Source organism: Bosea sp. BIWAKO-01, from assembly GCF_001748145.1.
GTDB lineage: Bacteria > Pseudomonadota > Alphaproteobacteria > Rhizobiales > Beijerinckiaceae > Allobosea.
Map to the genome: position 1 here is coordinate 1 of NZ_BCQA01000002.1, position 57,671 is coordinate 57,671.

General features: G+C 62.1%; 49 protein-coding genes and 2 pseudogenes (1 of these 51 running past the window's edge). 22 read left to right on the forward strand and 29 right to left on the reverse strand.

From position 1 onward, the window contains the following. The 14 genes from BIWAKO_RS31725 to BIWAKO_RS31785 all read right to left on the reverse strand — a co-directional run. The coding region (locus BIWAKO_RS31725; protein ID WP_069882994.1) for a hypothetical protein at positions 1-358 on the reverse strand (358 nt) is incomplete at its 3' end. After that, a complete protein-coding gene (gene ptsP / locus BIWAKO_RS31730) occupies positions 355-1,959 on the reverse strand; it encodes a phosphoenolpyruvate--protein phosphotransferase (protein ID WP_069882995.1) in 1,605 nt (534 codons plus the stop codon). The genes BIWAKO_RS31725 and ptsP, both read right to left, overlap by 4 nt. Before the next feature lie 6 nt (positions 1,960-1,965). Next, positions 1,966-2,244 carry an HPr family phosphocarrier protein gene (locus BIWAKO_RS31735; protein ID WP_069882996.1) on the reverse strand — a complete coding sequence of 93 codons (279 nt, stop codon included), beginning with the start codon at positions 2,242-2,244 and terminating at the stop codon, positions 1,966-1,968. 38 nt (positions 2,245-2,282) lie between these two features. Continuing rightward, on the reverse strand, positions 2,283-2,681 hold the full coding sequence (gene dhaM, locus BIWAKO_RS31740; protein ID WP_069882997.1) for a dihydroxyacetone kinase phosphoryl donor subunit DhaM: 399 nt from the start codon (positions 2,679-2,681) through the stop codon (positions 2,283-2,285). Positions 2,682-2,684: 3 nt separating this feature from the next. Continuing rightward, complete coding sequence (gene dhaL, locus BIWAKO_RS31745) at positions 2,685-3,287, reverse strand: dihydroxyacetone kinase subunit DhaL (RefSeq protein ID WP_069882998.1); 603 nt, start codon at positions 3,285-3,287, stop codon at positions 2,685-2,687. A 3-nt stretch (positions 3,288-3,290) separates the two neighbouring features. Next, a complete protein-coding gene (locus tag BIWAKO_RS31750) occupies positions 3,291-4,304 on the reverse strand; it encodes an ABC transporter ATP-binding protein (RefSeq protein WP_069882999.1) in 1,014 nt (337 codons plus the stop codon). Further along, a complete protein-coding gene (locus BIWAKO_RS31755; RefSeq protein WP_069883000.1) occupies positions 4,297-5,418 on the reverse strand; it encodes an ABC transporter ATP-binding protein in 1,122 nt (373 codons plus the stop codon). The genes BIWAKO_RS31750 and BIWAKO_RS31755 overlap by 8 nt, the downstream gene beginning before the upstream one ends. Before the next feature lie 3 nt (positions 5,419-5,421). Further along, positions 5,422-5,646, reverse strand: a complete 225-nt coding sequence (locus BIWAKO_RS31760; protein WP_069883360.1) for a hypothetical protein — start codon at positions 5,644-5,646, stop codon at positions 5,422-5,424. A gap of 8 nt (positions 5,647-5,654) precedes the next feature. Beyond that, complete coding sequence (locus tag BIWAKO_RS31765) at positions 5,655-6,623, reverse strand: carbohydrate ABC transporter permease (protein ID WP_069883001.1); 969 nt, start codon at positions 6,621-6,623, stop codon at positions 5,655-5,657. Then, the gene (locus BIWAKO_RS31770) at positions 6,620-7,540 is read right to left on the reverse strand and encodes a carbohydrate ABC transporter permease (protein ID WP_141740483.1); all 921 of its coding nucleotides are present in this window, start codon (positions 7,538-7,540) and stop codon (positions 6,620-6,622) included. Before BIWAKO_RS31770 ends, BIWAKO_RS31765 begins: the two co-directional genes overlap by 4 nt. Before the next feature lie 233 nt (positions 7,541-7,773). After that, the gene (locus tag BIWAKO_RS31775; RefSeq protein ID WP_371332376.1) at positions 7,774-9,081 is read right to left on the reverse strand and encodes an ABC transporter substrate-binding protein; all 1,308 of its coding nucleotides are present in this window, start codon (positions 9,079-9,081) and stop codon (positions 7,774-7,776) included. Positions 9,082-9,583: 502 nt separating this feature from the next. Further along, positions 9,584-9,712, reverse strand: coding sequence for a hypothetical protein (locus tag BIWAKO_RS37230; RefSeq protein ID WP_274533598.1), 129 nt, complete (start codon positions 9,710-9,712; stop codon positions 9,584-9,586). A 104-nt stretch (positions 9,713-9,816) separates the two neighbouring features. After that, a complete protein-coding gene (locus BIWAKO_RS31780) occupies positions 9,817-10,386 on the reverse strand; it encodes a lytic transglycosylase domain-containing protein (protein ID WP_069883004.1) in 570 nt (189 codons plus the stop codon). Positions 10,387-11,152: 766 nt separating this feature from the next. Continuing rightward, positions 11,153-12,133, reverse strand: coding sequence for a L,D-transpeptidase (locus BIWAKO_RS31785; protein ID WP_069883005.1), 981 nt, complete (start codon positions 12,131-12,133; stop codon positions 11,153-11,155). A 504-nt stretch (positions 12,134-12,637) separates the two neighbouring features. Between BIWAKO_RS31785 and BIWAKO_RS31790 the strand changes: the two genes are divergently transcribed. Beyond that, complete coding sequence (locus BIWAKO_RS31790) at positions 12,638-13,093, forward strand: hypothetical protein (RefSeq protein WP_371332306.1); 456 nt, start codon at positions 12,638-12,640, stop codon at positions 13,091-13,093. Positions 13,094-13,262: 169 nt separating this feature from the next. On the opposite strand, the pseudogene BIWAKO_RS31795 reads toward BIWAKO_RS31790, so the two are convergent. Next, positions 13,263-13,849 (reverse strand): annotated as a pseudogene (locus tag BIWAKO_RS31795) (DNA-3-methyladenine glycosylase). Positions 13,850-14,495: 646 nt separating this feature from the next. Between BIWAKO_RS31795 and BIWAKO_RS37470 the strand changes: the two are divergent. The 3 genes and pseudogenes from BIWAKO_RS37470 to xth all read left to right on the forward strand — a co-directional run. Next, positions 14,496-14,801, forward strand: a pseudogene (locus BIWAKO_RS37470) (phospholipase D-like domain-containing protein); the annotation flags it as partial. Between the two features lie 329 nt (positions 14,802-15,130). After that, the gene (locus BIWAKO_RS37475) at positions 15,131-15,535 is read left to right on the forward strand and encodes a phospholipase D-like domain-containing protein (RefSeq protein WP_141740433.1); all 405 of its coding nucleotides are present in this window, start codon (positions 15,131-15,133) and stop codon (positions 15,533-15,535) included. Positions 15,536-16,369: 834 nt separating this feature from the next. Continuing rightward, positions 16,370-17,167, forward strand: a complete 798-nt coding sequence (xth, locus tag BIWAKO_RS31805; protein ID WP_069883361.1) for an exodeoxyribonuclease III — start codon at positions 16,370-16,372, stop codon at positions 17,165-17,167. 197 nt (positions 17,168-17,364) lie between these two features. Here the strand turns inward: xth and BIWAKO_RS31810 are convergent, their stop codons facing one another. From BIWAKO_RS31810 to BIWAKO_RS31840, 7 genes are all read right to left on the reverse strand, one after another. After that, positions 17,365-19,455 (reverse strand): catalase, encoded by a 2,091-nt coding sequence (locus tag BIWAKO_RS31810; RefSeq protein WP_069883007.1) that lies wholly within the window; start codon positions 19,453-19,455, stop codon positions 17,365-17,367. A 441-nt stretch (positions 19,456-19,896) separates the two neighbouring features. Beyond that, the gene (locus BIWAKO_RS31815) at positions 19,897-20,865 is read right to left on the reverse strand and encodes a M14 family metallopeptidase (RefSeq protein WP_069883008.1); all 969 of its coding nucleotides are present in this window, start codon (positions 20,863-20,865) and stop codon (positions 19,897-19,899) included. A gap of 76 nt (positions 20,866-20,941) precedes the next feature. Then, the gene (locus tag BIWAKO_RS31820; RefSeq protein ID WP_069883009.1) at positions 20,942-22,147 is read right to left on the reverse strand and encodes an NAD(P)/FAD-dependent oxidoreductase; all 1,206 of its coding nucleotides are present in this window, start codon (positions 22,145-22,147) and stop codon (positions 20,942-20,944) included. A 3-nt stretch (positions 22,148-22,150) separates the two neighbouring features. Further along, positions 22,151-23,269, reverse strand: a complete 1,119-nt coding sequence (locus tag BIWAKO_RS31825; RefSeq protein WP_069883010.1) for an ABC transporter ATP-binding protein — start codon at positions 23,267-23,269, stop codon at positions 22,151-22,153. Then, positions 23,266-25,233 (reverse strand): dipeptide/oligopeptide/nickel ABC transporter permease/ATP-binding protein, encoded by a 1,968-nt coding sequence (locus tag BIWAKO_RS31830; RefSeq protein ID WP_069883011.1) that lies wholly within the window; start codon positions 25,231-25,233, stop codon positions 23,266-23,268. Before BIWAKO_RS31830 ends, BIWAKO_RS31825 begins: the two co-directional genes overlap by 4 nt. Beyond that, positions 25,230-26,156, reverse strand: a complete 927-nt coding sequence (locus BIWAKO_RS31835) for an ABC transporter permease (protein ID WP_069883012.1) — start codon at positions 26,154-26,156, stop codon at positions 25,230-25,232. Before BIWAKO_RS31835 ends, BIWAKO_RS31830 begins: the two co-directional genes overlap by 4 nt. A gap of 24 nt (positions 26,157-26,180) precedes the next feature. Then, positions 26,181-27,713, reverse strand: a complete 1,533-nt coding sequence (locus BIWAKO_RS31840) for an ABC transporter substrate-binding protein (RefSeq protein ID WP_176733485.1) — start codon at positions 27,711-27,713, stop codon at positions 26,181-26,183. Positions 27,714-27,944: 231 nt separating this feature from the next. Between BIWAKO_RS31840 and BIWAKO_RS31845 the strand changes: the two genes are divergently transcribed. The 11 genes from BIWAKO_RS31845 (at position 27,945) to BIWAKO_RS31895 (ending at position 39,885) form a co-directional block, all read left to right on the forward strand. Then, entirely contained in the window at positions 27,945-28,850 is a 906-nt protein-coding gene (locus BIWAKO_RS31845; protein WP_069883014.1) for a LysR family transcriptional regulator, read from the forward strand. Between the two features lie 151 nt (positions 28,851-29,001). Next, entirely contained in the window at positions 29,002-29,901 is a 900-nt protein-coding gene (locus BIWAKO_RS31850; RefSeq protein WP_069883015.1) for a LysR substrate-binding domain-containing protein, read from the forward strand. Between the two features lie 212 nt (positions 29,902-30,113). Further along, entirely contained in the window at positions 30,114-31,082 is a 969-nt protein-coding gene (locus BIWAKO_RS31855; RefSeq protein WP_141740435.1) for an ABC transporter permease, read from the forward strand. 4 nt (positions 31,083-31,086) lie between these two features. Beyond that, on the forward strand, positions 31,087-32,034 hold the full coding sequence (locus BIWAKO_RS31860) for an ABC transporter permease (protein ID WP_084652414.1): 948 nt from the start codon (positions 31,087-31,089) through the stop codon (positions 32,032-32,034). A 1-nt stretch (position 32,035) separates the two neighbouring features. Continuing rightward, positions 32,036-33,118 (forward strand): ABC transporter ATP-binding protein, encoded by a 1,083-nt coding sequence (locus BIWAKO_RS31865; RefSeq protein ID WP_084652416.1) that lies wholly within the window; start codon positions 32,036-32,038, stop codon positions 33,116-33,118. Continuing rightward, positions 33,111-34,133 (forward strand): ABC transporter ATP-binding protein, encoded by a 1,023-nt coding sequence (locus tag BIWAKO_RS31870; protein WP_069883017.1) that lies wholly within the window; start codon positions 33,111-33,113, stop codon positions 34,131-34,133. The genes BIWAKO_RS31865 and BIWAKO_RS31870 overlap by 8 nt, the downstream gene beginning before the upstream one ends. Before the next feature lie 27 nt (positions 34,134-34,160). Then, positions 34,161-35,273 (forward strand): NAD(P)/FAD-dependent oxidoreductase, encoded by a 1,113-nt coding sequence (locus BIWAKO_RS31875; RefSeq protein ID WP_069883018.1) that lies wholly within the window; start codon positions 34,161-34,163, stop codon positions 35,271-35,273. A 57-nt stretch (positions 35,274-35,330) separates the two neighbouring features. Further along, positions 35,331-37,073: an ABC transporter substrate-binding protein gene (locus tag BIWAKO_RS31880; RefSeq protein ID WP_069883019.1), complete on the forward strand. Its 1,743-nt coding sequence runs from the start codon at positions 35,331-35,333 to the stop codon at positions 37,071-37,073. 73 nt (positions 37,074-37,146) lie between these two features. Further along, entirely contained in the window at positions 37,147-38,235 is a 1,089-nt protein-coding gene (locus BIWAKO_RS31885) for an NAD/NADP-dependent octopine/nopaline dehydrogenase family protein (protein ID WP_069883020.1), read from the forward strand. Positions 38,236-38,282: 47 nt separating this feature from the next. Continuing rightward, on the forward strand, positions 38,283-39,386 hold the full coding sequence (locus tag BIWAKO_RS31890) for an NAD(P)/FAD-dependent oxidoreductase (protein ID WP_069883021.1): 1,104 nt from the start codon (positions 38,283-38,285) through the stop codon (positions 39,384-39,386). 142 nt (positions 39,387-39,528) lie between these two features. Beyond that, complete coding sequence (locus BIWAKO_RS31895) at positions 39,529-39,885, forward strand: response regulator (protein ID WP_069883022.1); 357 nt, start codon at positions 39,529-39,531, stop codon at positions 39,883-39,885. Here BIWAKO_RS31895 and BIWAKO_RS31900 read toward each other — a convergent pair whose 3' ends face one another. Beyond that, positions 39,886-40,824 carry a sensor histidine kinase gene (locus tag BIWAKO_RS31900; RefSeq protein ID WP_069883023.1) on the reverse strand — a complete coding sequence of 313 codons (939 nt, stop codon included), beginning with the start codon at positions 40,822-40,824 and terminating at the stop codon, positions 39,886-39,888. Between the two features lie 409 nt (positions 40,825-41,233). On the opposite strand from BIWAKO_RS31900, the gene BIWAKO_RS31905 reads away from it, so the two are divergent. Then, positions 41,234-41,695, forward strand: coding sequence for a DUF6894 family protein (locus tag BIWAKO_RS31905; RefSeq protein ID WP_069883024.1), 462 nt, complete (start codon positions 41,234-41,236; stop codon positions 41,693-41,695). Between the two features lie 136 nt (positions 41,696-41,831). Here BIWAKO_RS31905 and BIWAKO_RS34600 read toward each other — a convergent pair whose 3' ends face one another. Next, a complete protein-coding gene (locus tag BIWAKO_RS34600) occupies positions 41,832-42,746 on the reverse strand; it encodes an extracellular catalytic domain type 1 short-chain-length polyhydroxyalkanoate depolymerase (RefSeq protein WP_201788726.1) in 915 nt (304 codons plus the stop codon). After that, positions 42,703-42,903, reverse strand: a complete 201-nt coding sequence (locus BIWAKO_RS36435) for a hypothetical protein (protein ID WP_069883025.1) — start codon at positions 42,901-42,903, stop codon at positions 42,703-42,705. Before BIWAKO_RS36435 ends, BIWAKO_RS34600 begins: the two co-directional genes overlap by 44 nt. A gap of 228 nt (positions 42,904-43,131) precedes the next feature. Here BIWAKO_RS36435 and BIWAKO_RS31915 point away from each other — a divergent pair, with 228 nt between their 5' ends. Then, a complete protein-coding gene (locus BIWAKO_RS31915) occupies positions 43,132-44,064 on the forward strand; it encodes a YihY/virulence factor BrkB family protein (RefSeq protein WP_069883026.1) in 933 nt (310 codons plus the stop codon). Between the two features lie 601 nt (positions 44,065-44,665). Here BIWAKO_RS31915 and BIWAKO_RS31925 read toward each other — a convergent pair. Next, positions 44,666-45,049, reverse strand: coding sequence for a hypothetical protein (locus BIWAKO_RS31925; RefSeq protein ID WP_244523707.1), 384 nt, complete (start codon positions 45,047-45,049; stop codon positions 44,666-44,668). A gap of 1,097 nt (positions 45,050-46,146) precedes the next feature. Here BIWAKO_RS31925 and BIWAKO_RS31935 point away from each other — a divergent pair. Continuing rightward, complete coding sequence (locus BIWAKO_RS31935) at positions 46,147-46,389, forward strand: hypothetical protein (protein ID WP_069883030.1); 243 nt, start codon at positions 46,147-46,149, stop codon at positions 46,387-46,389. A 63-nt stretch (positions 46,390-46,452) separates the two neighbouring features. Here the strand turns inward: BIWAKO_RS31935 and BIWAKO_RS31940 are convergent, their stop codons facing one another. Beyond that, positions 46,453-46,932, reverse strand: a complete 480-nt coding sequence (locus tag BIWAKO_RS31940; protein WP_069883031.1) for a Ros/MucR family transcriptional regulator — start codon at positions 46,930-46,932, stop codon at positions 46,453-46,455. A gap of 360 nt (positions 46,933-47,292) precedes the next feature. Between BIWAKO_RS31940 and BIWAKO_RS31945 the strand changes: the two genes are divergently transcribed. Then, a complete protein-coding gene (locus BIWAKO_RS31945) occupies positions 47,293-47,655 on the forward strand; it encodes a response regulator (RefSeq protein ID WP_244523708.1) in 363 nt (120 codons plus the stop codon). A gap of 83 nt (positions 47,656-47,738) precedes the next feature. Here BIWAKO_RS31945 and BIWAKO_RS31950 read toward each other — a convergent pair whose 3' ends face one another. Together BIWAKO_RS31950 and BIWAKO_RS31955 are read right to left on the reverse strand one after the other, a co-directional pair. Further along, positions 47,739-49,415, reverse strand: coding sequence for a response regulator (locus BIWAKO_RS31950; protein ID WP_069883364.1), 1,677 nt, complete (start codon positions 49,413-49,415; stop codon positions 47,739-47,741). Positions 49,416-49,429: 14 nt separating this feature from the next. Beyond that, positions 49,430-55,681 carry a HAMP domain-containing protein gene (locus BIWAKO_RS31955; RefSeq protein ID WP_069883033.1) on the reverse strand — a complete coding sequence of 2,084 codons (6,252 nt, stop codon included), beginning with the start codon at positions 55,679-55,681 and terminating at the stop codon, positions 49,430-49,432. 791 nt (positions 55,682-56,472) lie between these two features. Between BIWAKO_RS31955 and BIWAKO_RS31960 the strand changes: the two genes are divergently transcribed. The 3 genes from BIWAKO_RS31960 to BIWAKO_RS31970 form a co-directional block, all read left to right on the forward strand. After that, a complete protein-coding gene (locus BIWAKO_RS31960) occupies positions 56,473-56,760 on the forward strand; it encodes a PepSY domain-containing protein (RefSeq protein WP_371332317.1) in 288 nt (95 codons plus the stop codon). 11 nt (positions 56,761-56,771) lie between these two features. Next, positions 56,772-57,308 carry a general stress protein gene (locus BIWAKO_RS31965; protein ID WP_069883035.1) on the forward strand — a complete coding sequence of 179 codons (537 nt, stop codon included), beginning with the start codon at positions 56,772-56,774 and terminating at the stop codon, positions 57,306-57,308. Between the two features lie 183 nt (positions 57,309-57,491). Further along, positions 57,492-57,671: the 5' portion of a DUF6894 family protein gene (locus BIWAKO_RS31970; RefSeq protein WP_069883036.1), read on the forward strand. It continues 108 nt past the right edge of the window; 180 of the gene's 288 nt are visible here — the first part of the coding sequence; its start codon is at positions 57,492-57,494; the stop codon falls past the right edge of the window.

The following is a 57,671-nucleotide window of genomic DNA, read 5'->3' on the forward strand; positions in this document are numbered from 1 at the left end:
GGGCATTCAAGTCGGCGCTGCCGAAATCCGGCAATTCGACCACCAGCCGGCGCATCGGCCGGGCGGTGTCGACCACCTCCAGGCGCCCGGGATGCGCGGCCCGATAGGCGTTGAGAAAGGCCTGACGTTCCGGCGGCGCGAAATGGCAGACATGGAAAATCGTCTCCAGATGCTGGACCGGCACTGGCGTGGCATAGGCGGGGTTGACGATCTGCGAAATGAAGCTGCGGTTCTTGCCGAGGGCTTCCGCCAGCCGCTGCCGGGTGCCGGAGGGGCGGTTCTCGATGACCGCGCGCAGGATCGCCTTGTACTCGGCCAATGGCGAAGGGTCGGTCGGGAGGGTTTCGGGGCTGGTCATGCGTCCGCCCCTGGCTGCGAGAGATCGACCTCGCGAATCGCTTCCTTCGCCATCGCTAACAGCCCGGGAGAGACTGATACGGCCCGGACGCCGGCCCGCAGCAATGCGGCGATGGCGCGCGGATCGCCTCCCGCATCGCCGCAGAGACTGACCTCTCGACCAAGCTCCGCGCCATGGCGCGCGACATGGGTGATCATGGCGAGCACGCCGGGATGCAGGACGTCGGCATAGGCCGCGACCGCCGATCCATCGCGGGCGGCGGCGGTCGCGTATTGCGTCAGATCGTTGGAGCCGATCGAGAAAAAGGCGGCGTCGAAGCTCGCGACCGCCATGGCGGCGGCGGGAATCTCGACCATGATGCCGAGCGCAGGCGCTGCATGCGGCACTCCTTCCGCCGCGAGTTCCGCCAGAACGCTGTCCAGCAGCCCTCTCGTTAGTTCCAGTTCCCGCGCTGCGGTGACCATGGGCAGCATGACCTTGAGCGGGCCCAGGCTCGCCGCCCGGGCCAACGCCCGCAATTGGACGCGGAAGATCTCGGGATGGCGCAGCGACAGCCTGATGCCACGCAGGCCGAGAAAGGGATTGGTCTCGCCATCGATCGTGTAGCCGGCGATGGGCTTGTCTCCGCCGGCATCGAGCGTGCGGATCGTCACCGGCCGGCCGGCGGCCCAGTGCAGCAACGCGGCATAGGCCTCGAACTGCCGCGCCTCATCCTGCAAGGCCTGCTCGACGAGGAACTCCGTGCGGGTCAGGCCGATGCCGTCGCAGGCCTCGGCCGGGAAGCCGGCGACATCGGCCATCCCCGCGACATTGACCATCACGGCGATCCGGGTCCCGTCGCGGGTCAGCGCAGGCTCGCGCTTGCGGGTTTCCGCCTTGCTCCGCACGTGGCCGAGTTCATCTGCTCGCCGTCGCGCCTCCTCGATGCTCGCGCGCAACGGGCCGGTCAGGACGAGGCCTGCCATGCCATCGACGACGACCGTGCCGGAGACCGCCTCCCAATCGGAGCCGATGCCGACCACCATGGGCACGCCACGCCCGCGCGCCAGCATGGCGACATGGCTGGTCGGGCTGCCGGCCCCGAGAACAATGCCGCCGCCTTGCGACCAATCGATGCCAAGGAAGGCGGAAGGCGGCAGATCCTGCGCCAGGATGACGGCGCCGGGCGGCGCATTCGTCAGTTCGGGCAAGCCGAAAAGCTGGCGCAGAACCCGGTCCCGGATATCGGCCAGGTCTGCGGCGCGGGCGCGGAAATAGGGATCGTCGGACGCCTCATATCCCGCGATCTCCTCTGCCAGCGCCTGTCGCCAGGCCGCGTCGGCCGGCACGCCGCGCTCAATTGCGGCATAGGCGCCCTCGGTCAAGGCGTCGTCTTCGAGCAGCGCCACCTGAAAGCCGACGATATCGGCAGCCTCGCCGTGAAGACTGGCCGCCAAAGCCGTGACGGCCTGGAGGGAAGCGGCAACGGCGTCCGCCAGAGCCTGTCGCTCGCTGGCGACTGAGCCCGTCTCGCGCCGCACCTCGCCGACTACGCGAAAGGCCACCGCCGGGCCGAAGGCGAGCCCGGTCGATGCGGCGAGGCCGGAAAGGCGGCGTTCCATCACGCCTCACTCCTCATCGAACTTGCGTGCGACGATATCGACGAGCGCGGCGAGCGCCGCGGAAGCATCTTCGCCGCTGGCCTTGAAATGCAGCACGTCGCCCTTTGCCGCCTTGACGCGCATGATCTTCACCGGGCTCTTGGCATCGGTCCACGGGCCGGCCGCGCTGGTGGCGACCTCGATACGGGAGCCGAAGCGCTTGGCGGTCTGGGTAAGCTTCACCGAAGGGCGGGCATGAAGCCCGATCTTGTTGGTGAGCAGGGCGCTGGCCGTCACCTCCTGCATCCTTGCATTCCTCTCGCTACCTTTGGCCGACATGTCATTCATGCCGACATGAGTTCCTCGGCGGTCGCCTGGACGACCGCCAGCGACGAGCCGCCGGACGCTTCGGTCGCGGCCATCACGGCGCCTTCCACAATCGGTGCATTACAGATGACGATGCGCTCGCGCCGCTCCTCCGGCATCATTTCCACCGCCATCTCGCTATTGGTCTCGGCCCCGCCGAGATCGACCAGGATGGCGACGCCCGCTTCCGACCACGCCTTGTCGATCGCCGCCATGATGGCGGCGACATCGGTGCCCAGGCCGCCTTCGGCATTACCTCCGGCCGCGGCGAGCGGGACATTGTCGCCGACCATCTGGCGGACCATGTCGGCGGCGCCTTCGGCTACCTTGGCCGAGTGCGACACGATGACGATGCCGACATTCTTGCTGGCTGGCATGTTTCAGGCTCCGATGGCGTTGCAGATTGCGGTGGCGAGCAGTGCCGATGAGCGTGCCCCGGGGTCCATATGGCCGATCGAACGCTCGCCCAGAAACGAGGCGCGCCCGCGAATGGCCTTGAGCGGCACCGTCGCCTCGGCCGCGAACCTGACGACCTCGGGAAGGCGCTTCGTGAGGTCGGCGCCGCCATGAGCGAGTGCGGCCTGGAGCGGCGCCAGCACGTCGAGCATGGTCTTCTGGCCGAGATCGGACTTGCCGCGCGCCTTCACGGCCTCGATCGCCGCGGCCAGTGCCCGCGCCAGATCCGCAATCGTCGGCTCCGGCGGCAGCTCCTTGCCGAGCGTCATGAACAGCGTGCCGTAGAGCGGCCCCGAGGCGCCGCCGACTTTCATCACCAGTGTCGTGCCGATTGCCTTCAGGGCGTCGGGCAAGGGCTTTGCCGTGATCAGATCCATCTCCGCCAGCACGGCCTCGAAACCGCGCTTCATGTTCAGTCCGTGGTCGCCGTCGCCAATGGCCTGGTCGAGCGCCGTCAATTCATCGGCATGGGTCACGATTGCCCCCGTCATGGCCTCGATCAGCGTCTTCTTCAACGCGTCATCCATGGTTCACCTCACCCGCTGGCCGTCGGCGTCGAAGAACAGCGGCTTGAGCAGGCTCACGCTCACCTCGTCGCTGACATCCAGGCCTTCATCCGGATCGACCAGGCTGACGATCTGCTGCTGGTTCACTGCGATATGCAGGTGGTTCTGATCGCCGAGCCGCTCGATCCAGTTGACCTTGCCCGTCACCGCACCGTTCCTGGCCTTGGCGATGGCGAGATGTTCGGTGCGCACGCCGATCGTGGTCGTGCTTGCCGGCGCCTCCAGATCGGGGAAGAGCGCGCGCGGCAGCAGGTTGATGCCGGGGCTGCCGAGGCGGGTGGCGACATAGATGTCGGTCGGGTCCTCATAGATGCTGCGCGGCGTGCCGATCTGCACGAGGCGCCCCTGGTTGATCACGCCGATGCGCGAGGCCAGTGTCATCGCTTCGGTCTGGTCATGGGTGACGTAGAGGATGGTCGCGCCGAGATCCTGCTGGATATGCTTCAGCTCGATGCGCAATTCCGAGCGCAGCTTGGCATCGAGCGAGGAGAGCGGCTCGTCCATCAGGTAGACAGCCGGGCGGCGCACCAGCGCACGGCCGATCGCGACGCGCTGCATCTGGCCGCCGGAGAGCTGCGTCGCACGGTTCTGCAGCTTGTCCTCGATCTTGAGGAGCTTTGCGACATGGCCGACGGCGCGCCGGATCTCGTCCTCGGGCGTGCGTCGTGTCGGCGAACGCAAGGGGAAGGCGAGATTGTCGAAGACGCTCAGATGCGGGTAGAGCGAATATTGCTGGAACACGAAGGTGACGTCGCGCGCCGCCGGCGGCAGCGCCGTGACATCGGCGCCGCCGATGAAGATGCGGCCGTCATCCGGGGTTTCCAGCCCGGCAACGAGGCGCAAGACGGTCGTTTTGCCCGCCCCCGTCGGCCCCAACAGCACGACGAATTCGCCGTCGGCGATGGTCAGCGAGAGATCGCTCACGGCCTTCACCGCGCCGAACCGCTTCGAGACCTGCGTCAGCGTGACCTCAGCCATGGGAGCGCCTCGTCGTGCCGGCATCATGCAGGGCGGAGCGGATCGCCTTTCCCGTCGCCGCATCGAACAGCGACAGCCGTTCCGGCCTGAACGAGAGGCTGACGCGGTCGCCGGCGGCCACCAGCAGATGGGCGGGCAAGCGCGCCTTGAGCTTGCCGCGCGGGGTGGTGACCGTCACGATCTGGGTCGTGCCGAGATATTCGGTGCCGAAAATCTCGCCCGGAAGGGTGCTGCCCTGCCGGCCGGGATCGCCGATGACGATCTGCTCGGGCCGCACTCCCAGCGCCAGCGGCCCGGGCGCGTGGCTCTCGCGCAGTTCCGGCAGGGTCACCGAGGCGGCATCGATGCTGACCGAGGTCGAGCCCGCAATGGCTGCGCCGTCGAAGCGGATGAAATTCATCGCGGGCGAGCCGATGAAATCCCCGACGAACATCGAATTCGGGCGGTCATAGATCTCCTGCGGCGAGCCGAGCTGCTCGATGACCCCATCATTCATCACCGCGATCTTGTCGGCCATCGACATGGCTTCGAGCTGGTCATGGGTGACATAGACCGTCGTCGCCTTCAGCCGGTCGTGCAGCGCGCGCAGCTCGCCGCACATCAAATGGCGGAATTCGGCGTCGAGCGCGCCCAGCGGCTCGTCCATCATGAAGGCCTTCGGTTCGCGCACGATGGCGCGGCCGAGCGCGACGCGCTGCCGATCGCCGCCCGAGAGGCCCGAAACCGACTTGTCGAGAAGATGCTCGATGCGCAGCACGCGCGCCGCTTCCTCGACGCGCCGTCTTTTCTCGTCCCTGGGCACGCCCATCGAGACCAAGGGAAAGCTGATGTTCTTGCGCACGTTCATGTGCGGGTAGAGCGCAAAGAGCTGGAACACCATGGCGATGTCGCGCTCGCGCGCCCGCTTGAAGGTGACGTCCTCGCCATCGAGCCGGATGCTGCCGGAGGATGGCAGTTCCAGACCCGCAACCATCCGCAATGTCGTGGTCTTGCCGCAGCCGGAGGGACCCAGCAGGCAGAAGAAATCGCCGTTTTCGACCGTGAAACTGGTATCGCGCACCGCCATGAAGGCGCCGAACCGTTTCACCAGATTGTCGACCCGGATCTCGGCCATGGCTCACTCCGGGAACTTGGTGACGAAGGTGAACATGGCGACGCCGATCAGGGTCGTGACGAAGGAATAGCCGTAGAGCGTCAGCGAGAACGGCTGCAGCAGCATCAGCACGCCGCCCGAGATCAGCACCGTGGCCAGCGTCTCCATCGGTCCACGTCGCAGTGCCTTCGGCCAGCGCGATGCGGCCGCGCCTTTCGGCTCAAGGGGATGGCTCGGATGCCGGTTCATGTGCAGGTTCATTTGCGCACCGCCCCGAAGGTGATGCCGCGCAAGAGGTGCTTGCGCAGCAGCACGGTGAAAACCAGGATCGGGATCAGGAACAGCGTCGTTCCGGCCGCGACCGCCGGCCAATCCTGCCCGCCCTCGCCAATGATGATCGGGATAAAGGGCGGCGCGGTCTGCGCCGTGCCCGAGGTGAGCAGCACGGCAAAGGCATATTCGTTCCAGGCGAAGATCAGGCAGAAGATCGCGGTGGCGACGATGCCGGTCGTGGCCTGCGGCAGCACGACCTTCCGGAAGGCCTGCAGCCGCGTGTAGCCGTCGATCATCGCCGCTTCCTCATATTCGCGCGGGATCTCGTCGATGAAGCCCTTGAGCAGCCAGACGGCCAGCGAGACGTTGACCGAGGTGTAGAGCAGGATCATGCCGAGCCGCGTGTCGGAAAGGCCGAGCTCGCGATACATCAGGAATATCGGGATCGCGACGGCGATCGGCGGCATCATCCGCGTCGAAAGGATGAAGAACAGAAGGTCGTCCTTCAGCGGCACCTTGAAGCGCGAGAAGGCATAGGCCGCGCAAGTGCCCAAGCCGACCGAGAGCAGCGTCGAACCGAAGGCGATGATCAGCGAATTGACGAAGCGCGGCACATAATTCGAGGGGCCGACGACCACCATGCTGCGCGAGCGCGTGATCTCCTCGCAGGCGGAGCCGGCCGGAGGCAGCGAGGCGAGATAGTCCGCCGTCTGGCGCGAGCGCGTGTTGAACAGATTGCAATAGCCTTCGATCGACGGCTCGAAATGCAGGAAGGGCACGACCTTGGGCGGGTAGGAGATCGAGTCCGGCGGCGTCTTGATGCTGGTCAGGCCGATCCAGAGCAGCGGCACGATCGCCACCAGCGCGTAGAGAACGACTATGGTGCCGGCCAGCAGCTTGACGCGCCCGCTCGGCGCGACGACGGAATGGGCCGTGGAGAGAGCGCCGCTCATCGTGCCTTCACCTTGTTCAGCGCCTTCACATAGATGTTCGCCAGCCCGAACACGGCGACGAACAGGATGATCGCGAAGGCGGAGGAATAGCCGGTGCGCCAGGCCTCGAAGGCGGCGCGTTTCAGCGTGATCGAGGCGAGTTCGGTGGTCGAGCCCGGTCCGCCCGAGGTCAGGAGATTGACCATGTCGAACATCTTGAAGTTCTCGATGCCGCGGAAGAGCACGGCCAGCATGATGAAGGGCAGACACATCGGCAGCGTAATCGAGATGAACTGCCGCCAGTTGCTGGCCCGGTCGACCTCGGCGGCCTCGTAGATGTAGTCCGGGATCGAGCGCAGGCCGGCGAGGCAGATCAGCATCACGTAGGGCGTCCACATCCAGGTATCGACGATGATGATCGCCCAGGGGCTCAGGTTCACATCGCCGAGCATCTGGAAGGAGGACGGCGGAATGCCGGAGAAGAACGAGACCACGTAATTGAACAGGCCGATCTGCGGCTGGTACAGGAAGGTCCAGAAATTGCCGACCACCGCCGGCGACAGCATCATCGGGATCAGGATCAGCGTGGTCCAGAAGCCATGGCCGCGGAACTTGCGGTCGATCAGATAGGCCAGCGCGAAGCCGATGACGGTCTGCAGCAGGATCGTCCAGAACACGAAATGCGCGGTGGCCTGCATGCGCTGCCAGACTTCCGGATCCGACAGGATCGTCTGGTAGTGCTCGAGCCCGACATTGCGTAGCGGCGCATTGGGGCGATTGGCGCGGTAATTGGTGAAGGAGAGCTGGATCGTCCAGATCAGCGGGAACAGGTTGATCGCCAGCAGGAGGATCATCGTCGGCGCGATGAAGATCCAGGCGATGGCCTTGTCGCTGAGACCCCGGACGCGGTGGGCGATCGGGGAATAGGCTGCGCGCATCGCTGCCGCGCTCCTGATGCCGGTGATGTCGCTCGCATTCATGACTGAGCACCGTTCAAAGGCAAGGTCGGAGACGGGCTGCGCCTCACAAGGCGCAGCCCCGGTTCGGCCAGATCGTCGGACCGGAGATCGCATCCGGTCCGATGATCTAACCTTTTGTGTTTGCATCGGCTTTCCCGAAAACCGCAATCCACTTTTCGAGCCGATGCCCTAGGGGCGAAAGCCCGCTTGCGTCAGAACTTGCCGTCTTCCTTGAAGACCTTGTTCCAATCCTGGATCAGCAGGTCGAGCGCCTGTTTGGCGGTGCCCTTCTCAGCCACGACATAGTCGTGGATGCGTGCCTGTTCCGCCTGCATCAGCTGCGCGTAGGACGGCTCGGCCCAGAAATCGACGACCTGGCCCATGGCGACGAGGAAATCGGCCGCAAAGGGCGCGGATTTGGCAAAACCGGGGTCGTTCAGCACGCCCTTGTGGCAAGTATAGCCGCCGAGCTCCCACCACTTCTTCTGCACGTCGAGCGAGGCGAACCATTTGATATAGGCCAGCGCGTCGGCCTGGTTCGGCGAATAGGCGACGACCGAGATGCCCTGCCCGCCGAGCTGCGAGCCCTTCTCCTTCTCAGGCGGATTGACGAAGAAGCCGATCTTGTCGCCGCCGACATTGGGATCCTTGTACAGGCCGGGGAAGAAGGCGAACCAGTTCATCTGCATCGCCGCCTGCCCGGATTTGAAGGCGTCCAGGCCCTCCTGCATATAGGCGTTGGAATAGCCCGGCGGGGTACAGCACTTGTACAGCGACTTGTAGAACTCCAGGCCCTTCACGGCATCTTCGGAATTGACGAAGCCGGCCATGGCGTAGGGCTTCTTCGGGTCCTGGTATTTGAAGCCGAAGGGATAGAGCGCGTTGGCGACGCCCATCGTGATGCCTTCCGAGCCGCGCTCGGTGAAGATCGCTGCGCCATAGACCTTCTTGCCGTCGATGTCGCGGCCCTGGAAGAACTCGGCGATCTGCTTCAGCTCGGTCTGCGACTTCGGGGCAGCGAGCTCGCGGTTGTACTTGGCCTTGAATTCGGCCTGCAGATCGGGCTTGGAAAACCAGTCCTTGCGGTAGGTCCAGCCGAGCGCATCCCCCATGGCCGGCAACGCCCAGTAATTCGGCGTGTTCTTCGGCCATTCCGCATAGCCCGTGACGGTCGCCGGCATGAAGTCGTCGATCTTGATGCCTTCTTTGGCAAAGAAATCGTTCAGCTTCACATAATGCTTGTTCTCGGCAGAGCCGCCGATCCACTGCGAGTCACCGATGATCAGGTCGCAGAGCTTGCCCTTGGAATTGAGCTCGTTGAGCATGCGGTCGGCGAAGTTCGGCCAGGGCACGAACTCGAACTTCATCGCGATATTGGTCTTGGCGGTGAAGTCCTTGGAAAGCTCGACCAGCGCATTGGCCGGGTCCCAGGCCGCCCAGCAGAGCGTCAGCGACTTGCCCTGCGCCTGGGCCCCCGTGGCAGCAAGCGCTGCGCTCCCGGCGATGGTCGCGGCCAGCATCCATGTCCTGAATCGTGTCATGTGCTTCCCTCCCTTGGCGTGCCGTCACCAGCCGTCATTGGGGTGACGGGCGAACCTGCGCGACCGCGAAGGGCACTTCCGCAAGCTGGGGCAAGGCCGACGCGGGATGTTTCCTCACGCCGCCTCGGGACGAGTCGCCCAAGTTCAGCGATTTGTTTAGTGAACGCTCAATCACTAAACATGTCAAGTGACGGAAACAGCCGGTAACATACTGCAATGCAGCCGATTTTGCTGCGCTGCACAAGTTCAGTGAATTCCCGAACATGCTCAGGTTGGGGCCGTGCGGCCCATCATGTGCTTCGTGAAGCCCGGCCCGCGCCATTTGCGGACATTGGCGCATTGCCCAGAAGCAGACGCTACGAATGTGCTGACCAGAGTTCCGCTCTTGGCCCCCTTGGGACGTTCGGCACGTCCGCTGATGGGCATGTCCGGTGCCGTTAAGGCGATGCTGATACCTGTCCGCATCCGGCAGTATCGCAGATCATCCGATGCACGGAATCCCAAGCAGGACTCCTCCGTTCCGATCAATCCACTTGCCCGCCTCGGCCAGTGCCACCGCGATCGTCTCCTTGTGCACATTAAGGCTGACATAGGTGATAGGCTTCTCCATGCCCCGTCACCTATGCAAGAGGCTCGGTGCCGGACCACCCAGCGCAACCCTCGCAACCTGCATACTGTGAGACGGGGCGCCCCTATCTCAGGCGGACATCTGGTCTAGCGCGTTGGAGGAATACTGTCCGACGCGTGGCGGGGTTTGGCTAACCGCGTACGGTCCTTGCCGAGGCCGGTCGCTTCGAGAAGCCCCTTCCGCTTGGCATCGTAATAGTACCCGCTCCGATAGTAGCGGTCGGCGCGGTTCTGGTCGCGATCGGCCACGAGCCAGGCTCCCCGCAGATATTTGAGCCCATAGGTGAGATTGACCTCGGGATCGAGCAACCCCACTGCCGGGCCGGTGTAACCCATGCTGCGCGCCGTCGCGTGCTTGATCTGCATCAATCCAAAATGACCACCGTTCTGGGCGGTTGGGCGAAAGTTGCTCTCGCGCTTGACGATTCGCCGGACCAAATCCGAGGGGAGTTCGTAATGCGCTGACTGCTGTTCGATGATCCGGTCGATGCCTGCGCGCGCCGGGCCGCCTGGTGACCGAGGATCAACTGACTGTTCGCCGGAGTAAGCAAGCGGTTTCGCTGCCTCCGCGAACGTGTCGTCCGGAACGATGCATCCTCCAACCCCGGCAGACAGCAAGGTGATACCGGCTGCAACGAGACGTCTTTGCCACAGCATCTGGCCTCCATCAGCTGATGAATCTGCTCACGGGGACGCCAACTCTAGGCTCAACCCATCCGCGGCACCTGCAAATTATGGAAGGTACGAATGGATGACTGGGCGAGCTTCAGGAGGAAAGGCCAAGTTCGGCCGCGACACAATAGGGATTCGAGTGACTTGCTTGGGTCGCGATGAGACGTAGCCTCGGCTGGCCAGGGCGCTATCATGTACTACCGCCTCATCGAGCGTCTGCTTCCGGACCGAGATCGAAGGGCTAAAATCGACCCAACCGCGACATTCGCGGCGAGCCGCTAAACGGTCAAAAGTGGCCCTTTCCCGACATCCAGGGAGTCTGCTTTCGGGAAGTCTGGTTGGCGCGCTGGCCGATGGGCAAAAGTGGCCCTTCCTGACGTTGGGGATGTCCCCTTCCGGCAAGCTGATTGGTGGCGGCCGAAGTTGGCCGATACCGTTGAAGAAGTCGGCCCTGTGAATGGCTCTGGTGTGGATCGCGTTTCGAGGGCTGAGATGGATCCCACACCCCGTCACCAAGTGCTGTAATGGCGATCGTCAGAATGTGGAGTCCGACCTCGACCAAGTGATGGTGAAGCTCGAGGCCCGTCATGCCCGGCACGTGTCAGGAACTTGCCGTCCTCGCCTTCGTCGGGACCGCCGTGGTGCTCACCGAATTGCGGACGGTATAATACTTAGAGCGGTGCGAGCCTGTGCCCGGCCAAGGCCGGAAAGCGCGAACCCCTTCAAGTTCTTGCCGATTCTGCCCCCGGTTTTAGTCCAAGAAGTGCACCGGGACGCCTGGACGCAAGATGTCGGCAAGCTCCTCCACATCCCAGTTCGTCAGTCTCACGCAGCCATGCGACGTCGTTTTGCTGACCTGAGAGGGTTCAGGCGTCCCGTGAATCCCGAATGTTGGCTCAGACAGTGCAATCCAGACGGTTCCGACCGGGTTATTAGGCCCAGGCGGCAGCACGAGGGTTTCGTCGTTCTTGCCCTGCTGGAAATTCTTCTCGGGGTCGTAGGTGTAGTTCGGGTTCCGCGCGATGCGGGTGACCTTGTACTGGCCGGACAGAGATGGCGTGTTTTTGCTCCCGATCGTTGCCGGATAGCTCGCGAGGATGGTGTCGCCTTCGCCATAGACAACGACCATTCCGGTACTCTTGACGGCTTCGACCCTTTTAGCGCCCCCCCTTTGAAGCGAGCGGTCGCCAGACACGATGTAAATTCGGCTGCCGGCCTCGGTAAAGGCCTGCCCTTGGTTGAGCTCCATCAAGAGCTTTTCGCTCATGTGAAAGCGTTCGCCGAGCATCTCCTGCGGGCTGGTAAAGGAGAGGCGCTTCATCTTCGCCTGCTTCGCGTAGTCGCGGGGAATATCGTCAGCGAAGTCGTAATCCGTGTCTTTGTCGGACAGCTTGTATTCGGCCACGACATCCTGAACGGTATCGCCGCCAAGCCCGCGCCAAGCGACCTCGTCCAATTCGTCGCTTTCACTAAGTTTTTCCTGGCGCCGGAACTGCGCGACGGCCTTGCGGAAGTTCTCCCCATCGATGCCATCGATCACACCCGGTGAGATGCTGCGCCGGCTGAGCAAGACCTGGGCCTTCACGATCAAGGGATTGGGCCCACTCGCTTTCTGGTAGGGACGCGCCGCGAATGTCGCTGTGTTGATTTGCTCGGCTGTCAGAGCCGACGCCGGTGCCGCACCGACGGCCAAGAGGACCACCAAGGCTGTCATCAAATCAACGGGTTTCATCGCTCTGAGCTTCCGGTGAGGTCACGATATATACGGCTGAAGCGTCATCATGTTCCCCTGATTCCGCTGTCGCGCCGTAGGGGAGTTGGTAGGTGCTCATGGATGACGTGGGCGGGTAGGGCGCCCGCCCATTGCTTGGGGAAATGCCGCCTTGTGCCGGAACGTTTTTGAGCCGAGGCGGCCGATGGAACGGTGCCGAGTCACGCGTGCGGACGGGTGGCTGTGACGTGGTCGATCGTGCCCATGCCATTGAACCGGAAAGCGGAACATACGCGATCGGGTCAGGTTGAAATTTCGACTGTCCGGAAATGTGAGTTGGGTAGGATGAGGTCCAGGCGGAGCATGAACGCCTCCCCTTCGTTGGTTGCGGAGTGGCCGCTCCCGTCGTCCGCAACGCTTGGGTCGTCGGTTCGAGCGAAGGGGATCGAACGCGAAATTCGGGCCCGACTGCCCTGGGCAGCCAGGACTTGCATCACGGCCGGGACGGGGCATATCGCATTGCGGATGTCAGAGGCCGAGACGGATGTATTCAGGGCCGCCTCGGCGTGCATCTCCGAAACGCTGGCCGGGATCCCAAGGCTACCCGTACTTCCAAGCGAGGCGGAGGATATTCTGACGATCTCTTCCCGCGAGCGTCACAAGTGGGTGAAAGACGGTCGCCTTAAGAGCATCGGGACACGCACCGTCAAGCTGCGCGGACGCGCAAGAGCCGTGACGTTCCACGTCTTCGACCCGCGGCAGATCGAGGCCGTGCTTGATGGGGACCTGCCGGCAATTTGGAGAGTGGAGGATGCGCAGGCGCTCGCCGAGACCCGGCGGCGCGCGGCGGGAAAGGCCGCACGGACCCGTGCGGGCAAAGGCCAGGGCAAGGCCGGCGAAGCCAGGAATGCGCGGGAAGACGCCCCCCGGACGCAGTTGGACGGCTGGGATGCCTTCGAGGCGGAAGGACTGTTGCGTTAGCAGAACCCAAACCGGCCACCCTGTTTCACCCGCGTAACGGGCGGCCAGGACAATGATGGATACGCCTTGCTCGAAATGCGATTGTCGCACGAGCCTGGCGGTAAGGCTCCGGATGCTTAGTCCTGTGCCGGAGTAGGGACCTATCCAAAGGTTACCTCCTCGCGCACCGCTAGTCGGGTGTGCCGGCGTTAGGCTGCTGCGGAATGAAGGGGCGGCTCCAGAAGCGTGAGCCACGCAGACCGAAGCGAAAGGGCCGCTCAGGCGCTTTGGAAATGCCTATTCCAGTGCCGCTCACAATTGCCGGGCGTTCAGTGGGCGCGCGTACGAAGAAGGGGGGGTCCGTCAAACTCAGGCCGTTGTGCACATTGGTTATTCCCAGCGCCCTTGCGAGCCGCCCGGGTCCCGAGCAGAGATTTCTTTCCGTCCCTCGCCGTATGATCATCTTATCGATGCCGACCTCCGGGGCTATCGCGCGGATCAACACGGCGCCATGGCCCTCCGCAACGACGTTGAAACACCAATGCAAGCCGTAGGAGCGGTATACATAGGCGTGCCCAGATCCCCAAACATCGTTGCGTTGGCGGGAGTGCGGCCGCGATAGCTGTGCGATGCGGGATCGTCACGAAGATAGGCCTCGGTTTCGACGATCGTGCCTCCCACACCGTCGACAAGGAACAGCGCTCCTATCAGCTCCTTCGCAAGCTCGACGGCGTCAGCGCATTCGAAGTAGGCAGGCGACCTTTTCATCACTGGCATTTTGGCAGTTTACCTGGGAGGAAACTTACCGCGGCTCGACAGCTGCCGATCGAACCCGCGATAGACGATAACCGGAGGGAGCAGCACTTCGTTCCAGATGGGGTGGAAGGACGAAACTTGTCGACGTCCGTCCCCCAAGTGAGGACCGGCCAGCCCCGCAATGGCAGCGTTCATAAGGCTGTGTTGAAGTAGAGCCCCGCCCGGGGGTAGCGGTGGCCTCGACGACAAGCCCGGCGGAGTAGGAGTAGCCGAGCCAAGCGGCCGCCTCGAAACTAGTTGTGCCCCATTTGCGGCTCCAAGGTGATTGTCGTGGATCCACCTAGCGGGCTGGGATGCCAACGTCCCACCCAAGCGGAACCGGGCGGATGCGGGCGTGTTCTGTTTGCAAAGCGCTTCGGGAACCATCATGAAGATCGCGAAGTATCCGCTAGCCATCGCGGTCCTATCAGCTGTGGCTGGGGTGTTCGGATGCCTGATCGTCGCCAACCTGATACCGGAACGGCGGGAGCTGCAGCAGCCACTCCCTCATCATCTGGCATCCTCCGACGACCAGTTCAAAACTTCCCTGGGCGCGCTTTTCGGTTCCAGTAGCATTCCCGGCAACAGGGTCGAGACGCTCGTCAACGGGAACCAGATTTTCCCGTCCATGCTGCAGGCCATTCGCGACGCCAAAAACACCATCACGTTCGAAACGTACATCTATTGGCGCGGCGACATCGCGGATCAGTTTGCCGACAAGCTGTCTCAGAAGGCGCGCGAGGGGGTCAGCGTCAAGGTCCTGCTCGACTGGGTCGGCAGCCTCCCGATGGAGAAGGCCTTGGTCGAGCGGATGCAGGCGGCGGGTGTGGAAGTGGTTAAATTCCGCCCCGTCAGTTGGAGCACGGTGGATCGCGTCAACAACCGTACACACCGAAAGCTCTTAATTGTGGACGGCCGGGTCGGGTTTACGGGCGGCGTCGGCATAGGCGATGAGTGGAATGGTGATGCCAGGACACCGTCCGAGTGGCGCGACAATCACTACCGCCTCGAAGGCCCTGCCGTTGCAGAATTGCAGGCCGCGTTTGCCGAGCATTGGATCGAGGCTACCGGAGAACTCTTGATGGGAGACCGGTTCTTCCCGGCCATTAAACAAGATGGCAAGCAGGATGCTCAGATAGTCGTCAGTTCGACGCATCAGCGCAACGTCATGCATCTCATGCTGATGACGGCGCTTGCCGCGGCCGAAAAGAACATCCGCGTGGAACTCCTTACTTCGTTCCTGATGCCATCACCCGACGGCAATTGCTCGAAGCGCGAAAGCGCGGCGTCGAAATCGAGATTATTGTGCCTGGAAAAACGACTGATGCGCGCCTTGTTCAGAAAGCGTCACGCCACTTTTGGGGCGAATTGCTCGAGGCTGGGATAAAGATCTACGAGTTTCATCCGACAATGTATCACTGCAAACTCGTGATCCTCGATGAGGTCTGGACATCTGTGGGGTCCACCAACATCGACGAGCGCGCTCTTCGTTTGAACGACGAGGCCAATATGAATTTTTACGATCCAAGGTTCGCACGAGAACAAATTGAGATCTTCAAAACCGATCTGACGCGCTCTGCGCCCTACACGATGGTGCAATGGCGACAAAGAACCGTTGGCGAGAAACTGTCTGATTGGCTAGCCAGCTTGCTGCGATCCCAAATCTAGGGCCGCCGCTCGCATCTGCTTCCCGGTCTGGCTTCGGTTAGATCTGAGCCGACCGGTCAATAGATCGGCCACCATCCATGCTACGCCGAGGATACGTTTTTGCGCCGCCTCCCATCTAACGTAAACGGGCTCGTCGAACACTCTTAGCCGTCGAAAAGAAGACGTTCCTGATGTCGTAAGAGGGGAGCATGAACGCAGTTCATCCGCCGCGTACGCGACGCCGGTCTTTCGATCGACAATCGTAGAATCCGGCTTCTACTGGCGCTTGCCGAAATCGCCGTCGCACCGACTGGGCCAAGGATCGGATCATGACCTCGGCCGGTCACGAGATTGGTCGTCATCTCATGAAAGAGCGCGCCGAGCTCATCGAGTCGCGCTGCCTCCATCATTTTCGGAGGCGCTCCGCGATGCTGGTTTACATTCAGATTACTTCATGAAGAACCACAAAAGGATGATTATTGGGATCGGAATACCGAGCAGCCAGAGTGCCAGGGAACGCATGAGTCCCTCCTATCGAATTTCAATAGCCATGTGTGCCTTCAACTCGGCCGGCGAGACTGAGTTCCCAAAAGGGGCACCCCCGCGATTTGAGGCTCAAGGGTCCCGAATTATTCGGAGATGACGCTGGCCGCCCCAGCCTCTGAGAATGAAAGAAAAAGGAGCGTGCGAAGCTTGACACTGGACCGCCTTATTCGACATTGCGCGGGCTCTGCTTCCACTTCCAGTTCCAGTCGATTTGTCGTCTCCTCTTCGAAGCAGGCCCGATCGGCTTTCGCTCGCGGAGAAGAGCAATGTACGAGCAAATCCTCGACTGTTGGCGCTTGCGGCGTGCCCGTGCCCAAGGCCGCTGACCGTCTCGCGAAGATCGCCACCTTCAACGTCAACGGCGTGAATGGGCGGCTTTCGGTCCTTTTGCGCTGGCTCGGGGAAGCCGAACCGGACGTGGTGTGCCTCCAGGAACTCAAGTGCCAGGACGAGCGCTTTCCGGCGCGAGAAATCGAGAAGGCGGGCTACGGCGCGATCTGGCACGGACAAAAGAGCTGGAACGGTGTGGCCATCCTGGCGCGGGGGCGGGAACCTATCCTCACCCGTCGGGGGCTCCCCGGGGATCCCGACGACACGCACAGCCGCTACATCGAGGCCGCCGTTGACGGGGTATTGATCGGGTGCCTCTACCTTCCGAATGGCAATCCCGCCCCTGGCCCGAAATTCGACTACAAGCTGCGCTGGTTCCGTCGACTTGAAGTCTATGCGGAGGAACTGCTCGCGCTCAGGATTCCGGTCGTGCTCGCAGGGGACTTCAACGTGATCCCAACCGATCTTGACGTCTATAAGCCGGAGCGGTGGCGCGGTGACGCCCTGTTCCGTCCGGAAGTGAAAGAGGCCTTCCACACTCTGACCGGTCGGGGCTGGATCGACGCATTGCGCAGGCTGCATCCGGACGAGCGCGTCTATACGTTCTGGGACTATTTCCGAAATGCCTGGAGTAGGGACGCTGGGCTGCGGATCGACCATCTTCTGATCTCTCCACCCGTCGCCGACCGGCTCATCGCCGCCGCCGTCGACCGGCATGTTCGGGGATGGGCCAAGGCGAGCGATCACGCTCCGATCTGGATCGAGCTAACAGCGTGACTTCGACCGACGTCCAGACGGAGGCGCCACCGGTGCTTCGCGATGGTTCTCCCCGGTTTCTCTTCATTCCGCCGAGGGTGTCATTGTCACGCTGCGGATCATGGCGGCGAAGCTCGCTGACTTGGAGGGGCGACGCACGGCTGCGATAACTTCCCCCACAAGTAGCGCCGGGAGGTCCTCCAAAATCACGTCCCGCGTTAAGCGAGTGTGCGAATTTTTGGCTCGCGGTCCCATTGGCGGGTGCGGGCCGGCGCAACGAAGCTTGCAGCATTGGTGCCGAGGTTCACGACGCCAGCATCCGCAACAATCCCCGCCTTATCGAGAAGCGGTTTCGCTTCGACGCTGAAGCCGATGGCCTTGAGATGTCCAAACGCCTCTTTGGCGAAATCAACAGCCGCCCCATCGTTGAGCAAGGCCGAGCACCCGGCTTCGGACAGTACAAGCGCGACAGCGTCGAAAAGCACCGACGGCGTGCCAGCCAGCTGGCCATCGGCTTTAAGCTTCGTTCCGCCCTTCAGAGTAACGCCGCCGATCTTGGGGGTGATGATTTTGACCGTGCCGCCATCGCCTTCAACCGCTTTCTTGACCGCGTCGATTAGGGCGCTGTCCGCGCCGTCTGAAGCGAGGACTCCGACCGTACGGCCCTTCAAGGTCTCAGGATACTTCCCGACGATCCGCAGTGCCGGCGATGCCGCCATGTCCTGCGGCGCAGCCGCGGGTACCGACGCCTTCGGAAGTTCCAAGTTCATGCCGTCCGCGACACGCCTCGCCAGCGCTTCGTCGACATTGCGAAGGTTGGCCAGAACCCGTAGGCGAACATGGTCGAGCGACACCTTCGACAGCTCGAAGACCAACGCGCTGGCGATGTGGGCTTGTTCGATTTCAGTCTGCGACCGAAAGAACAGCCTCGCTTGCGAGTAGTGGTCAGCAAAGCTCTCCGAGCGCAGCCTGACCTTGGTCTCATCGATCGGTAGGGCATAGCTTCGAAAGCCGCTTTTTGGATCCTCGCGCGGGCCGCCATCCTCGCCGGCCTCAGCCAGGCTGTTTGGCTCGTAATTGGCGCGCCCGGTGAACACCTGCGTCTGCATCTGCCCATCGCGCTGCAGGTTCTGGAAAGGGCAGCCTTTAGCCTTGTTGATCGGGATCTGGTTGAAGTTGACGGTGCCGAGGCGTGAAAGTTGTGTGTCTTGATAGGAGAACAGCCGTCCCTGCAACAACGGATCTTCCGAGACGTCGATGCCGGGCGGCATGTTGGTTGGCAGGAAGGCCGCCTGCTCCGTTTCCGCGAAGAAGTTGTCCGGGTTGCGATTGAGGACCATTCGACCGATGAAGCGGATCGGCACGAGTTCCTCGGGGATCAACTTGGTGGCGTCGAGAATGTCGAAGGGCAGGGCATCTGCCTGCTCTTGGTTCAATAGCTGGACGCCAAATTCCCATTCCGGGAAATTACCTGCAGCGATGGCCTCGTGCAGATCGCGACGGTGGTAGTCGGGATCGGCACCGGCGATCTTCACGGCCTCGTCCCAGCAGGTCGATTGTGTGCCGAGCTTGGGCCGCCAGTGGAACTTGACGAAGGTTGGCTCATCTTCGTCATTGAGCAGGCGGAAGGTGTTTACTCCGAAGCCCTCCATCATGCGCAGTGAACGCGGAATAGCGCGGTCCGACATCGCCCACATGATCATGTGGGTCGCCTCGGGCATCAGGCCGATGAAGTCCCAGAAGGTGTCGTGGGCGCTGGCGGCCTGCGGATAGCCGCGATCGGCCTCCATCTTCACGGCGTGAATGAGATCAGGAAATTTGATCGCGTCCTGGATGAAGAAGACCGGGATATTGTTGCCGACGAGGTCCCAGTTGCCCTCGCGGGTGTAGAACTTGACCGCAAAGCCACGCACGTCGCGCGGCGTGTCGACAGATCCGGCGCCGCCTGCGACCGTGGAGAAGCGCGTGAATAGCTCGGTCTTGACGCCGACTTCGGTGAGGATCTTGGCGCGCGTGAATTTGGTCAAGGATTGCGTCAGCTCGAAATAGCCGTGCGCCGCCGACCCGCGGGCATGCACAATCCGCTCGGGAATACGCTCGTGGTCGAAATGCTGGATCTTTTCCCGGAGCACGAAATCCTCGAGCAGGGTCGGGCCACGCCGCCCCGCCCTGAGCGAGTTCTGGTTGTCGCTCACCGGCACGCCGTGGTTCGTCGTGATCCGCTTGTCCGGAGCAGAAGCGGTCTGGTGCGTTTCACCTCCATTGCCTGAATTGGTTTGCAGCGTTTCCGTCGACTTTCTCTTGCTCATGATGACCGCCTGACTCTGGCTGCAAGTCGTCGTAGCCAGGCCGGCTCCGCTCGAATTTTGCTGCGCAGATCCAACGTTCCGCTAGCCGGGTCGTTCCCCCTTTGCGTTGTGATTGGCTGCTATGCTCTTCGGTCAGAAGAAGGGGCCAATGGAAGCGGAACGGTTGGGGTGCGGCATCCGTAAGAATTCAAACCGAGCCAGGAGGTCGCGATGCCCGCCTAAGCCAACAGCCCCACGATCCCCGCCTGGGCGAGCTGACGGAGCGCAGTCAACAGGCGTTCCCGTGTCTCAAGCCGGCGCTATCTCGATCGGCTGGCCGAAGCTGGGAAGCTGGTCCGCGCCGCCGGTTACTCTCTGCGCCAACCAAGCGGGTGGCTTTGTCTCCGAACGTATGAGAGCCGACGAGTTGCGGCTCACGCGACGCGTGAGCCGCAAAGCGGATTATCCTTGGAACGGTGTGCCGACATTGCCGATCAACTGATTGGGGGAAATGTAGGCATGCTCAGTTTGGCGTAGCACGTAGCCAGGCATCGGACTGACAATTACTTCCGGGGCACTCCGCGCTCCTGCGGTGGGGTGGAGAAGCGCCACGCGTTGGCCCTTCGAGACCTCCTCACCGAGCGCGACGAGATGCTCGACAAGGCCAGCGCGTGGTGCGACGTACTGGCCCTCCGGCCCGGCAGTGAAATGCACGCCGGAGAACGGGATGGGCTCTACTATTGGCTTGATCGCGCCGAATTCGGCAAGCGCCCGCAGCAGTCCTTCTTCCATGATCGCCAGCTCGGATGATTTCATGCGGCCGCCTCCGCCCTCGACCTCGATGGAGGCCAGGTCGGCGAGCTTCGCGGCACCACAGGCCGTTTCGTCGATCCCATCGACATGCTGCACGAACCGATAGCCCCACGCCTCCATCAGGCGGTTCAGGCGAGCGTCATCGACGACGCTCTTCGCAGTGCTGAAACCGAAGACCATCGGCACGACCGAGACGTCGCTACCCCCGGCATGGACGTCGATCAGCAGATCGACTGCGGGAAACAGCGCCTCTGCCATGAAGGCGCAGAGGCGCTCGGTCGGCGTGCCGTCGGCCTTGCCGGGGAAGAAGCGATTCATGTTCTGGCCATCGAAGGACGAGAGGCGCTTGCCCTTCTGCGAGGCGGGGAAATTGAGGGACGGCGCGATGATCACGCGCCCGGTCACGTCAGCGGGTTCGAGCCGCTCGGCAAGGCGGCGCAGGACGATCTGCGCCTCGTACTCATCGCCATGGATGCCGCCGCAGAGCAGCACTGAGGGGCCGTCGCCGTTGTTGATGCAGCAGACGAGATCGCCGGTGATGCCGTCGAGCGCACCGGCGATGGGCCCGAGATCGTAAGTGAACTTGCCCTGGCGGGTGGCGTCGAAATTAGGAAGCATAGCCGTGTCCTTCCGACCGACAGGGACAGCCAGCCAAGGCTGTACCCGTCGGCGCTGGTTTCAGATGGATGGGGGATCAGGCGGCCGCGCGGCCGAGAGGCGCGGCGGCGAGCATCTCGGCCGGCTTGTGAAACCGGACCGGAGAGAACGGCTCCAACACCTCGGGCTTCACTCCCGAGATCAGCCATTCCGTAAAGAGCTTGGTGAACCCCAGAGAGATCGCGAAGCCGTGGCCGGACCAGCCATAGCCATAGATGGTGTTGGCCAGGCTCTCCGCCTGTCCGATGAGCGGAATGTGGTCGACGGCGACGGTGTCGACCCGTGACGCATCCGCCTTGAGGAAGGTCGAGTTGTCGATGAAGGGCAGGGTCAGGATTGCATCCGTCACGTTCTGCGTCATCGCGCTGAGCGAGCCCTTCCAGAGACCTTCCGGCGTATGGGCGACATGGGCGCCGCCCGACAGCATGATCGTTCCGTCGGGGAGCTGCTTGACCGCGAGCCGCCGGTGCGCGTGAGACAGCAGATGCTTGACCGACTTCTTCAGCGGGTTCGAGACGTAGTGCATCTGGGGCATGAGGTTCCAGATCGGCCCGAGCTCGTGCGGCTTGAGCACAGACTTCAGCAGCGCCTCGGCCCCGGCATTGGCAACCACTGCCAGCCGCTCTCCGACCGGGACGATCTCGCCGTCGGCGAGCTTCACGCCGGTGGCCACACCGCGCGCATGCAGGATCTCGACGACCTTGGCGCCAGTCCGGATCACCGCTCCGGCCTTCGTCGCCTGTGCTGCGAATTGGAGCGTTGCGAATGTGTGGTCGCCGACGCCGTCATTGGGGCAGTAGATCGCGCCGATGATACCGGGGGCGAGCTCCGGTTCCCGCGCCAGCGCCTCATCGCGCGTCAACACCTCGGAAGGTGTGCCGAGCCTTGACTGAGCCGCCGCGTTTGCCGTCATGCGCCCCAGAACTTCGTGTTCGCGATGGCCGTACGACACGTCGTAGACCTGCAGACCGCCGACGCGACGGAAACCGACACCACCTTCGAAACTCTCCTGGTAATCGCCCCAGAGCTTCTGGGCGATGGCGCAAATCGGAAGCTCGCGCAGGTCGCGGCCATTGGCGCGCACGCCGCGCTCTCCCGGTCCGCCAGAGGCGCCGCCGGCGATCTCTCCGGCCTCCAGGAGTGTCACCGTCCTGCCGGCGCTCGCAAGCTGATAGGCCAGGCTCGTGCCGTAAATGCCACCGCCAACGATGACGATTTCGGAGGCATTGCTGTGATCGGACATCGATCAGTTCCTTATGTTGCTTCGGTGGTCAGAGTCGGGGAGGCGTTCATCCGCGAAGTGACATGTCGCGGTGCTGCGGCCTCCCGGCGCAGGCAGGGGCGGTGGCTGGTCCTCGGCGCAAGGCCGTGGCACGCGGCCATCGGCTGTTTCGACGATGGCGGTCGTGCCGATGACGAGCCGCCGTGCCAACGGGCAGCGTGTGTGGAAACTGCAGCCCGGCGGAATCGCGAGCGGGCTCGGGATCGAGCCCTCCAGCACTGGCGCCGGCCGGTCGCGGGAGATCGGGGCGGAGTGGCCGGCAATCGCCATCAGGCTTTGCGTATAGGGGTGGCGGGGTGCGCCACAGACCTCGCCGACATCGCCTTGCTCAACGAAGCGGCCGAGATACATCACCCCTACGGCGTCGGCCATATGCTCGACCAGGGCCAGGTCGTGCGTGATGATCAGGTAGGTCAGCGCAAGCTTGGCCTGAAGATCGGCCAAGAGATTGATGATCTGTGCCTGGACTGAAACGTCGAGCGCACTGACCGGCTCGTCGAGGACGAGTACTTCCGGCTCGCAGATGATTGCCCGGGCGATGGCAACGCGCTGGCGTTGTCCGCCGGACAATTCATGCGGGTAGCGCCCGAGATGAGCCGGATTGAGACCGACCAGTCCAATCACCGACTTGATCCTGTCCAGGCGGGCCGCCTGTTCGCGATGGAGGCCGTGTACGGTCAGCGCTTCACAGAGCGTATCGAAGACGGTCATCCGCGGATCGAGCGAAGCCCTCGGATCCTGCAGGACGAGTTGAACCTTGCGGCGCATTGCCCGCAGGCCGGCTGCATCGAGCGTCGAGAGCGGCACGCCATCGATCGTGACCTCGCCCTCGGTCGGGCGCAGCAGGCCGACGACAAGCCGAGCCAGCGAGCTCTTGCCGGAGCCGGATTCTCCCACGATGGCGAAGCAGGTTCCGCGCTGGACCCGGAACGAAACCCGGTCGACGGCCCGTACCACAGGCGCCGCCACACCGCTCAGAAAGCGCCGCCTGCCGCCGAAATGCCGGCTGACATCCGCGACGACGACGACATCGTCGGTGTCGGTTCCAGGCAGACGAGGTGGGATCGCGAAGGGCGCGTTCATTGCGTCGCCTCCTCGGCAAAGGCGCAGGCGACGTCGCGACCGGCGACGGCCCGGATACCAGGCTCGCTTGCGGCGCATTCCGCCCGGTTGGCGCTGCGCTGGCAGCGGGGACGGAACGAGCAGCCCGATGGCAGGCGGCCGATCAGCGGCGGCTCGCCGGCGATGGTCCGCAGATGCCGACCTCGGCCTTCGCTGCCACCCGGCGCCGACGCGCGCAGTGCCTGGGTATAAGGATGGAGTGGTCGCTCCAGCACGCTCGCAACATCGCCGCTTTCGACGAGCCGGCCCGCATACATCACCGCGACGTCGTCGGCGAAGCGCGCGACCAGGTTGAGGTCGTGGGTCACGAGCAGAATGGCCATGCCGCGCTTCTTCTGGATCTCGGTCAGCAGGACGAGGATCTGCTGCTGGATCGTGACGTCGAGCGCACTGGTCGGCTCGTCGGCGAGCAGCACTTCTGGGTTCTGCGCAAGGGCGATGGCGATGACGATGCGCTGCTTCATGCCACCGGAGAACTGGTGCGGATACATGTCGAGCCGGCGCTCCGGATCGGCGATATTCACGTCGCGAAGCAGCGCGATGCAGCGCTGCCGCACTGTTTCCGGGGCGAGCCGGGAACCGGCCGTGACGGCCTCGGCAAGCTGGTTGCCAATGGTGAGAACGGGGTTCAACGCACTCGCCGCGTCCTGGAAGACGATGCCGACCTTGCGGCGTCGCAGATCGCGCAGGGCGGCGGGGCCGAGGCTCAATGCCGGCTCGCCCCCGATATGGATGGCGCCTGCCGTGATCGCGACTTCCTGCGGATTGACCAGCGTGCCGACTGCCCTCAGCAGCGTCGACTTGCCGGAGCCGGATTCCCCGACCACTGCCAGCGTCCGACCCGGCCTGATCGCGAGATCGACACCGCGCACGACCTCGAGAAGGCCCTCACCTGTGCGGTAGGCGATCCGCAAACCGCGAACTGAAACAGCCAGGTCGGTCGCTTTCTCCGCGGATTGCTGTTGCGCATCGCCCGCCGGAGGACGGCGCCGCAGGAAGCCGAGAAGCGGTGGCCTGCGAGCGACACGCCGGCTGGTCGGGTCGTAAATCGTGCGCAGAGCGTCTCCGAGGAGGTTGAAGGCCAAGGCGGAGACGGCGAGGAACAGCCCGGGGAACGTCGCGAGATAGGGATGGCTGCGAATATAGGAGCGGCTCTCGCCCAGCATCGTTCCCCATTCCGGGAAGGGAGGCTGCGTGCCGAGTCCGAGAAAGCCCAGGCCCGAGGCGGAGAGCAGGGTCGAGGCGAACAGCAAGGTCGACAGGGTCAGAAGCGTGCCGGAGATGTTCGGCAGCACGTGGCGCAGGATCACGCGCACCGGCTTGGCCCCGAGTGCGATCGAGCCTTCGATATAGGGCTCGGCCAGGATGCTGAGCGTCACGGCCCTTGCCGTCCGCGCGAAGACCGGGATCGAAACGATGCCGACCGCGATGATCACATTTTGCATGTTGGCGCCGAGGATCGCGACGACCGCCAGCGCAAAGACGATATCGGGAAAGCTCAGCATGACATCGATCGCGCGCATGACTGCGGCTTCGATCCAGCCCCTCCGCCAGGCGGCGAGGACGCCGAGCGGCACGCCGACCAGAAAGGCCACGGCGACGCCCCCCACTCCGATACCCAGTGTGGCACGGGCTCCGACCAGGACGCGGCTGAAGACGTCGCGGCCGAGCTGGTCGGTGCCGAACCAATGTGCGGCGGACGGGGGGCGCAGGGTCTGGGCGAAATTCTGGCGGAAGGCATCCTGAGGCGCCAGCATCGGCCCGAAGATCGCGAGCAGCAGGTAGAACGCCACGAGCGTCAGGCCTACGACGCCCTTCGGCTGTGAAAGGATGCGCCGGAGCAGCACCCAGCGCGACTGCGGTGCAAAGTCGTCAACGGGCGCAGCTCTTTCAGGCGCGCAGAGCACGTTCGGCACGATGCTCATATCGCCCGCTCCTGGTCGCGCGTGCGGGGGTCGAGCCACTGGGTCAGCAGGTCGGTGACGAGATTGATGATCACGAAGAAGAACGCGAACATCAGGATCGCGTACTGGATCACCGGATAGTCGGCGCGGGAAACGGCGTCGACGAGCAGGCGACCGACGCCTGGAATGCCAAACACGGTTTCGGTGACGACCGAGCCGCCCAGCATGCCGCCGAACTGCACGCCGGCGACGCTCACGGCTGCGATCAGCGAATTGCGCAGCGCATGGAACAGCACGACGCGGGTCTCGCTGAGGCCCTTGGCCCGGGCGGTATCGAGATAGTCCTTGCCCATCGATTCCAGCAGACTCGTCGCGACGAGGCGGCTGAACATTGCTGCCGGGCGCGTCGCAATGACGAGGATCGGCAGGACGAAATGGGCAGGCGTCGAGGCGCCCGCCGCGGGCAGCCAGCCAAGATTGACGGCGAAGAGCCAGATGCAAAGCAGGCCCAGCCAATAGATCGGCATAGAGATGCCGGCGAGCGTGAGCACCGTGATCGCAGCATCGGCGAGCCCGCCCGGCCGCATGGCGCAGACGATGCCGGCTATCGTGCCAACGACAAGGCCGAGCGCGAGCCCGCCGATTGAGACGATCAACGTGTTCGGCAGACGCTCCGAGAGTTCAACGACTACGGGGCGATGCGTGCGGAAGGATGTCGCAGCGGAGGGATCCCAGATGCCGCGCAGAAACTGGCCGTACCGCGTGAGAAGCGGCTCGTTCAGGCCGAGGAATTTGCGGATGCTCTCGATCTCTTCGTTCGAAGCGGTCGGCCCGGCGAGGATCTGGGCCGGGTCGCCCGGTATCAGGTCGACGAAGAGGAAGACGAGCAGGGAAACCGCAAAGAGCGTCGGCAGCGCGCTGCCCAGGCGTTTGAGAACGAACATTGCCGCTTCTCCGCTATGCAGGCCTCACTTCAGCGTGACTTTGTCGAAGACCAGCGTTTCGTTCGGCTGGATCGCCAGCCCCTGAACGCGGTTGGCTACGCCCAGCGCCTGGGTCTGGTACCAGAGGAAGAGGAAGGGCTGGTCGCTCCAGACGATGTTCTGGATCTCGCCATAGATCTCCTTCTGCTTTGCCGGGTCGGTCGCCGCGCGGCCCTCCTTCAGCAATGCATCGACGCGCGGATTGGTGTAGCCGGTCCGGTTCGCGCCGACGCCGGTGAAGAACAGGCGGTAGAGCGTATAGTCCATGCCCGCAGTGGCGCGGCCGACCATGCCCATGTTGTCGCTGCGCTGGGCCGGCTCCATGCCGACGACCTTGGTCCAGGTGCCGCGGTCGACAACGAGGGGCGTCGCCTTGATCCCGATGTTCTCGAATGAACCGGCGAGGGCCTGGCAGACCTGCGAATCCTTGATGTAGCGACCGGTCGGGCAGGTGAAGCTGAGCGTGAGCTGGCCCGGCTTGTAGCCGGCCTCGGCGATCAGCTTCTTGGCGCCTTCAGGATCGAAGGAGATCGGCGGGAAGGTTTTGCGCAGTTCGTCCTGCGTGCCTGGGCCGACCATCCCGACAGATGGCGTGCCCAGCCCACCAAGAATTCCCTTGGTGATGCCTTCGCGATCGATCGCGAGGTTCAACGCCTTGCGCACGCGCGGGTCGGCGAGCGGCCCGCGCAGCACCATCTCCATGTTGATGGAGAACATGCTGGGTGGGTTGATGACCTTGGCGTCCTTCAAGGCGTTGATCGCGGGCATGGATTCAGGTGGAACACGTTCGACGACATCGACGCTGCCGGTCTCCAGCAGCGCCATGCGGGAGCCGTCTTCGGGAACGACGGTGAAATCGATCGCCTTCAGCGTCGCCGGATAGTCGCCGGAGTACGAAGGATTGGGGACGAGCCGGAAACCTTCGCCGCCGATGAATTTCTCGACCATGTAAGGGCCGGAGCCGACGGGCTTGCGGCCATACTCGGCGCCCATGGCCTGCAGGGCCTTGACGTTGACGATGCTGGCGGCCGTGTTGGACAGCAGCATCAGAATGTGACCGTTCGGTTCGGCGAGGTGGAACTCGACGGTATCCTCGCCTACCGCCTTGATCGTCCCGAGCGAGGCATAGAGACCGCGATAAATCGAGCCGGTCTTCTCATCGAGCATCCGGTTGAAGCTTGCCGCGACGGCCTCGGCGTTCAGCGGGTCGCCGTTGCTGAACTTCCTGCCTGTACGGATCTTCACCGTGAAGACCTTCCCATCCGGCGAGAAGGCATAGTCTGTCGCAAGATTCTTCTGGACGTTGTTCTGTGGATCGAGCCGGAACAGGCCCTCCATGACGGCCAGATCAACCGCATTCCCGACCGGAAGATCATTGAAGGCAGGATCGAAGGTGGCCGGGTCCGCACCGACCGCGATGCGAAGCGTGCCGGCCGGCTGCGCCTGCACCTGGAGGGCCATGATCGACACGCCGGCGGATAGGGCGGCGACGTGGCAGGATCGACGAAGGTTGCGCATGTTCGACTGTTCCCCAAGCTCGCAAAGATATCGTTCCATGACGACGTAGCCGGGCGACTGCCCGCCCAACGCTATGGAGGGATTGCTGTTTTTGCTTCCTTGGTCGCTTTCGCGCCGCGATTGGATCGGGCGCAGCAAAGTCAGCGACGGCCCTTAGAGAACCACACGCATTGATCTGCCTCAAATTCATAATTATGCGATGTATATGAACTGGGGTTATGGCGAGGCGGCATGAATTATCGTCAAGTCGAGGTTTTCAAGGCGATCATGGACTCCGGCTCCATTACGGAGGCCGCGACCATGCTGCGGATCTCGCAACCGGCGGTCAGCAAGGCGCTGAAACAGCTAGAAGACGAGTTGGGATTGCGGCTCTTCTCGCGCACAACGAAGGGGATCGCGGCAACGGAAGAAGCGCGCGCGCTCTATACGGAAGTCGAGCGCACCTATTTCGGCATGCAGAATCTGACGCGCTTTGCCGCCAGTTTGCGCGACCGCAAGCAGGGTCGCATCGTGGTCAGCACGATTCCGGCGCTGGGTCTCGCCTGGCTTCCGTCCATGGTCGCGCGGTTTTCCGCAGCCCATCCGGACGTTACCGTCTCTCTTCACTCCAGCAATTCCACCGACGCCGCCCGTCTTGTCGGTACTGGCGAGATCGATCTCGGCATCGCCCAGTTGCGAAGCGAGGAATATAACCTGTCGCGCCGCAAGCTGTTCGACCTCGAAGGGGTCATCGCCTTGCCGGAAGGGCATCGGCTGACGAGCAGGTCGGAAATCGGGGCCGAAGACCTCGCCGACGCGGCGATCGTGGGGCTTGGACTGGATGACGAATTCCGGCGTCGGCTGTCCCAGTCTCTCGACGGCGCGGGTGTGCGTTACCGCTCGATGATCGATGCGAGCCTGGGCGTCACTGTCTGCACCCTTGTCGCTGAGGGATGCGGCGTCGGTATCGTCGACAGCGAGGCCGCTCGTACCCAGGCCGGGAAGGGCCTCGTGTTTCGTGCCTTCAGCCCCAGGATTCGCGTCCCGATCTACCTGTTCCGCCAGCGTGGTCGCCCCACGAGCAAATTGGTGGAGGCATTCAGTGCCAGCCTGCTGCCGCCGTCGCCCTTTCGACGGGACGACGGCGGTGACGACTGAGGGCTGCGTCCTTCACCTCTTACGTTACGGCCGGCCGAGGTGAGTTATCGCTATCTATGGCCGGATCAGGATCGCAGTCTGGTTTCGACACAGCCTGCGCGGACGCGCGGCGCTGTTGCATTTGCGATCACGGGCAAGGGGTAGGGCGTTGATGAATCTCAGGCATGTCGAGCTTTTCCGTCTCATCATGAAGTTCGGGACGCTGACGCAGGCGGGAGAGATCATGGCGATCTCGCAGCCGGCAGCGAGCAAAATGCTCTTTCAGCTTGAGAGGTCGACGGGGATCACGCTGTTCCAGCGCACCAAGGGACGTCTCAAGCCGACACGCGACGGCGAACTGTTCTTCGCAGAGGTCCAGCGGACCTGGGAAAGCATCGAGCGGTTGGAGCGGATGTCGAAGGACATCAGCCAAATGCGCTTTGGCCGCCTCAATCTGGGCGTGAAACCAGCACTGGCCGGGACGTTGATGCCACCGCTGATCGCGCGTTTCCGCCGCAAGCACGAGAATACGACGATCTCGCTGCATTCGCGCAGTTCCGAGCGCGTGATCGAATGGGCTATCGCCGGGCAGATCGATCTCGGCATCACCAATACGTCGACGCCGCATCCAAACGTCGCCTGCCGCGTCATGGCGCGCATCCCGGGTGTTTGCATCCTCCCCGAACAGCACAGGCTGGCGGGGCGCAGCGACGTGCGGCCCGAGGATCTGGACGGAGAGGACTATGTCTCGATCGGCGCGATCGAGCGCAGCACCATCATCGAGAAGGCTTTTGATGCGGCCGGCGTGCGGTTGCGGATCATGATCGAGGCTCCGATGGCGCATTTGACCTGCGCACTGGTGGCAAGCGGGGCAGGGGTCGCCATCGTCGACGAGATCAATGCCCGAGCCTTTCACGGTCGCGGCCTCGTCGTGAAGCCATTTGTGCCGGAGATTTCATTTCCCGTCTGGCACCTGCGGCCACTCAGCCTCAGCAGCTCCTCCCTTGCCGAGGCCTTGACCCGCGATCTCGAGGACGAATTCGAGCGGCTTGGCTATCGGGCCGAAGCTTAAGCGCTGCTTGGATGCCGCGCCGCTCGAGGCTCGAGATCATAACCTGAAGGAATGAACTAGCAAAAACATATTCTTTGACGGCCTATTTTTCGGCCCATACGCTCCTTGTCATTGACGCAGATCAAACAGACCCCGCCGGTTCCATTCGTTCTTAGCAACGCGGTGGAGCGAATGAGATCTGCTGTCCCGTTGATTTGGAGAAATATTCGCCGATGCGGATTTTCGTCTTCCTGACGAGAAGAATGATCTTTGCGGCCCTGCTGATGCTGGGCGTAAGTGCCGCGATCTTCTTTCTGGTCAATTCGATCGGCAACCCGATCGAATTGATGATGGCGGAGACACCCGGGATGACCGGGGAGGTAATCGATCGGATGAAGGCCTATTACGGGCTCGATCATCCCCCGTTGACGCGCTACCTGCTCTGGCTCAGCCGGATCGTTCAGCTCGATTTCGGCACGAGCATCGTCTACAACCAGCCCGTCGGCTCGCTCATTGTGACGTGGGGTTGGCAGACCCTCAAGATTCAGCTTCCCGCGATCCTGATCGCGCTTGCGATCGCGATCCTGTTCGGTGTCACGGCTGCGCGCCGACAGCACACGCGCTCCGATTTCGCGGTGATGGCCACGGCGCTGCTGGGGCAATCGCTGCCGGCCTTCTTCCTTGGTATCCTGCTGATCTTCATCTTCTCCTACAGCCTGGATTGGCTGCCGAGCTACGGCGCCTACTCGACCCGCAATCCGCTCTGGGGCAGCCCGACGCTCGATGCGCTCTGGCACATGGCCCTGCCGGTCGCGATGCTGACCTTCTTCAACACCGCGACGCTGACGCTCCTGATGCGCTCGAACATGGTCGACGTGCTGAAGAGCGACTTCATCGCGGCGATGCGCGCAAGCGGCATCCCTGAGCGGCGCGTCATCTATGTGCACGCGTTGCGCGCTGCCTTCATCCCGATGCTGACCTATCTCGGGCTGCTGATTGGCCTGATGCTGGGTACGGCGCCGGTGACCGAATCCGTCTTCACCTGGCCGGGGCTCGGATACCTCTACATCTCCGCGATCCACCAGCTCGACTATCCCGTCATCATGGGGGCGAGTGCGGTCATCGCCTTCATGCTGATCTGCACCACCCTGCTGACGGACGTCATCTACGTCCTCATCGACCCCCGCATCAGCCTGGAGTGAGCACGTGAGCGATCAGACGATCACGGCTCATCCGCCGTCTCCTGCAAAGCCGGCCCGTCGTCCGGTCAAGGGTATCTGGCGGCAGGGCTGGCAGCGCTTCGCACGCAGCCGCACCGGCATGCTCGGCCTCATCCTCGTCCTGTTTGTCGTGGCGACCGCCGTGATCGGGCCGTTCGTCGCGCCCTTCGATCCGCAGGACCAGAGCCCGATGATCGATCCCGGCGCCAAGGCGCCTCCGAGTCTGGTCCACCCGCTGGGCACGGACCGCATGGGTTACGATGTCGCCAGCCGTGTGATCTACGGCGCACCGACGGCGCTTGCCGTGGGGCTTGGGGCGATGTCGATCGCCTCGCTGATCGGCGTTCTGGTCGGCGGCTTCGCTGGTTATCGCGGCGGCACCACGGATGAGGTGCTGATGCGCTTCACCGATTTCTTCCTCGTCATTCCGATGTTCGTCGTCATCCTCGCCGTCATTCGCCTGCTCGGCGTAGCGGTCGTCAATACGCCCTTCGAAAGCGTGCCGTATCTCAATCTCGGCGTCATCATCCTGCTGATCGGCGTCTTCTCCTGGGCCCCTATCGCCCGGATGACGCGCGCCGAATTCCTGCGGCTGAAGAACCAGGAATTCGTCGAGGCTGCGCGCTGCGTCGGCGCGACTTCGGGCGATATCCTCTTCCGCCATATTCTACCGAACGCCTTGCCATCCCTTGTCGTCATCGTGGCGCTCGGCATCGGCGGGGCCGTGCTGGCGGAGGCGATGATCGGCTTCCTCGGTTTCGGCGATCCGGCCGCCGTGAGCTGGGGGCAATTGCTCTACTTCAATTACGAGGCGCTGAAAGTGGCTCCCTGGGCATCGCTGAGCCCGGGTGTCGCCATCTTCATCACGGTGCTCGGCTTCAACCTTCTGGCGGACGGCCTGACCGATGCCTTCAACCCACGGGCGAAGCGCTGAGATGTCGAGCCTCGCCACCGCAAAGCCAGCCGCCGCCATTTCGATCGACGATACGAGCGTGCTGACGCCGCCCGCCCGTGACCTCGTCCGCGTCGAGAACCTGCGGATTCAGTTTCCACCCTGGAACGCGCCCGTTCGCATCATCGAGGATGTCAGCTTTCAGGTCCGCGCCGGCGAAACGATGGGCATCGTCGGAGAATCCGGCAGCGGCAAAACCCTGTCGAGCCTCGCAATTCTGAATCTTCTGCCGCCTCCCGCGAGGATTACCGGCGGCCGCATCATCTTCGATGGCGATGATCTTGCCGCGAAATCGCAGGGCGAGATGCAGAAACTGCGCGGGCGCAAGCTCGCCATGGTCTTCCAGAACCCCGGCTATTCCCTCAACCCGCTGATGACGGTCGGCGCGCAGCTCGGCGAGATCCTGAAGGTTCACGAGAAGCTGCCGCGCAGCATTGCGCTGCAGCGGGTGGAGGAGCTGTTTCGCCTCGTCGGCATTACCGACCCCGGCTCGCGCCTGTCGCAATATCCGCACGAAATGAGCGGTGGCATGAAGCAGCGTGTCTGCATCGCCCGCGCGCTGCTGTGCAACCCGGCGCTCGTGCTCGCCGATGAGCCGACGACGGCGCTCGATGTCACGATCCAGGCCCAGATCCTCGATCTCTTCGAAGACCTGAAAGCACGCTTCGGCATGTCGATGATCTTCGTCACCCACGACATGGGCGTCGTGGCGCGCGTCGCCGATCGCATCACCGTCATGTATGCGGGCCAGGTCTGCGAGACTGGTGACAAGCACGCCATCTTCGCGCGGCCCTCGCACCCCTACACGCAGGCCCTGCTGGCGAGCACGCCGCGCATCGACAGGCGCTACACAATCGACGGCGAGGGTCGTCGCGAGCGCTTGCCTACGGTCGGGCGCGCCGCCGCGCCGGGACAATCACTCGGTGGCGGTTGCCGCTTCGCCGGGCGCTGTCCCGAAGCCGCACCGGAATGCTCCCGGCTGGTGCCCCAGGCCGCAGCGATTGAGCCAGGCCGTGTCGTTCATTGCCTGAAGCGCGGCAGCGCCGGAGTGGCCAGCCATGATTGAGCCGACGCCGAATATCCACCAGCGCAGTGCGCCACAGCCCCTGTTGACCGTTGATGGGTTGGTGAAGAGCTACCCGCTTCGCCGCCGCGGGCTCTTCCGCCAGAAGGTCACCGGGGAAATCCGTGCCGTCAACGACATCAGCTTCAGCGTGGCTGCCGGTGAGACGCTCAGCATCGTCGGCGAAAGCGGCTGCGGGAAGACAACGGCGGCCCGAGCGATCCTGCACCTCGTCGAACCGACTGCCGGCGCAATCCGCCTCGGCAATACGGATATCCGGGCGACGTTCGCCGAGGACCGGCGGCCCGACGTGCTCGCGCTGCGCCGTCAGATGCAATACGTCTTCCAGGATCCCTATCTTTCGCTCAACCCGCGCTGGAGCGTCAGGCAGATCCTGACCGAGCCGCTGCGCGTCCATGGCCACGCCCTGAAGCAGGACTGGGACGCGACAGTCGAGAACCTATTGGAGCGGGTCGGGCTGCCGCCGGACTATGCCGATCGCTATCCGCACGAATTTTCCGGCGGGCAGCGCCAGCGCATCGGGATCGCGCGCGCTCTGGCCGTCGAGCCGCGACTGCTGATCTGCGATGAGCCGGTCTCCTCGCTCGATGTCTCGGTGCGGGCGCAGGTTCTCAATCTGCTGGCGGATCTGCAGGAAGACCTCGGACTGTCTTATCTCTACATCTCGCACGACCTGAGTTCTGTGCGCTTTCTGAGCAACCGCATTGCGGTGATGTATCTCGGCAATCTCGTCGAGATCGGCGAAGTCGACGAGATTTTCGCACGGCCGCGCCATCACTACACGGCCGCCCTGATCTCGGCCATTCCGGTGCCTGACCCGTCAAACCAGACGCAGCGTCAGGCGATCCAGGGCGAAGTCCCCAGCGTCATCCGGCGACCGTCGGGCTGTGTCTTTCACACCCGCTGCCCCGCCGCACTGCCTGTCTGTTCCCAACAGATTCCGCCGCTGTCCGCACCGGACGGCACCCACGCCTTCGCTTGCCACAACCCGCGCTGAGTGCGGGGAGATACCACAGGAAACGCCATGATGAATGTTATCGTCGTCGGAGCCGGAATTGTCGGCAGCTCGATCGCCTACCGCGTCGCCCAGGGCGGTGCGAAGGTCACGGTCCTCGAAGCTTCGCGCGTCGGCGCCGGTACATCCGGAGTGAGCTTCGCCTGGACGAATTCAAACAACAAGACACCGCGCCCCTATCACGATCTCAATGTCGCAGGCATGCGCGCGCATGCCGCGTTGAAGGATGAGTTCGGATCGACGCCCTGGTTCCATCAGAGCGGCAGCCTGGAGTGGCGCGTCGATTCGGCTGAGATCGCGGCCCAGGCGCAGAAGGTCGAGCGGCTCCGCGAGTGGGGCTATGCGGCGGAGTTCATCGACAAGAAGCGGCTGCAGGAGCTTGAGCCGGAGCTGGCGATCGGCGCTGTTTCGGACAAGGCCCAGATCGTCTTCTGCCCCGAAGAAGGATGGGTGGATCCGGTCCAGTACGCCGGTGCCATGCTGCGCGCTGCCCGTCAGCGTTATGGAGCGGCGCTGAAGACCGGTGTGAAGGTGACCGGGGTAGAGACCCGCAATGGTCGTGTCGTCGGCGCTCGGGACGATACGGGCGCCGTCCACGCGGCCGACCTCGTCATCAACTGCACCGGGCGCTGGTCCAACGATACGGTGAGCGAGACGGCGCCGAATGTCCCGTTGGCTCCGACCGTGGGCTTCCTCGTCTTCACGCCTCCGGTCGGTGTTGATCTGCGCCGGCCCTTCCATGCACCCGACGTCGATGTCCGCCCGGACGGGGCAGGCCGCCTGATGATCCGCAAGGACTCGCTCGACGACCGTTTCACCGGATTGGAAAGCCGCCTGCCGGATTGCGAGGAGGCGAAGATCGCGCTCGCAAGCGCAACCGAACTTCTGCCCGGTTTGGCAGGCGTCGAGGCCGAAGCGGTGCGCATGACCGTCAGGCCGATCCCCGCCGATGGGCTCTCCACCGTCGGACCAGCCCGCGGCGTCGACGGCTACTACGTCGTCGTGACCCATAGCGGCGTGACGCTGTCTCCCTTCCTCGGCCAGGCCGTCGCCGACGAGGTCCTGCGGGGCAGGGAGCGTCCGGAACTGGCGCAGTTTCGTCCTTCGCGCTTCCAGGCCTGAGCGCCGGACGCTCTCGGCCTGTTCATTTCGCACCACCAAGAAACAAGGGGAAAATCGATGTCCAGGAAATCGACGCGACGCGATGTGCTGAAATGGTCCGGAGCCGGAGCGGCCGCGCTTGCGGCGGGCGGGATCCCGGAGGCGGCGCTGGCCAAGCCGCCGTTCTTCAAACTCTACCTGATGATCTTCAACAACCTCCAGTCGCGGATGATCTGGACTGATCTGATCGGCAAGCAGTTCGCCCGCCTCGGCATCGATATCGTGTCGAGCTACCAGCCGCCTTCAGTCGTGATCGCCCGGCGCGCCAATGACAGCGGCAAGACGCATGTCGATGGCGGCTGGGACATGTATTCCGAGCGGATTTACTACAGTGGTCTGGCGCCGCTGCCCGAGACGCTCTTCCACAGCAAGAATTTTCCGCCGAACGGGCAGAATTACTACCGTATCGCCGACAAGCAGATCGATGAAGCGATCGAGAACTATTCACGTGCCGTCTCGCCGGCTGACCGCAAGGCGGCGATCACGGCCTTCATGAAGCGCTGGTACGAGATCGAGCCGCTCCATGTCGTCTTCTATCCGGAAGAGGTGATCATCACCAATCCGAAGCTGAAGGGCATGGAATCGACGACCTACAACCCGGTTTTCTATCCGCGCCCGGAGAACTGGACGATCGAGGGCGCAACTGGCGACGTCACGGCCACTTTCGCCTCATGGCAGCCGCCGAGCCAGCTCATCCCGATGTATGGCAGTGGCTACAACGAGGCCAATATCTTTGGCCCCGTCTACAACGCGCTGTTCGAATACGACAGTTGGGCGAACAAGAAGCTCGTCCCGGCGCTGGCGGAGTCGGTGAAGACCTCCGACGACGGCAAGACCTGGGTTTTCACCCTTCGCAAGGGCGTGAAATGGCATAGCGGCGAGGAGTTCACAGCCGAAGATGTCAAGTTCACCTGGGATACGGTGATCGACAAGACCTATGCCAGCGTCTTCCAGTCACCCCTTGAAACCGTCCTGGGCAGCAAGGATGCCTACAAGATAACCGGCACGCATGAGATCACCGTGACCTTGCGGGAGCCGAACGTCATGTTCCGCGATTTCGTCCTGCCGGTCATCGCGATCATGCCGAAACACGCATATCAGGGCCTCAAGCCCGAGGAACTGCGTGGCCATGTCATCAGCACCTGGCTCGGCACTTTTCCGGTCAAAACCTCCGACGGCAAGACCTTCGAGGCAAAGGGCGGTATCGGCACGGGGCCATGGATTCCGCAGGGGTTCGATCCGGCCCGCAAGGCTTACAAATACATCAAGAACGAGAACTACTGGAAGAAGACCGAAGGCAATGTGAAGACCTTCTACGTGGTCAACATTCAGGGCGCCGACGCTGTTCTCAGCGCGATCAAGGCTGGCTCCATCGATGCGCATGATCCGATGTACGACGTCGGCGGGCTGCTCGAGACGATCGATCCATCATGGGGCACCGTCAATCGCTTCGACTCCTTCAAATGGATGCAGACCTGCCTGAACATGAACCACCCGGTGTTCGGAACCGGGGTCGAAACCCCGCTCGGCAAGCAGGATCCCAGCCGTGCGGCAGAGGCTGCGGCCTATATCCGCAAGGCGATGAGTCACATGATCCCGCGCGAGCAGATCATCAAGAACGTCGTTGCCGGTTTCGGCAAGCCCGGCACGGTGCCAATTCCCTTCACTTCCGAAGATTATGACCACGATCTACTCAAGCCGATCGCCTACGACATGAACCTCGCCAAGCAATATATGGAAAAGGCCGGCTACAAATACTGATTTCGATGCCGCAGTCAGCGCCGGGCTCGTCGGCCCGGCGCTCCAGAAACCTGTACTTCCAAGGAAACAAACGATGCGTGTCGCAATACTCGGTGCGGGCTCGATAGCCTATGGCAATGCTGCGCTGCTCGCCTCCCTCGGGCATGAGCCCGTGCTGTGGTCGCCGTCCGGCAAAAGCGGGCAAAGCATCGTCGCCGGCAAACCGCTCTCCGCGATGGGCTCGCTCGAGGGGACGTTCAAGGTCACGATGGCGACGAGTGCGCGCGACGCGATTGCAGGTGCCGACGCCGTGCTGGTGGCCTTGCCGGCCAATGGCCATCGCATGGCGCTGGATGCCGCGGCTCCCCACCTTGCCAGCGGTCAGATCGTCATCATCAGCTCGCACACCTCATTCAGCGGCCTCTATATCGCCAAGAAGATCGCGGAGCGCGGGCTCGATATCCCTGTCGTTGTCTGGGGAACCACTGTGACGGCAGGGCGCCGCACCGGGGATGCGAGCGTGAACGTCTCGACGATCCGCTCCAAGGTCGATATCGCGACCATCCCAGCCTCGGCTGGCGCGCGCGGCCTCAAGGTCTGTCAGGAGCTGTTCGGCGACCGTTTCGTCGAGCGCTCCGACGCGCTGGCGATTTCACTCTCGAATCTCAATCCGCAGAACCATCTCGGCATCGCCCTGTGCAATTTCACGCGCATGGAGCACGGCGAAACCTGGGGCCAGAACGAAAACAACACCGACTCTGTCGGCCGCCTGCTCGAAGCGCTCGACGCTGAACGCCTCGCCATCGCCGAGGCCGCCGGCTACAAGGTGCGCACCATCCGCGAGCACTACAACCTCTCCTTCCATGTCGAGCCCGGACCGGTGGGCGAGATGGCCCGCCAGCTTGCCGCTCGCGGCAACGGTGGCAACGGTCCCGATAGCATCGACACGCGCTACGTGCTGGAGGATGCGCCTTTTGGTCTGCATCCGACGGTGCTGCTCGGCAAATTGACCGATCGGCCCGCCACCCTGCACCAGGCTGGCATCGACGTCTTCTCGGCACTTTATGGCCGCGATTTCGCGAGCGAGAACGATCTGCTCGACGACATCGGGCTCAAGACCATGTCGCTGGCCGAGCTTAAGACGCTGGTTCGTGACGGCTGGTCCACTCGGTCGCCGCAGTAGGCCCGGCGTCCAGTTCAATCGCCCCTCATTCGATCGGAAATGCGGTTATGCTTGAGATCATCGTTGTCGGTGCCGGCGTCCTTGGGACGTCGGTGGCTTATCGTCTTGCGCTCGCAGGCGCGAAGGTCACCGTGTTGGAGGCCACGCGCGTCGGAGGGGGCACCTCCGGCATCAGCTTCGCCTGGACGAATTCCAGCAATAAGGCGCCGCGCCCCTATCACGATCTGAATGTCGCAGGCATGCGGGCGCATGCGGCACTGAAGGACGAGTTTGGTGCGACTCCGTGGTGGCATTCCGGCGGTCGTGTCGAATGGAGGGACGAGGCGGGGAGGGATGAGCACCGCGCCAAGGTGGCCCGCCTCAAGGAATGGGATTATGCGGTCGAATGGATCGACCGCAAGCAACTGCTTGATCTCGAACCCGATATCGATCCTGCGGCCGTGGGCGATGCGCCTGTCGCCTGGTATCCCGAAGATGGATGGCTCGATCCTGTCGTCTATTCGCATGCGATGATGAGCGCTGCACGCCGCAAGGGCGCGCAGTTGCATACGCAAACGAAGGTTACCGGCCTCCTTGTTCAGAGCGGCAAGGTCAAAGGGGTGCACACCGAGGCGGGGGAGACCCTGACGGCCGATGTCGTGGTCAATTGCACGGGGCGCTGGTCGAACGACACGATTGCGGGAACGGCCCCGAATGTGCCGCTGGCGCCGACCGTCGGGTTCCTGGTCTTCACGCCCCCGGTTCCCGCCTCGATCCAGCGTGTGGTGGCCACGCCGGTTTGTGATTTCCGACCGGACGGCGCCGGCAGGCTGATGGTGCACTGGGGACCGGCCGATGCCCTGGCTACGCCCGAGATCACGAACCGTCCCGGCCTCGACCAGGCGGCCGATCTGGTCGCGCGGCTGACACGGATCCTGCCCGGAATTGCTCCGGTGAAGCCGGAAGCGAGCCGCATCACCCAGCGTCCCATTCCAAAGGACGGCCTCTCCGCCATCGGTCCCGTCCCCGGCCTCGATGGCTACTATCTCATGGTCACCCATAGCGGGGCGACGCTATCGCCTGCGCTCGGAGCGATGGCGGCGGACGAGATCATGAGCGGCAAATCACGTCCTGAACTCGCGCATTTCCGGCCGGCGCGGTTCTTTTGCTAGGATCGTGATGGTTGGAGGCAAATGTGAGCGGGCGGGCACGGTAACGAAGCGCTAAGGACAATAGGAGCAATTCTTTTCAATTAGAGGCAACAACTGCTGCCGATGGCAGTTGGCTAAGGGTCGCCTTACCCGAAAGCACGTCATGTCAAAATTGGTTGTCCTGATCGTAGAAGACGATCCTCTGCTCCGAATGGACGCCGTCGACTTCATCGACGAATCGGGCTTCGAAGCAGTCGAGGCCGCCCATGCCGACGAGGCGATTGCCATTTTGAAGGCCCGCGATGACATCGGGGTTGTGTTCACAGACATCGAGATGCCCGGCTCCATGGACGGCATCAAGCTGGCCCATTTCGTCAGGCAGGGGTGGCCGCTGGTCGTGATGGTCGTGGCGAGCGGACGCCTCGTCTCCGCTGCCGGCGATCTCCCGGACAACGTCCAATATTTCAGAAAGCCTTATCGACCAGCCGAGGTGATAGAGGCCTTCCGGCAGGCGGCTTGATCAGTCCGCGGTCAGCGCCTCTATAGGTCCGCGAAGCGCGAAGAAGACCCCGGATGGCTCATAGTTTATCCCCGCCGTACCGCTGAAGTATCCCGCCAAGGCGCGCTCGATCATGCGCGATCCAAAGCCACGCCGGGTGGGCGGCTCGACGGGTGGGCCGCCGCTCTCCCGCCACTCGAAATTGAACTCCCCTCCCACGACCGACCAACTCACGTCGATACGTCCCTTGTCCTCGCTGAGGGCGCCATATTTCGTGGCGTTGGTCGCCAGCTCATGGAGCGCGAGCGCCATCGCCAGAGCCGTTTTCGACGAGAGCTCGACCGTGGGCCCCTCGATCCGGAAACGGGTCAGGTCACCGTGCCCCTTCAACGATTCCTTGATGAGGTAGGCCAGGCTCGCCTTGGCCCACACGGACTGCGTTAGGATGTCCTGCGCGGAGGCCATCGTAGTGAGGCGGGCGACAAACGCCTCCTTTATGGCGTCTACCTCGGGACCGCCGCGGATCGTCTGATTGGCGATCGCCTGGATCATGGCGACCGTGTTCTTCATCCTGTGTTTCAGTTCAAGAGCGAGCAGGCGTTGCCGCTGCTCAGCTTCCTTGATCACCGTGATGTCCCGAGACACCGCCAGGATGGCTTCCGGCTTGCCGTCCGGGCCGATGATCGGCCCAACCTGGACGTCCCAAAAGCGGGGGTTGCCGGCGGCTGTGTTGGCGGCCCCCTGAAACCGAAAACTGCGTCCTGCGCGCGCTTCCTCGATCGCGAACTTGGCGTCGGCGTTGCCCTGGTCGGCCCAGAAGTCCGGCCACGGGCAGCCCTTGATGGCGTTGAAGTCGCTGACTTCCATGACGCGCTGGCCACCCTCGCTCATGAACGACAGCTTGCCTTCGAGGTCGATGACCTTGATGCAATCGTCGGATGCCGCCAACAGGCTTCGCATGAAGCGGGCGTCGCGAAGTTCAGATGTCGTCAAACTGTCCCCGATCCCGCCCCGGTCGGGCGGAGCGTTCCCGGCTTATGCCATGGCCTTGGCACATGACCTAATCGCCGTCTCTGTCATTTGACGCCCAAGGTCTTTCTAGCTGGGGGGCCAAGCGAGGCGTTTGGATGCGCCTTGGGCGCAGGGGGGCGGTTAGTCCTCTCCGGCGCAATCAGTATCTTCGGCGTAATGACGCGATCGATGAGAGACGTTTACCGCGCCACCGAGTGGGGCATCGCCGATTTGGGGAGTGAGGCATAGGGTACAATCGCCTCGAATACTCACTCCAGACCTCGGTTGGGGAACGGTCCTTGTCCCGCCACGTTACCCGAAAGGGCACGCCCTAACTCACCCTTAGGGGGTACAGACCATGACCCGCTATTTTTTCGACAGCACGGATGGCGACTTCGTCGATATCGACGAGGACGGAATCGAACTTCCCAGCGACGGAGAGGCTCGGCGATCGGCTTTGGACGCCTTACCCGATATGGCTCGCGCGGCGATGCCCAACGGCGACTGCCGGTTGTTCGTCGTCAGCGTCCGCCGGGAAGACAGTGGCGTCATTTACCGGGCGAGCATGGAGCTTTTGGGTGAGCGGACCGAGCATTGGTCCACAACGGAGGACGACATGGCGAAGGCAGATCAAAACAAACCGACAGGCCAGCCCGGGAGGACAAGCGATAGCCGCCCGCGGCCGGGGACAGGCATACCAAAAGATGATCGCGCCAAGCCGGCGGCGGATGCGAATTTCCCAGCACCAGCAAAGGGCGATCCAAAGCCCTCCAGCTCACCGAGCGCGCTCGATCCTGGGCGTCCGGTGAAGAAGGACTGAATGGCGCTGACGGTAGATTCTGGAGAAAATCCGAGCATCGGATTGGTGAGCGGCTGGACTTGGCGGTGGAACTCAAGCGGCTATCTCGAAGGTTTCGTCAGGAGGCGACTGCTCGTCTGGCGGGCGCGTAACGCAATTAGATCGTTCGCTTCCGCGCCAGGAAAAATCGCGCCATCTCCCGAGATGCGTCTGGTCCGGTAGCGTCAGTGTACGACCCGAAGGCTTTGCCACCGGCCCACGCGTGCCCGGAGCCGTGTACCACCCATGTCTCCAGCAGCACATTGCCGGCACGTTGACGGTAGGTTGTTCGGGTAAAATCACGCCCACGGGGAGATCGCCCGATAAAGGTCTGGACCGCGAGCGCACCTCGGTTGGACTGTCGCAGTCGATCGACAAAGCCGTTGGCATTCGATGGGTGCACCGTGCTGTCGCGATCGCCATGGAAAACGATCGTCGGAAGCGGTTGGGCAAATTTCCCTAAGGCTCCCGCAGGATTTGGCCCGGGGCCCCGCCGCATTGCCAGACGGGCTTCTGTGAGACTGCTGATCGTTCCGCCCGAGAGACCCGAATGAACTCCTACTGCGACATAGAGTTCAGGATAGGCCGCAGCAATGATGGCAGCCGCCGCGCCCCCCGCAGAAATTCCCGCGATGTAAACGCGCGCAGGATTGCCCTTGCAGAACCTGAGCACGTGTCGTGTCAGCGCTGCAATGGTGGCGGGTTCGCCGGAGCCGCGCCTTTGGTTGGCGGGCCGATGCCAGTTCCAGCACCGTGCCATGTTGGCCGAGGCGGATTGCTCGGGATACAGCACGAGAAATCCGAGTTCGTCCGCAACTTCGTTCATGCCTGTTCCAGACGCGAAGTCAGAAGCGGATTGAGTGCAGCCATGCAGCATAACAAGCAAGGGCAGGCGCCTGCGGGGTGAGCCAATGGGCGTGTAAAGCCTGTAGCTCAACGCGCCACCGGAGCCCCTGAAACGATCGCTGATGAAAGTACCCGATGCGGGTCTAATCGGCGGCACCGCTTTCGCGGTGATGCTCCGTTTGGCCATTTTGGCGGTTTTCTTGGCACGAGCCGGCCTTGGCGCCTTTGTCAGCTTTCGGATGAGAGACGCTGATCTTGCCGCGCTCCGGTTTGCGGCGCGTGTTGCGCTCAAAAGCGTTCGAAAGGGATTTCTCATGCGCAGATCCCCTGCCGGGCGCTTTCATCTGCGCATCACAACCTAACCTTCCATCGATTGAAATGATCCGCACTGGAGGCCGCTAGATTCCGCAACATTTTTGATTGCCCGAAGTTCTCTCGGTTTGGGAGTGATCGATTTGCGAGCTCAACGTTTGCTAACCCAGTTGTCATTGGCGGCTCTTGTCGGGTTTGGTGGATCAATTGCCATCTCTCAGTTTGAGCGTTGGCACACGAGGAAGGGCAGGCGCACGTTAGTGCGCGAAGGCGCTGATGCCGCGACGCCCGTAGAGATACCTGCCGGGGGCTGGTTCGCGATCGTCCGGCGGACCTATGAGGAGGTCGGAAAGGACCGGGTGCTCGCCGTCGCCGCGGGCGTAACATTCTATGGACTGCTCGCGCTGTTTCCAGCCGTGACAGCATTCGTTTCGCTGTATGGGATCATTGCTGATCCCGCCACCGTGGCGGATCAACTGGCAATGGCGGAAGGCTTGTTGCCAACCGGCGCCCTCGAGGTTGTGCGCGATCAGATTACCCGGATCGCCACAGGCGATGAAACGAAGCTGGGAATAGCATTTCTGATCAGCCTCGGACTGTCGGCATGGAGCGCCAATGCTGGTGTAAAGGCGCTCTTTGATGCGTTGAACGTCGCCTATGGTGAGGAGGAGAAGCGCGGCTTCCTCCGGCTGAACCTGACCACGCTCGGCTTCACTCTTGCGATCCTCCTCTTCGCCTTGTTGGCGCTTGGCGCTATCGCAGCCGTCCCGATGCTGCTTGATTTCCTGTACCTGGGCGCGGCAGCGGAATGGCTTCTCTGGCTCGGGCGCTGGCCAGTGCTGATCCTGGTCCTGATGCTCGGGCTTTCCGCGCTCTATCGGTTTGGGCCCAGCCGCGACAACGCACAGTGGAAATGGGTCAGTCCCGGCGCCATCCTGGCGAGCGTGACTTGGCTCATCGGTTCTCTCGCGTTCTCCTGGTACGTCGCGACGTTCGAGGATTACAATAAGACCTACGGCACGCTTGGCGCGGTCATTGCTCTGTTGATGTGGATGTGGCTGTCCGCGACGATCGTTCTGATCGGAGCTGAACTGAATTCGGAAGCTGAGCGCCAGACCTTTCGAGACACAACGCAGGGGCCTCCGGAACCTATTGGCTTTCGGGGCGCCGACGCGGCGGATAACAAGTTTTGAAGAGTCCACTCCGATCCCTCAAACTGTTCGCCTGGAGGCGGTTCACATCGCCGGACGACAGTTGAGGAAGCGTTCCGACTGGCATGCGTGGGCAGGCGGCCCCAGCGCGTCTCCCACCATTTAGGACAGTTTTGTGATCAGTACCGCGGTGTGATCGATCTCGAAGGTTTGCTCATCGACATAGTTCACCAGGGCGCCGGTATCGAGCGTGTATGATGTCCCGCGGATTCCGGGATAGAGGCGCCAGACAATGACCGTGTGAAGGTAACCCTCATCGTCCGCGCATCGAACTCGCGACACTTCATTTGGCAAGCTCGCGATCGAACTACCACGAGCGGGCGGCAACCTGCGGTTTGATGAACGGCTAGGCCTCGAACTCGAATGATGTAGTCTCGGCAAAGAGCCCATTGGGTCACCTCTCCGCTGCTGCAAGACTTCAACTCAATCCCCTTGTCCGTGTTCCTTGGCTCCGGAACGAATCTCGTAGTCCCGGAAGTGTGACCGCACGGGCGAGGGAGCTGGCGTGGGGCAGCGAGCACGTACTACCGCGGTAAGTATCTCTATTGGACGTTGAAAACCCAAATTCGGCGTCTCATCATGTCTATACGAGAATTGCGAGTTCCGCGATTTTTACTGTACCGAGTTGACTTTGGAACGTCAGTGAACGGTCGAGACTCTGCTGTTGTGAAACTCCGGAGATTATGTGCTCGCCCGTGTCATAGACGGTCCGTTTGGTTCCTTCGTCGATGACCAGCCGACGAGCTGCAGGAAAGAACGCGTACCGCATGTCGTTTTGGCTTCCCGCGGTCGCTGGAAGGCCAAACTCGTGAGGCCAGCCTGATTCGCTTCCGCGCGTTGGATTGTTTGCGCCGGAGGACTTGGCTCCGCCCATCTCGACTTCCCCGCTCCGAAGCGCATCAGCTAGATCATTGAGAACGCCATCAAGCTTTGCCTTTGTGGCAGCATTGAACATGTCGCCGACCATACTCATCCCCCCAACGGACCATTGGGCCATGCCGCCGAACTCGGGGTGAGAGAATTGGGCCATTGAGCCGTGACCGCGTCGAAGCGCGGCCAAGGCAACCTCTACCGCGTCTAGACCCACCCCATGCTTCTGCGCCGTCCTCGCAATCAAATCCTGACCAAGGCCATTTGCCGACACGGCTGGAGCGGGGCGAATTCCGCTTCTTATGGCGGCTTCTTGCGCCGGGGAAAGAGGATGTCCGTGTCCGTCTTTCATTTGCCACCTATGATGCTTTGGATTGCGGTTTGCGGCACGAGCCCGTGCTCTCGATGAACAGGGGCATCTGCGCATTGTTCCGTGCGAACCATTCCATCGACAGGGCTTGATGAACGGGGAGCCCTCGGCGGCTAATCAGGGCTGTGTCCCCAAAGTCGCCGTTGGGGGCAGGAATCTTATGCCACGATGGCTGAAGCCGGCATGGAGCGGACCCAAGTGCGAGCGCCTTTGAAGTCCGACGAAGCACTGATTTAGAGATCTTGCTTCAGGTGCCAGATTGCGGCGCCGAGGGATATTAAACGAGCGGCGCCTTTCCGTTAGGTCGTCGAGGTCTTTGTTTCCCGTCCTATGAAGACAAGCCTGTGGTCCGACACCGAGGTGACCACTATGAGCATTTCAATGCCATCATCGCAGGACAGGCGCATGCTTTCCGCGAAGATGCCGGGGTCCGTTGGGCCCGGTTCACAAAACAAGTGACCCGCTCGACCGGCCTGCGCCGTTTCGATGTATCTGTAAGTTACGGGCACACTTATCGCACCTTTGGCAACCAAAACACCTTTGCCGGTAAACATCGCGCACCTGCTTGCCGCCAAATCCGCAACGGAATGGATGCAGTATCACAGAATTAAGCCCCGGAGCGGAGTGAATGCAACCAATCAGACCGTGTATGGAGTAGGCGAATTCTTCGATCGCGCTAAGCGGGCCATCAGCGGGTTCGTCTGGGCACCCGCTTCTCGGCAAACGTACTGCACGGCCGAGCGATAGCCCGCGCTGCGGCACAAATCTCGTTTCCGAGAGTTGGAGGTACGAAGCCGCATTTTCGCGGCACCGGAGTCAAGAGGATGTTCGATATCTTCAAATTCATCACTGAAAAAGTCCGCGAACAAGCCACGGAATACGCGGAAGCGCAGGCCCAGGTCGGTTCCCGGCAGATCGCTGCCTATCTCGATCCTTTCGGCCTTGTGGCGGCGGTAGCTTCGCCCAGTCTGGCGCCCGTCACCATCCGCGCTACGAAGTCGAGTACGCCTCGGCTGGCGAATGAGCGGCGGCCGGTCCAGGGTAAGCGGAAGCCGAAACAGCGCTAGGGTAGGGTTCCATCCGACACCGATGGGCGCCGGATGCAAGCGAAGTTTACCGGGCGGGGCCCACTAGGTGTTGGGTTGCTTGCGAGGACCGCCGGGCTTTGCCCGGGTGCGCTTCACGGCAACGGGTGGAGGTGGTGCCGCCTTGGTCTTGCGCCCCAGGCCTGATGCCTTTGCAAGAGCGGCCCGAGCCTCGGAATACGTTGGTGCAACCATCGGATAATCCGACGGCAGGCCCCATTTGGCGCGATATTGCTCCGGCGTCAGGTTATAGGCTGTGCCCAGATGACGCCTGAGGGATTTGAACGCTTTCCCGTCTTCCAGGCAGATGATCGCGTCCGGCGTTACGGACTTCTTGATCGGAACAGCCGGGACTAACGGCTCTGGTGCTGGCATTAGTGCGGGTTTGGTGCCGAGCTTTGCGAGCGCGGAATATGTGCTCGCAATCAAGCCCGCGAGATCGCTGCGCGGCACATCGTTGTGCGCGACATAGGCCGAAATAACAATCGTGGTGAGCTCGAGTAAACCTTCTTCTTCTTTTCCCATAGCGCTTCCTATTTATAACGTGCCCCCCGCGCATCAGTTATTCTGACAAGAAGGGCGGTTGCAATACTCTTTGCCACGACGATCGTGCTTCGGTTTGATTTTCGAGTTATTATTCTGCTGATCTGCACGCACGGGCTGCGATAGGTAATTTTCGGAAGCGGGTGCAGTGTTGCCGCGCAATCCTGCTAACGTCCGCACTGCAGTCTCGCCTGATCGTCTGCCGAAGCCCTGACGCCACGCGAGTCGACCGTAAGCGAGCATAATCGACGCTTCAGAGGGAACCAAACTGCCGCAACCGCGTTTTGGTCTGTCGGTGAAAGCCGGAGTACGGGGGAATCCGTGTCAGGTGTGAAACCTAGGGTGCTCATCGCTGAGGATGAGCCGATCATTTCGATGATGCTCGAGGAGTTCCTTCTTGATGCAGGTTGTGAAGTCGCGGCGACAGCTCAGACTCTCGCGGCCGGGCTTGCTCTCGCCAGTGCAACCGAATTGGACTTTGCCATTCTGGACATGAGCCTCGGCGCGAATTCGTCTTTCGCCATTGCTGATGTACTAGCGAGCCGCGGAATCCCCTTCATCTTCGCGTCGGGGTTTGGGCGCGATTCCCTTCCGGAGCATCACCGGGGGCAAATGGTGCTCAATAAGCCATTTCAATACCCTGATCTCGTCAAGAGCTTGAACATCGCCCTCGGGGGGCGTTTTTCTCTTGAGGAGTTCTTCTAGCCCGAACTCGTTGCCCGGTCGTTGCGCCACGAAAATCAGCAACACCAGTGCATCATATCGCTACAGCGGCGAATGCTATCGCGTCAGCAAGGGGGCAACATTGCATGCTCGATTGCAGCAGCAAGCTGGGCCTGTGCGAAAGGTTTCCCCAGCCGATGCAGGTTGGCCAGGCCTTCATCATCGGGTAATTCGGCATATCCGGATGCTAGGATTATCGGAAAGGTGGGCTGGGACGACCTGACCCGGCGCGCTAGTTCGGCGCCGGTCATGCCAGGCATCGCATGATCGGTAATAATCAATTCAATCTGTGGATTTGAAGCCAGGACTTCCAACGCCTTCGCTCCGGACATAACCTCGATTGCCGTGTGCCCGAGATCCTCCAGCATGGCTGCCGTACCCATCGAAACGAGCGCATCGTCGTCCACGACGAGAATTGTCCGGGAAACAAACTCTGACTGGCGCTCGGGATCTGCCGCCTCCTCGAATAAGGTCTCCACCTCTGGCTCCTCCGACGAAACTGGAAGCCAGAGGTCGACGCGCGTGCCTCGGTTGACCTCGCTCGAAAGCGCCAGCGTACCACCCGACTGTGCTGCAAGGCCGTGCACCATTGATAACCCCAGGCCTGTCCCTTTGCCCGGACCTTTGGTCGTGAAGAACGGTTCCGCGGCCTTAGCTAGCGTAGCCGAGTCCATACCGAGCCCGGTATCGGAAACGCTGATACACACATACGCGCCGGGCTTTAGGTTTTGATACTGATGGTCCGAAGAAATAATCTTATCCTCGGCATGAATCGTGATTGCGCCGCCCGATGGCATGGCGTCGCGTGCATTTACAACCAAGTTCAACAACGCAAGCTCAAGTTGATTTGAATCAGCCAGTACTTTTGTGAGGTTTTCCGGAAGGCTACTGGATAACTTGATGCCCGGGCCGACCGCGCGCTGGAGAAGATTCTCCATTTCGTTGACGAGATGAATAATATCAACGGTTTGGGGTTTCAGTTCTTGCCTGCGCGCAAACGCGAGAAGTCGCTGGGTTAGTGCCGCGCCGCGTTCGGAAGCCTGTATCGCATTATCAAGCAACCTGTCGGTTCGCTCCTCTCTCGGCAGATGCTTCCTGAGCAGATTCAAACTTCCAAGAGCAGCCATCAGGAGGTTGTTGAAATCATGGGCGACACCGCCCGTGAGCTGCCCGATCGTATCGAGCTTCTGGGCCTCGAATAGCTGCGCTAGCGCTTCTTCGCGTTCGCGTGTGCGCTCTTCGATGCGGTGCTCAAGGTGTTCATTGAGCAGACGAAGCTCGGCAGATGATGCCTCAAGTTCGGCCGTCCGCTCAGCGACGCGGCGTTCGAGTTCAGAATTGAGACGTTCAAGCTCCCGGTTCTTGCGGTAGAGCTCACAGAAGACCTTGACCTTTGCTCGAAGGACCTCGGGAACCACCGGAACCGCAACGTAATCAACTGCACCGACCTCGTAACCGCGCAAGCGATCGGGCTCGGCCATCATGACGGCAGAGACAAAAATGATTGCCGTCTTTTGGTAGCGAGGGTGTTCGCGGATCATCGCGACGAGCTCGAAACCGTCCTGATCCGGCATACAGACGTCAACCAGTATGACGGCCACGTCCGTTTTTAGAAGATGCTCCAGAGCTTCCCGGCCGGACTTTGCCTTTATGAGATTTTCACCCAATTTCCCAAGAATGACTTCGTAGCTCAGCAGCTTCGCCGGCTGGTCATCAACGAGCAGGATATTGACCGGATCCATAGTTTGGATTCCCATCAGCGATGGAGCCACATCCGCAGAGCTGAAAGCAGTTGCTCTGTGTTCACCGGTTTAGCGAGATAGTCCGAAGCTCCAGCCTCCAAGCATTTCTCCCGATCCCCTTTCATTGCCTTGGCGGTGAGCGCCACGATCGGCAGCCGCCGCAGCGATGGATTGGAGCGAATGACCTGGATTGTTTCATATCCGTCCATGCCGGGCATCATGATGTCCATCAGAACGAGCGCAATCTCCGGCTGAGCATTGATTATTGAAATGGCTTCGCTCCCGGTCGTCGCCGTAAGGACCTTCATCCCGCGACGCTCTAGAACGCTGCTGAGCGCGAAAATGTTTCGCGCATCATCATCCACCAGCAAAATCGTTTCCCCCTCGAGGTCTTCGTCGGAGCTATGCAGTCGCTCCAGCATGGCTTGTTTCGAAGGAGGAAGATCGGAGACGACTCGATGGAGGAAGAGTGCAGTCTCGTCGAGCAGCCGTTCAGGTGACTCGACCCCCTTCACCACGACGCTACGCGCAATCGTATGAAGCTGCGCATCTTCCTCGGGGGAGAGTTCGCGGCCGGTGAAGACAACCACTGGCACGTCAGCAATCGCTGCATCGTCGCGAATTCGCTCCAGCACTTCGAATCCGGACATATCAGGCAATTTGAGATCCAAGACCACGCAATCGGTCGAACCTTCGCTCAGGATCTCAAGCGCTCTAGCGCCCGTGTCTACGCTGGTGATGTCGATATCGGCGTGGCCCAGAAGTTCTGTCACGCCAAGGCGTTCTCCTTCATTATCTTCGACGAGCAGCAGGTGCTTCCGGTGAGGCTCGGCGTACGACTTCAATCTCGAAAGCGCGCGATCGAGACCCTCGCTCGTCGCTGGCTTGTGCATGAATGCGAAGGCCCCGCGCGCTAACCCGTGCTGACGGTCTTCGTCCAGGGTCACGATCTGCACGGGAATATGGCGGGTCGTCGAATCCTGCTTCAATTGGCTGAGCACCGTCCAACCCAACATATCCGGCAAGAAGACGTCGAGAGTGATCGCAGTGGGATGAAATTCCCGCGCGAGCGAGAGCGCGTCCGCGCCCCGCATCGCGATGAGCACCTTGAACCCGTTCGCGTGGGCCAGGTCGACCAGAACGCTGGCAAAGTGTGGATCGTCCTCGACCACAAGCAGGGTCGCGTCTCCGTCCAGGATCCTGTCGCGATCATCGAGGATCTGTTCGGCCGCCTTGTCCCCCAGCCGTCCGGTTGTGAGTGCCGCGATCGAAACCGCTGCGGCATCTGTCGCTGTAGGCCTCATCGCGATCGGGGCGGCGCCGACAAAGTTCAGGGGCAGATAGAGGGTGAAAGTGCTGCCCGCGCCCGGAGCGCTCTGCAACTGAATCTCGCCGCCGAGTAGATTTGCCAATTCACGGCTGATGGCGAGTCCGAGGCCGGTCCCTCCGTATTTGCGGCTTGTTGAGGCGTCTGCCTGCTGGAAGGCCTCGAAGATGATCCTTTGCTTCTCGGGTGGGATACCGATGCCCGTATCCGATACTTCAAAGGCGACCACGGATGGAGCATGCCTAAGTGACGGATGATCGGGGCTCCAGCCACTCAGCACCGGGGATACTCGCAACCGGATCCCGCCGTGGGCGGTGAATTTGAAAGCGTTCGACAGCAGGTTCTTGAGGACCTGTTGCAGGCGTTTGGAGTCCGTGACGATGCTGCGAGCGAGGTCCGGAGCGAGTTCCACATCGAATGAGAGATTGCGGGCTTCCGCTTCGTGCCGGAACGGCCGTGTGAGGACATCGAGCAGGCTATTGAAGAAAATCTCTTCGGCGTCGACAGAGACGGTCCCGGATTCGATCTTGGACAGATCGAGAATGTCGCTGATCAGATTCAACAGATCTGTGCCGGCGCCGTGAATCGTCCTCGCAAACTCGACCTGCTTGTCAGATAGGTTGCGGTCGGGATTCTCTCCCAACTGCTGTCCCAGAATAAGGATAGAGTTAAGCGGTGTGCGCAGTTCGTGCGACATGTTCGCCAGAAATTCGGATTTGTATTTTGAGGTGAGAGCAAGCTCAGTCGCCTTTTCCTCAAGGGCGCGTCTTGCCTGTTCGATCTCCTGGTTTTTGGCTTCGACTTCAACGTTTCTTTCGGCGAGCTGCTGGGCCTTTTGTTCGAGCTGTTCGTTCGTCTGCTGCAGCTCTCTTTGTTGTGTCTGGAGTTCCGTTGCGAGCTGCTGCGATTGCTTCAGAAGACCCTCGGTCTGCATCGTGGCCTCGATCGAGTTCAGAACGATGCCGATTGACGTGGTGAGCTGGTCCAGGAAGGAGAGCTGGAGCTCCGTGAAGCTTCCGATCGAGGCAAGCTCGATGACCGCTTTCACCTGCCCCTCAGAAAGCACCGGCAGAACGATTGCGTTTCGCGGCCGAGCCTTGAAGACACCTGAGCCGATCGGTGTGATATTCTTTGGGAGGTCGGTGACGAGGATCCGACGCGCATCCTTTGCGCATTGACCAATCAGGCCATCACCCATCTGCAGCCGCACCGGATGGCCGTGGACGGCGTCGTCAGCATAGGTAGAGAGGAGCCGCAGGCTTGTCAGATCGGCGTCGGCCTCAACCTGGTAGATAACGCCGTGCTGAGCGCCCACCAGCGGTGCCAGTTCCGAAAGCAGCATGCGACCTACCGTTGAAAGGTCCCGCTGCCCCTGGAGCATACTGGTGAAACGCGCGAGGTTGGTTTTCAGCCAGTCCTGTTCGGTGTTGCGCTCGGTCGTCAGGCGCAGATTGCCGATCATCGTGTTGATGTTGTCCTTGAGCTCGGCGACCTCTCCTCGCGCCTCGACCTGGATCGAGCGCGTCAGATCTCCCTTGGTCACCGCGGTCGCGACCTCGGCGATGGCGCGAACCTGGGTGGTCAGATTGGCAGCCAGCAGGTTCACGTTGCCCGTCAGATCCTTCCAAGTGCCTGCCGTGCCCGGAACATTCGCCTGACCGCCGAGGCGCCCTTCGACACCCACTTCTCGCGCGACCGTCGTCACCTGGTCCGCGAACGTCGCGAGCGTGTTCGTCATGTTATTGATGGTCTCCGCTAGGGCAGCGACCTCGCCTTTGGAGGCGACCGTCAGGTTCTGCTCGAGGTCACCATTGGCGACGGCCGTAACCACTTTGACGATGCCGCGAACCTGTTCGGTGAGGTTGGCGGCCATGACGTTGACCGTATCAGTCAGGTCCTTCCAGGTACCCGCAACACCCGGCACCTGAGCCTGTCCGCCAAGCTTGCCTTCCGTTCCCACTTCGCGCGCAACGCGTGTGACTTCGCCAGCAAATGCATTCAGCTGGTCGACCATCGTGTTGATGGTGTTTTTCAGTTCGAGAATCTCGCCCTTCACGTCGACGGTGATCTTGCGGGAGAGATCGCCGCGCGCCACGGCGGTCGTGACCTCGGCGATGTTGCGAACCTGCGTGGTCAGATTCGCTGCCAAGAGGTTCACGTTGTCAGTGAGATCCTTCCAGGTGCCCGCCACGCCTGGAACCACCGCCTGACCACCCAACCGGCCATCTGTGCCGACTTCGCGCGCGACGCGAGTGACCTCTCCCGCAAAGGACCGAAGTTGGTCGACCATCGTATTGAGAGTGTCCTTGAGCAGCAGGATTTCGCCGCGCACGTCGACTGTGATCTTTCTGGAAAGGTCGCCATTGGCGATCGCGGTTGCGACCTCCGCAATATTTCGAACCTGGGCGGTCAAGTTGCCAGCCATCGAATTCACGCTGTCGGTCAAGTCCTTCCAGGTTCCGGCGACGCCGGGCACCTGGGCCTGGCCACCGAGTTTTCCTTCCGTGCCGACTTCGCGCGCGACACGCGTGACTTCCCCCGCGAATGCATTGAGCTGATCCACCATGGTATTGATGGTGTTCTTCAGCTCGAGGATCTCGCCTTTCACGTCGACGGTGATCTTGCGGGAGAGATCGCCGCGCGCCACGGCTGTCGTGACTTCTGCGATATTGCGGACTTGGCCCGTCAGGTTGGAGGCCATCGAGTTGACGTTCTCGGTCAGGTCCTTCCAGGTTCCGGCGACGCCCGGCACCTGGGCCTGGCCGCCGAGCTTGCCTTCAGTGCCCACCTCGCGCGCCACGCGCGTCACTTCCGACGCGAAGCGATTGAGTTGGTCCACCATCGTGTTCAGGGTTTCCTTCAGCTGAAGAATCTCGCCTTTCACGTCGACGGTAATCTTGCGCGAAAGGTCGCCATTCGCGATTGCAGTCGAGACCTCGGCAATGTTGCGAACCTGGGCTGTCAGATTCCCGGCCATTGAGTTCACGCTGTCCGTCAGGTCCTTCCAGGTGCCGGCGACACCGAGAACATTGGCCTGACCTCCGAGCCGGCCCTCCGTACCGACCTCGCGGGCGACGCGCGTCACCTCGCCGGCGAAACCGTTGAGCTGGTCGACCATCGTGTTGATCGTCTCCTTCAGCTCCAGAATTTCTCCGGACACCGTGACGGTGATTTTCTTTGAGAGGTCGCCCTGCGCCACAGCGGTCGCAACTTCAGCGATATTGCGGACCTGACCGGTCAGGTTCGAAGCCATCGAATTCACGGAATCGGTGAGATCCTTCCAGGTCCCTGCGACGCCTTTGAGCTGGGCTTGCCCCCCAAGCTTGCCTTCGGTACCGACCTCCCGCGCTACGCGCGTGACCTCGGATGCGAAGGCGTTGAGCTGGTCCACGGTGGTGTTGATGGTCTCCTTGAGCTGGAGGATCTCACCCTTCACGTCGACGGTGATCTTCTTCGACAGGTCACCATTGGCGATCGCAGTTGAAACCTCTGCGATATTGCGAACCTGAGCCGTCAGGTTGCCGGCCATGGAATTGACGTTCTCGGTCAGATCTTTCCAGGTTCCGGCGACGCCGCGTACGTTGGCCTGGCCACCAAGGCGCCCCTCCGTGCCGACTTCACGCGCAACGCGCGTTACTTCCGAGGCAAAGGCGTTCAACTGGTCAACCATCGTGTTGATGGTTTCCTTGAGTTCCAGGATCTCGCCCGACACGGTTACGGTGATTTTCTTTGACAGGTCGCCGCTGGCAATCGCCGTCGAAACCTCTGCGATATTGCGAACTTGGGCCGTCAAATTCGACGCCATTGAATTGACGTTGTCGGTCAGGTCCTTCCAGGTTCCTGCGACGCCGGGCACCTGCGCCTGTCCGCCAAGCCGCCCCTCGGTACCGACCTCGCGCGCGACCCGCGTGACCTCGCCCGCAAAGCCGTTGAGCTGGTCGACCATCGTGTTGATGGTTTCCTTTAGTTCCAGGATTTCACCCGAAACATTCACGGTGATCTTGCGAGAAAGGTCGCCGCGCGCCACCGCTGTTGTAACCTGCGCAATATTTCGAACCTGAGCAGTCAGGTTGCCGCACATTGCGTTCACGGAATCGGTCAGGTCCTTCCAGGTCCCTGCTACCCCGGGGACGAGCGCCTGTCCGCCAAGCTTGCCTTCGGTGCCAACTTCACGTGCGACGCGGGTGACCTCGGACGCGAAAGAGCGCAACTGGTCGACCATCGTATTGATGGCTTCTTTGAGTTGCAGGATTTCACCGCGCACGTCGACGGTGATTTTCTTAGACAGGTCGCCGTTTGCAACCGCGATGGTTACCTCTGCCAGATTGCGGACCTGGGCCGTCAGATTCGAGGCCATAGAATTGACGCTCTCGGTCAAATCCTTCCAGACCCCGGTCACCTCACGGACTTGCGCCTGACCGCCCAGCTTGCCGTCCGTCCCGACCTCGCGCGCCACGCGCGTCACTTCCGAGGTGAAGACGCTGAGTTGCTTGATCATCGTGTTCACGATGGTTGCCGAGCGCAGGAACTCGCCCTTGAGCGGGCGCCCGTCCACATCGAGTGGCATCGTTTGGAGGAGATCGCCCTTCGCCACTGCTGAAATCGTGCGATTGACTGCGGCGGTCGGCCACAGCAAATCATCGATCAGCGTGTTGACCGAGTTCTCCATATCGGCCCACGCGCCAACGGACAGGCCGAACCGTACCCGGGTGCGCGTTTTTCCGTCCCGACCGACAACCTGACCGACATGCTCCAATTGCTCGGCCATGCGCCCATTCGCAGCGACGATGTCGTTGAAGGCGTCTGCGATTTTGCCTGCAAGGCCGGTTTGGTTCCCACGAAGCCTGACGGAAAACTCCCCTCGGCGCATCGCCTGGAAAGCGTCCAGAAGTTCATGCAGATCAACCGAAGAGCTGTCTGCGGCCGATGTAGCGCCCAAATCAGCGTGTCCAACATTCCGTAAGGCACGCGGTTTGTGTTTGGCCAGCGATTGGTCTTTGTCACCACTTGAGTGGTCCATGGATACTGGCTCCGTTCGGTATCGACCCCAAGGCATATCCGTGGCGTGCCGCTAATCCAGCTCGCCCACCTGAACGCAAATTCGACCGGGGCACTCTCGGTGAACCTTAACTATGCGCCCAGTCGAATCGCGAGTGCGGGACGGGAGGTTTTGATGTCCATCGCGCCGGAAGTTCTTTGTGAGAAGGTCCGACCGGAGAACGCGCTGCCTCATTGTCCTTCGCCCCCGTTTCCGCGGCGCGCGAAGCCTGTCCTCGGCCACGATACCAGATCAAACATCTTTGAAGAGAATGGTTGAGGGAGGCTGAGCGTGCCCCTAGCGCGGCGGCTCGGGAAGTGGTCGGGGCAATCGCTCAAAGATGCTCGCCCATGCAGAATCCAACGGCGGATGCACACGCCAGCGTCGTGCTGGTTTTTAGGATGCCCATCCCCGCCTCCCCATCTGAGTTCGAGTTACAACGCATTCCGCTTGCCTTAGTTCCAACACAACTAGGTCGGTCCGACGTGAGTTCATTCCTCGGATTTCTCTTCAGCGAATGTTGTTGCCGAGCAGCGCGAGAAGAACACCCTGACAAGCCCTGCTGCGGCGTCTGGGGAGCGCGGTCGCGGCCGAACGGAAAGAGCAAAAGTTCCGTGGAACAACCGCGCCACGTTGCGGTTTGTGTTGGCACATATGCTAACCGTTTCAGGGAGATACCGATGAAAAGGACCATGATCGCGGCGGTTGTCGGGGTTGCGGCAATCCTGGGTGCTCAGGCTCAGACATCGACGACCGCGCCAACTCCTTCACCAAATGCTCCTGCCGACGCGAATGCGCCGCTGCCCGGCGCCAATAGCTTCACGGAAGGCCAAGCGAAGAGCCGCCTCGAAGCTAACGGCTACACCGCAGTCTCCGAACTCAAGAAGGACGACAACGGCGTGTGGAAGGGCAGGGCGACGCACGACGGCCAGCCGGTCAATGTGAGCGTCGATTATCGCGGCAACATCACGCGCAACTGAGGATCTCCCAGATGACCCAGACAATCACGCGTTCGTACGATACCTACGAGCAGGCTGAATCCGTGGTTCGAAAGCTGAAGGACGCCGGCGTCACCGATTCCGATATCAGCCTTGTCGGCCGCCACGCCGATGTCGATGAAAGCCACGCGGGCGAGGGGGCGGGAGTCGGGGGCTTGATCGGCGGTGCAGCAGGGCTGCTGGCGGGCCTCGGTCTGATTGCCATCCCCGGCATCGGCCCTGTGGTGGCCGCTGGATGGCTTGCCGCAACCGCGGCGGGAGCTGCGACCGGCGCCGTCGCGGGGGGGCTTGTGGGCGCCCTGACGAGTTCGGGCGTCGATGAAAAGGACGCCCACTACTATGCGGAGGCTGTGAGGCGTGGCGGCAGCGTCGTGGCTGTTCGAACAACCGATGAACAGGCCCCGGCAGTCGTCGCAATAATGGACGGCGCCACGCCGATTAACACCGTCGACCGCCGCACTGCGTATGAGAGGGAAGGGTGGACCCAATTTGATCCGGAAGCCCCGCCATACGTGAGGCCCTCGCTTTAACTGACGAGCAGGCCCCGGCAGCAATGGCGGGGCCGCCGGCCGGTTGTCCAGGAGGTTGCACAACAGCCTGCCACCCTGCGCCGCTATCTCGATCGATCAACTTCCCAGCGGCGGCCGCGATGCGATGAATTGAACGCGCCGAGGGGAGCGGGAACTTGGCTACGTCGCCACGGATAAGAATGCATGGCCCAGTATTTTTTCGACATCGAGATCAACACGGAACTGGTCGTAGACGACGAAGGAATCGACCTTGAAGATCACGTCGCCGCGCGTCTTTCGGCCCTTTCAAGTCTGGGCGACATCATCGCCGAGCACATCCAGACCAGTGACGATCTGAGAGTGGATATGAGAATCCGCTACGCC

Coding starts and splice junctions, on each gene's coding strand:
- ptsP (WP_069882995.1), bottom strand. CDS start 1,959: ATGGAACGCCGCCTTTCCGGCCTCGCCGCATCGACCGGGCTCGCCTTC.
- BIWAKO_RS31735 (WP_069882996.1), bottom strand. CDS start 2,244: ATGCAGGAGGTGACGGCCAGCGCCCTGCTCACCAACAAGATCGGGCTT.
- dhaM (WP_069882997.1), bottom strand. CDS start 2,681: ATGCCAGCCAGCAAGAATGTCGGCATCGTCATCGTGTCGCACTCGGCC.
- dhaL (WP_069882998.1), bottom strand. CDS start 3,287: ATGGATGACGCGTTGAAGAAGACGCTGATCGAGGCCATGACGGGGGCA.
- BIWAKO_RS31750 (WP_069882999.1), bottom strand. CDS start 4,304: ATGGCTGAGGTCACGCTGACGCAGGTCTCGAAGCGGTTCGGCGCGGTG.
- BIWAKO_RS31755 (WP_069883000.1), bottom strand. CDS start 5,418: ATGGCCGAGATCCGGGTCGACAATCTGGTGAAACGGTTCGGCGCCTTC.
- BIWAKO_RS31760 (WP_069883360.1), bottom strand. CDS start 5,646: ATGAACCGGCATCCGAGCCATCCCCTTGAGCCGAAAGGCGCGGCCGCA.
- BIWAKO_RS31765 (WP_069883001.1), bottom strand. CDS start 6,623: ATGAGCGGCGCTCTCTCCACGGCCCATTCCGTCGTCGCGCCGAGCGGG.
- BIWAKO_RS31770 (WP_141740483.1), bottom strand. CDS start 7,540: ATGCGCGCAGCCTATTCCCCGATCGCCCACCGCGTCCGGGGTCTCAGC.
- BIWAKO_RS31775 (WP_371332376.1), bottom strand. CDS start 9,081: ATGCTGGCCGCGACCATCGCCGGGAGCGCAGCGCTTGCTGCCACGGGG.
- BIWAKO_RS37230 (WP_274533598.1), bottom strand. CDS start 9,712: ATGGAGAAGCCTATCACCTATGTCAGCCTTAATGTGCACAAGGAGACG.
- BIWAKO_RS31780 (WP_069883004.1), bottom strand. CDS start 10,386: ATGCTGTGGCAAAGACGTCTCGTTGCAGCCGGTATCACCTTGCTGTCT.
- BIWAKO_RS31785 (WP_069883005.1), bottom strand. CDS start 12,133: ATGAAACCCGTTGATTTGATGACAGCCTTGGTGGTCCTCTTGGCCGTC.
- BIWAKO_RS31790 (WP_371332306.1), top strand. CDS start 12,638: ATGTCAGAGGCCGAGACGGATGTATTCAGGGCCGCCTCGGCGTGCATC.
- BIWAKO_RS31810 (WP_069883007.1), bottom strand. CDS start 19,455: ATGAGCAAGAGAAAGTCGACGGAAACGCTGCAAACCAATTCAGGCAAT.
- BIWAKO_RS31815 (WP_069883008.1), bottom strand. CDS start 20,865: ATGCTTCCTAATTTCGACGCCACCCGCCAGGGCAAGTTCACTTACGAT.
- BIWAKO_RS31820 (WP_069883009.1), bottom strand. CDS start 22,147: ATGTCCGATCACAGCAATGCCTCCGAAATCGTCATCGTTGGCGGTGGC.
- BIWAKO_RS31825 (WP_069883010.1), bottom strand. CDS start 23,269: ATGAACGCGCCCTTCGCGATCCCACCTCGTCTGCCTGGAACCGACACC.
- BIWAKO_RS31830 (WP_069883011.1), bottom strand. CDS start 25,233: ATGAGCATCGTGCCGAACGTGCTCTGCGCGCCTGAAAGAGCTGCGCCC.
- BIWAKO_RS31835 (WP_069883012.1), bottom strand. CDS start 26,156: ATGTTCGTTCTCAAACGCCTGGGCAGCGCGCTGCCGACGCTCTTTGCG.
- BIWAKO_RS31840 (WP_176733485.1), bottom strand. CDS start 27,713: ATGCGCAACCTTCGTCGATCCTGCCACGTCGCCGCCCTATCCGCCGGC.
- BIWAKO_RS31845 (WP_069883014.1), top strand. CDS start 27,945: ATGAATTATCGTCAAGTCGAGGTTTTCAAGGCGATCATGGACTCCGGC.
- BIWAKO_RS31850 (WP_069883015.1), top strand. CDS start 29,002: ATGAATCTCAGGCATGTCGAGCTTTTCCGTCTCATCATGAAGTTCGGG.
- BIWAKO_RS31855 (WP_141740435.1), top strand. CDS start 30,114: ATGCGGATTTTCGTCTTCCTGACGAGAAGAATGATCTTTGCGGCCCTG.
- BIWAKO_RS31865 (WP_084652416.1), top strand. CDS start 32,036: ATGTCGAGCCTCGCCACCGCAAAGCCAGCCGCCGCCATTTCGATCGAC.
- BIWAKO_RS31870 (WP_069883017.1), top strand. CDS start 33,111: ATGATTGAGCCGACGCCGAATATCCACCAGCGCAGTGCGCCACAGCCC.
- BIWAKO_RS31875 (WP_069883018.1), top strand. CDS start 34,161: ATGATGAATGTTATCGTCGTCGGAGCCGGAATTGTCGGCAGCTCGATC.
- BIWAKO_RS31880 (WP_069883019.1), top strand. CDS start 35,331: ATGTCCAGGAAATCGACGCGACGCGATGTGCTGAAATGGTCCGGAGCC.
- BIWAKO_RS31885 (WP_069883020.1), top strand. CDS start 37,147: ATGCGTGTCGCAATACTCGGTGCGGGCTCGATAGCCTATGGCAATGCT.
- BIWAKO_RS31890 (WP_069883021.1), top strand. CDS start 38,283: ATGCTTGAGATCATCGTTGTCGGTGCCGGCGTCCTTGGGACGTCGGTG.
- BIWAKO_RS31895 (WP_069883022.1), top strand. CDS start 39,529: ATGTCAAAATTGGTTGTCCTGATCGTAGAAGACGATCCTCTGCTCCGA.
- BIWAKO_RS31900 (WP_069883023.1), bottom strand. CDS start 40,824: ATGCGAAGCCTGTTGGCGGCATCCGACGATTGCATCAAGGTCATCGAC.
- BIWAKO_RS31905 (WP_069883024.1), top strand. CDS start 41,234: ATGACCCGCTATTTTTTCGACAGCACGGATGGCGACTTCGTCGATATC.
- BIWAKO_RS34600 (WP_201788726.1), bottom strand. CDS start 42,746: ATGGCCAAACGGAGCATCACCGCGAAAGCGGTGCCGCCGATTAGACCC.
- BIWAKO_RS36435 (WP_069883025.1), bottom strand. CDS start 42,903: ATGAAAGCGCCCGGCAGGGGATCTGCGCATGAGAAATCCCTTTCGAAC.
- BIWAKO_RS31925 (WP_244523707.1), bottom strand. CDS start 45,049: ATGGTCGGCGACATGTTCAATGCTGCCACAAAGGCAAAGCTTGATGGC.
- BIWAKO_RS31935 (WP_069883030.1), top strand. CDS start 46,147: ATGTTCGATATCTTCAAATTCATCACTGAAAAAGTCCGCGAACAAGCC.
- BIWAKO_RS31940 (WP_069883031.1), bottom strand. CDS start 46,932: ATGGGAAAAGAAGAAGAAGGTTTACTCGAGCTCACCACGATTGTTATT.
- BIWAKO_RS31950 (WP_069883364.1), bottom strand. CDS start 49,415: ATGGATCCGGTCAATATCCTGCTCGTTGATGACCAGCCGGCGAAGCTG.
- BIWAKO_RS31960 (WP_371332317.1), top strand. CDS start 56,473: ATGATCGCGGCGGTTGTCGGGGTTGCGGCAATCCTGGGTGCTCAGGCT.
- BIWAKO_RS31965 (WP_069883035.1), top strand. CDS start 56,772: ATGACCCAGACAATCACGCGTTCGTACGATACCTACGAGCAGGCTGAA.